The organism is Providencia sp. PROV114, from assembly GCF_032704305.1.
Taxonomy (GTDB): domain Bacteria; phylum Pseudomonadota; class Gammaproteobacteria; order Enterobacterales; family Enterobacteriaceae; genus Providencia; species Providencia rettgeri.
The window spans coordinates 1,038,084-1,095,754 of sequence record NZ_CP120528.1 but is presented as its reverse complement, the minus strand read 5'-3'; the positions used below and the strand labels follow the sequence as shown (position 1 = coordinate 1,095,754).

Annotated in this window: 47 protein-coding genes and 1 pseudogene (2 of these 48 cut by a window edge); 26 read left to right on the top strand and 22 right to left on the bottom strand. The window is 39.8% G+C overall.

The window, feature by feature from the left end; translation table 11 throughout:
* Position 1: a 1-nt sliver of a TetR/AcrR family transcriptional regulator gene (locus tag P3L37_RS04755; protein WP_109912041.1), read on the bottom strand. Its footprint begins 632 nt before the window's first position; a 1-nt sliver of its 633-nt coding sequence is all that appears in the window; the start codon is cut by the window's left edge — 1 of its three bases falls inside, at position 1; its stop codon lies beyond the left edge, outside the window.
* 376 nt (positions 2-377) lie between these two features.
* Between P3L37_RS04755 and P3L37_RS04750 the strand changes: the two genes are divergently transcribed.
* Both P3L37_RS04750 and P3L37_RS04745 read left to right on the top strand, forming a co-directional pair.
* The gene (locus tag P3L37_RS04750) at positions 378-1,595 is read left to right on the top strand and encodes a Tm-1-like ATP-binding domain-containing protein (RefSeq protein ID WP_109912040.1); all 1,218 of its coding nucleotides are present in this window, start codon (positions 378-380) and stop codon (positions 1,593-1,595) included.
* Positions 1,596-1,607: 12 nt separating this feature from the next.
* Complete coding sequence (locus tag P3L37_RS04745; RefSeq protein ID WP_004913739.1) at positions 1,608-2,435, top strand: phosphoenolpyruvate hydrolase family protein; 828 nt, start codon at positions 1,608-1,610, stop codon at positions 2,433-2,435.
* A 73-nt stretch (positions 2,436-2,508) separates the two neighbouring features.
* Here P3L37_RS04745 and P3L37_RS04740 read toward each other — a convergent pair whose 3' ends face one another.
* Both P3L37_RS04740 and P3L37_RS04735 read right to left on the bottom strand, forming a co-directional pair.
* Entirely contained in the window at positions 2,509-3,231 is a 723-nt protein-coding gene (locus P3L37_RS04740) for a hypothetical protein (RefSeq protein ID WP_004913743.1), read from the bottom strand.
* Between the two features lie 171 nt (positions 3,232-3,402).
* On the bottom strand, positions 3,403-4,299 hold the full coding sequence (locus P3L37_RS04735; RefSeq protein WP_109912038.1) for a diaminopimelate dehydrogenase: 897 nt from the start codon (positions 4,297-4,299) through the stop codon (positions 3,403-3,405).
* Between the two features lie 339 nt (positions 4,300-4,638).
* Here P3L37_RS04735 and P3L37_RS04730 point away from each other — a divergent pair, with 339 nt between their 5' ends.
* Both P3L37_RS04730 and P3L37_RS04725 read left to right on the top strand, forming a co-directional pair.
* Positions 4,639-5,985, top strand: a complete 1,347-nt coding sequence (locus tag P3L37_RS04730) for an MATE family efflux transporter (RefSeq protein WP_004913749.1) — start codon at positions 4,639-4,641, stop codon at positions 5,983-5,985.
* 208 nt (positions 5,986-6,193) lie between these two features.
* Complete coding sequence (locus tag P3L37_RS04725) at positions 6,194-7,516, top strand: serine dehydratase subunit alpha family protein (protein WP_109912037.1); 1,323 nt, start codon at positions 6,194-6,196, stop codon at positions 7,514-7,516.
* Between the two features lie 233 nt (positions 7,517-7,749).
* On the opposite strand, the gene yjiA is transcribed toward P3L37_RS04725, so the two are convergent.
* The 7 genes from yjiA to P3L37_RS04690 all read right to left on the bottom strand — a co-directional run bounded on the left by yjiA (position 7,750) and on the right by P3L37_RS04690 (position 15,896).
* Complete coding sequence (gene yjiA / locus P3L37_RS04720) at positions 7,750-8,718, bottom strand: GTPase (protein ID WP_109912036.1); 969 nt, start codon at positions 8,716-8,718, stop codon at positions 7,750-7,752.
* A 22-nt stretch (positions 8,719-8,740) separates the two neighbouring features.
* Positions 8,741-8,944, bottom strand: coding sequence for a YbdD/YjiX family protein (locus tag P3L37_RS04715; protein WP_004260586.1), 204 nt, complete (start codon positions 8,942-8,944; stop codon positions 8,741-8,743).
* Positions 8,945-9,045: 101 nt separating this feature from the next.
* On the bottom strand, positions 9,046-11,199 hold the full coding sequence (locus P3L37_RS04710) for a carbon starvation CstA family protein (RefSeq protein WP_004913760.1): 2,154 nt from the start codon (positions 11,197-11,199) through the stop codon (positions 9,046-9,048).
* 432 nt (positions 11,200-11,631) lie between these two features.
* A complete protein-coding gene (locus P3L37_RS04705) occupies positions 11,632-12,084 on the bottom strand; it encodes a hypothetical protein (RefSeq protein WP_042851648.1) in 453 nt (150 codons plus the stop codon).
* Positions 12,085-12,548: 464 nt separating this feature from the next.
* Positions 12,549-13,727, bottom strand: a complete 1,179-nt coding sequence (gene purT / locus P3L37_RS04700) for a formate-dependent phosphoribosylglycinamide formyltransferase (protein WP_004913766.1) — start codon at positions 13,725-13,727, stop codon at positions 12,549-12,551.
* Between the two features lie 125 nt (positions 13,728-13,852).
* Complete coding sequence (gene rarD / locus P3L37_RS04695; RefSeq protein WP_110732214.1) at positions 13,853-14,779, bottom strand: EamA family transporter RarD; 927 nt, start codon at positions 14,777-14,779, stop codon at positions 13,853-13,855.
* 169 nt (positions 14,780-14,948) lie between these two features.
* Entirely contained in the window at positions 14,949-15,896 is a 948-nt protein-coding gene (locus tag P3L37_RS04690; protein ID WP_004913771.1) for an aminoimidazole riboside kinase, read from the bottom strand.
* Positions 15,897-16,099: 203 nt separating this feature from the next.
* Between P3L37_RS04690 and P3L37_RS04685 the strand changes: the two genes are divergently transcribed.
* Positions 16,100-17,554 (top strand): glycoside hydrolase family 32 protein, encoded by a 1,455-nt coding sequence (locus P3L37_RS04685; RefSeq protein WP_110732215.1) that lies wholly within the window; start codon positions 16,100-16,102, stop codon positions 17,552-17,554.
* A 30-nt stretch (positions 17,555-17,584) separates the two neighbouring features.
* Here P3L37_RS04685 and P3L37_RS04680 read toward each other — a convergent pair whose 3' ends face one another.
* The gene (locus P3L37_RS04680; protein ID WP_110732216.1) at positions 17,585-18,580 is read right to left on the bottom strand and encodes a LacI family DNA-binding transcriptional regulator; all 996 of its coding nucleotides are present in this window, start codon (positions 18,578-18,580) and stop codon (positions 17,585-17,587) included.
* A gap of 472 nt (positions 18,581-19,052) precedes the next feature.
* Between P3L37_RS04680 and P3L37_RS04675 the strand changes: the two genes are divergently transcribed.
* The gene (locus tag P3L37_RS04675) at positions 19,053-19,682 is read left to right on the top strand and encodes a response regulator transcription factor (RefSeq protein ID WP_109912033.1); all 630 of its coding nucleotides are present in this window, start codon (positions 19,053-19,055) and stop codon (positions 19,680-19,682) included.
* Between the two features lie 614 nt (positions 19,683-20,296).
* Here P3L37_RS04675 and P3L37_RS04670 read toward each other — a convergent pair.
* From P3L37_RS04670 to P3L37_RS04660, 3 genes are all read right to left on the bottom strand, one after another.
* On the bottom strand, positions 20,297-20,938 hold the full coding sequence (locus P3L37_RS04670) for a helix-turn-helix domain-containing protein (protein ID WP_004913781.1): 642 nt from the start codon (positions 20,936-20,938) through the stop codon (positions 20,297-20,299).
* 215 nt (positions 20,939-21,153) lie between these two features.
* Complete coding sequence (rimO, locus tag P3L37_RS04665; RefSeq protein WP_004913782.1) at positions 21,154-22,488, bottom strand: 30S ribosomal protein S12 methylthiotransferase RimO; 1,335 nt, start codon at positions 22,486-22,488, stop codon at positions 21,154-21,156.
* Between the two features lie 176 nt (positions 22,489-22,664).
* Positions 22,665-23,594 (bottom strand): PEP phosphonomutase, encoded by a 930-nt coding sequence (locus P3L37_RS04660; protein ID WP_109912089.1) that lies wholly within the window; start codon positions 23,592-23,594, stop codon positions 22,665-22,667.
* Between the two features lie 282 nt (positions 23,595-23,876).
* On the opposite strand from P3L37_RS04660, the gene P3L37_RS04655 reads away from it, so the two are divergent.
* The 5 genes from P3L37_RS04655 to efeB all read left to right on the top strand — a co-directional run bounded on the left by P3L37_RS04655 (position 23,877) and on the right by efeB (position 27,891).
* Positions 23,877-24,434 carry an iron transporter gene (locus P3L37_RS04655; protein WP_004913787.1) on the top strand — a complete coding sequence of 186 codons (558 nt, stop codon included), beginning with the start codon at positions 23,877-23,879 and terminating at the stop codon, positions 24,432-24,434.
* Positions 24,435-24,529: 95 nt separating this feature from the next.
* The gene (locus tag P3L37_RS04650; RefSeq protein ID WP_110732217.1) at positions 24,530-24,865 is read left to right on the top strand and encodes a cupredoxin domain-containing protein; all 336 of its coding nucleotides are present in this window, start codon (positions 24,530-24,532) and stop codon (positions 24,863-24,865) included.
* 11 nt (positions 24,866-24,876) lie between these two features.
* Positions 24,877-25,710, top strand: a complete 834-nt coding sequence (locus P3L37_RS04645; protein WP_004913791.1) for an FTR1 family protein — start codon at positions 24,877-24,879, stop codon at positions 25,708-25,710.
* The gene (locus tag P3L37_RS04640) at positions 25,703-26,605 is read left to right on the top strand and encodes an EfeM/EfeO family lipoprotein (RefSeq protein ID WP_109912030.1); all 903 of its coding nucleotides are present in this window, start codon (positions 25,703-25,705) and stop codon (positions 26,603-26,605) included. Before P3L37_RS04645 ends, P3L37_RS04640 begins: the two co-directional genes overlap by 8 nt.
* Before the next feature lie 11 nt (positions 26,606-26,616).
* A complete protein-coding gene (gene efeB, locus P3L37_RS04635; protein WP_110732218.1) occupies positions 26,617-27,891 on the top strand; it encodes an iron uptake transporter deferrochelatase/peroxidase subunit in 1,275 nt (424 codons plus the stop codon).
* 114 nt (positions 27,892-28,005) lie between these two features.
* On the opposite strand, the gene P3L37_RS04630 is transcribed toward efeB, so the two are convergent.
* From P3L37_RS04630 to P3L37_RS04620, 3 genes are all read right to left on the bottom strand, one after another.
* Positions 28,006-28,743 (bottom strand): vWA domain-containing protein, encoded by a 738-nt coding sequence (locus P3L37_RS04630; protein ID WP_109912028.1) that lies wholly within the window; start codon positions 28,741-28,743, stop codon positions 28,006-28,008.
* 174 nt (positions 28,744-28,917) lie between these two features.
* Positions 28,918-29,814 (bottom strand): hypothetical protein, encoded by an 897-nt coding sequence (locus P3L37_RS04625; RefSeq protein ID WP_222960372.1) that lies wholly within the window; start codon positions 29,812-29,814, stop codon positions 28,918-28,920.
* Between the two features lie 164 nt (positions 29,815-29,978).
* Positions 29,979-30,905 (bottom strand): LysR family transcriptional regulator, encoded by a 927-nt coding sequence (locus tag P3L37_RS04620; RefSeq protein ID WP_109912026.1) that lies wholly within the window; start codon positions 30,903-30,905, stop codon positions 29,979-29,981.
* A 144-nt stretch (positions 30,906-31,049) separates the two neighbouring features.
* On the opposite strand from P3L37_RS04620, the gene P3L37_RS04615 reads away from it, so the two are divergent.
* A complete protein-coding gene (locus tag P3L37_RS04615) occupies positions 31,050-32,825 on the top strand; it encodes an adenine deaminase (protein WP_117162681.1) in 1,776 nt (591 codons plus the stop codon).
* Positions 32,826-32,857: 32 nt separating this feature from the next.
* A complete protein-coding gene (locus P3L37_RS04610) occupies positions 32,858-34,201 on the top strand; it encodes an NCS2 family permease (RefSeq protein ID WP_109912024.1) in 1,344 nt (447 codons plus the stop codon).
* Positions 34,202-34,258: 57 nt separating this feature from the next.
* Here the strand turns inward: P3L37_RS04610 and P3L37_RS04605 are convergent, their stop codons facing one another.
* From P3L37_RS04605 to mdlC, 3 genes and pseudogenes are all read right to left on the bottom strand, one after another.
* Positions 34,259-34,729: a RidA family protein gene (locus P3L37_RS04605; protein ID WP_226537885.1), complete on the bottom strand. Its 471-nt coding sequence runs from the start codon at positions 34,727-34,729 to the stop codon at positions 34,259-34,261.
* Positions 34,730-34,790: 61 nt separating this feature from the next.
* Positions 34,791-34,964, bottom strand: a pseudogene (locus P3L37_RS04600) (aminoglycoside adenylyltransferase domain-containing protein); the annotation flags it as partial.
* Between the two features lie 48 nt (positions 34,965-35,012).
* Positions 35,013-36,641 (bottom strand): benzoylformate decarboxylase, encoded by a 1,629-nt coding sequence (mdlC, locus tag P3L37_RS04595; protein WP_110732221.1) that lies wholly within the window; start codon positions 36,639-36,641, stop codon positions 35,013-35,015.
* A gap of 856 nt (positions 36,642-37,497) precedes the next feature.
* On the opposite strand from mdlC, the gene gltS reads away from it, so the two are divergent.
* The 5 genes from gltS (at position 37,498) to P3L37_RS04570 (ending at position 43,375) form a co-directional block, all read left to right on the top strand.
* A complete protein-coding gene (gene gltS / locus P3L37_RS04590; protein ID WP_004913824.1) occupies positions 37,498-38,703 on the top strand; it encodes a sodium/glutamate symporter in 1,206 nt (401 codons plus the stop codon).
* A gap of 211 nt (positions 38,704-38,914) precedes the next feature.
* A complete protein-coding gene (locus tag P3L37_RS04585) occupies positions 38,915-39,823 on the top strand; it encodes a LysR family transcriptional regulator (protein ID WP_004913826.1) in 909 nt (302 codons plus the stop codon).
* 56 nt (positions 39,824-39,879) lie between these two features.
* Positions 39,880-41,121: a D-amino acid dehydrogenase gene (locus P3L37_RS04580; RefSeq protein WP_109912023.1), complete on the top strand. Its 1,242-nt coding sequence runs from the start codon at positions 39,880-39,882 to the stop codon at positions 41,119-41,121.
* A gap of 2 nt (positions 41,122-41,123) precedes the next feature.
* A complete protein-coding gene (locus tag P3L37_RS04575; protein WP_109912022.1) occupies positions 41,124-41,477 on the top strand; it encodes a RidA family protein in 354 nt (117 codons plus the stop codon).
* Positions 41,478-41,713: 236 nt separating this feature from the next.
* Positions 41,714-43,375 carry an alpha-keto acid decarboxylase family protein gene (locus P3L37_RS04570; protein ID WP_222960371.1) on the top strand — a complete coding sequence of 554 codons (1,662 nt, stop codon included), beginning with the start codon at positions 41,714-41,716 and terminating at the stop codon, positions 43,373-43,375.
* A 69-nt stretch (positions 43,376-43,444) separates the two neighbouring features.
* Here P3L37_RS04570 and P3L37_RS04565 read toward each other — a convergent pair whose 3' ends face one another.
* Together P3L37_RS04565 and P3L37_RS04560 are read right to left on the bottom strand one after the other, a co-directional pair.
* On the bottom strand, positions 43,445-44,455 hold the full coding sequence (locus P3L37_RS04565) for an XdhC family protein (RefSeq protein WP_109912020.1): 1,011 nt from the start codon (positions 44,453-44,455) through the stop codon (positions 43,445-43,447).
* A 9-nt stretch (positions 44,456-44,464) separates the two neighbouring features.
* Positions 44,465-45,028: an NTP transferase domain-containing protein gene (locus P3L37_RS04560; protein ID WP_004913840.1), complete on the bottom strand. Its 564-nt coding sequence runs from the start codon at positions 45,026-45,028 to the stop codon at positions 44,465-44,467.
* Positions 45,029-45,223: 195 nt separating this feature from the next.
* Between P3L37_RS04560 and P3L37_RS04555 the strand changes: the two genes are divergently transcribed.
* From P3L37_RS04555 to P3L37_RS04520, 8 genes are all read left to right on the top strand, one after another.
* Positions 45,224-48,019, top strand: a complete 2,796-nt coding sequence (locus P3L37_RS04555; protein WP_109912019.1) for a xanthine dehydrogenase family protein molybdopterin-binding subunit — start codon at positions 45,224-45,226, stop codon at positions 48,017-48,019.
* Complete coding sequence (locus P3L37_RS04550; RefSeq protein ID WP_109912018.1) at positions 48,016-48,567, top strand: (2Fe-2S)-binding protein; 552 nt, start codon at positions 48,016-48,018, stop codon at positions 48,565-48,567. The genes P3L37_RS04555 and P3L37_RS04550 overlap by 4 nt, the downstream gene beginning before the upstream one ends.
* Positions 48,564-49,799, top strand: coding sequence for a c-type cytochrome (locus P3L37_RS04545; RefSeq protein WP_110732223.1), 1,236 nt, complete (start codon positions 48,564-48,566; stop codon positions 49,797-49,799). Before P3L37_RS04550 ends, P3L37_RS04545 begins: the two co-directional genes overlap by 4 nt.
* A gap of 427 nt (positions 49,800-50,226) precedes the next feature.
* Positions 50,227-53,145, top strand: coding sequence for a xanthine dehydrogenase family protein molybdopterin-binding subunit (locus tag P3L37_RS04540; RefSeq protein ID WP_110732224.1), 2,919 nt, complete (start codon positions 50,227-50,229; stop codon positions 53,143-53,145).
* Positions 53,142-53,708, top strand: a complete 567-nt coding sequence (locus P3L37_RS04535; protein ID WP_004260707.1) for a (2Fe-2S)-binding protein — start codon at positions 53,142-53,144, stop codon at positions 53,706-53,708. The genes P3L37_RS04540 and P3L37_RS04535 overlap by 4 nt, the downstream gene beginning before the upstream one ends.
* An 11-nt stretch (positions 53,709-53,719) precedes the next feature.
* The gene (locus P3L37_RS04530) at positions 53,720-55,039 is read left to right on the top strand and encodes a cytochrome c (protein ID WP_231136630.1); all 1,320 of its coding nucleotides are present in this window, start codon (positions 53,720-53,722) and stop codon (positions 55,037-55,039) included.
* 381 nt (positions 55,040-55,420) lie between these two features.
* Positions 55,421-55,894, top strand: coding sequence for a (2Fe-2S)-binding protein (locus P3L37_RS04525; RefSeq protein ID WP_109912014.1), 474 nt, complete (start codon positions 55,421-55,423; stop codon positions 55,892-55,894).
* On the top strand, positions 55,891-57,671 hold the 5' portion of the coding sequence (locus tag P3L37_RS04520; protein ID WP_109912013.1) for a xanthine dehydrogenase family protein molybdopterin-binding subunit. It continues 496 nt past the right edge of the window; 1,781 of the gene's 2,277 nt are visible here — the first part of the coding sequence; the start codon lies at positions 55,891-55,893; its stop codon lies off the right edge, out of view. The genes P3L37_RS04525 and P3L37_RS04520 overlap by 4 nt, the downstream gene beginning before the upstream one ends.

The window sequence follows — 57,671 nt, the reverse complement described above, 5'->3', positions numbered from 1 at the left end:
TTAATTTATCCTTAAAATACTGTCACTTACTATAAATCGAGTTAATACTCATGAAAACATATAAGTGTGAATAGGTAAACATACTTGATTGATAATTTGTAAAAATTTATCCATAAAGATGATTTTAAAAGTAATAACAAAAGACAGAATAATTACATTTAAATATTATAAGTTTCCACATCCATTCAAAATAATTCAAGACTCTTATTGATAATTTATTTCGATTAATCAATAGGATATATTACCCAAACACCAATACCCTTCACCATAAAATGCAAAATGAGACTACAATCTCATTTTACAACCAAACAAAATGATACTATAGTCTCATTATGATGAAAAATTCAACGTTAGTTTTACTCTGAAAGGGTTTTTCTATGAAAAAATATCCGGGTTTTATTTATATTGTAACAACGCTTGACACGAAAAGTGCTGAACTATTTTATGTCAGTGAATTAATCAAAAACGCCGGATTGGCGGTACGTACCGTTGACCTGACAACACAACCAACGCAATTAGATAAAAACGCAGATATCAGCGCACATGCCGTTGCAAGTTTTCATCCACTTGGCGCTGAAGCCGTTTTCTGTGGTGATCGCGGTAAAGCCATTGAAGCCATGGCACACGCTTTTAGCCTTTACCTTGCCGCACAAACAGATGTTGCCGCTATTCTTGGTTTAGGAGGGTCAGGCGGAACCGCACTCATTACACCCGCCATGCAAGTGTTGCCTGTAGGTATTCCAAAATTAATGGTTTCTACGATGGCATCAGGGGATATTTCCGGTTATATCGGCGCCAGTGATATTTCGATGATGTACTCCGTCACTGATGTGTCTGGTTTGAATATCATTTCCCGTAAAGTATTAAAAAATGCAGCCAACCAAATTGCAGGAGCGGTTTGGTTTGATAGCGAAGAACAACCGCACGACTTAAAGCCCGCGATTGCCCTAACCATGTTCGGGGTAACGACCCCATGCGTCCAGCAACTTACAACACAGTTAGAAGCCCAATATGACTGTCTAGTCTTCCATGCAACAGGCAGTGGTGGTAAAGCCATGGAAAAACTGATTGATAGCCAGTTATTGCATTCTGTTTTAGACATTACAACCACTGAAGTGTGTGATTACTTATTTGGTGGCGTACTAGCATGTGATGAAGACCGCTTTGGTGCTATTGAGCGTACTCAAACCCCTTGCGTGATGTCTTGTGGAGCCTTGGATATGGTGAATTTTGGTCGCCCTTCCACTGTGCCTAAACACTATCAAGATCGCTTATTTTATCATCACAATGCTCAAGTAACTTTAATGAGAACGACCAAAGAAGAAAATCAGCAAATGGGTCGTTGGATTGCCGAAAAGTTAAATCGTTGTCATGGTGAAGTGCGCTTTATTATTCCAACAGCAGGTTTCTCAGCTTTAGATGTTGAAGGTGCTCCATTTTGGGATCCTATCGCAGACCAAGCCTTCATTGATACTTTAACCGCAAATTTAATAATAACAGAGAAAAGACAGCTTATTTTGAGTCCTTATCATATTAACTCCTCAGAGTTTTGTGATCAGGTTATTCAGCTTCATCAGGAAATTTTGAACAAATAATAGAGGTTAATTATGAAACATAACCGCACAGATTTATTAAAAAAATTTAGAGACATGATTGCTCGGGGAGAACCAATCATCGGTGGTGGCGCAGGAACAGGACTATCGGCGAAATGCGAAGAAGCGGGCGGTATTGATTTAATTGTTATCTATAACTCAGGCCGTTACCGCATGGCGGGTAGAGGTTCCCTTGCAGGTTTATTAGCTTATGGTAATGCGAATGAAATCGTTATGGATATGGCAAAAGAAGTTTTACCTGTAGTAAAACAGACGCCAGTTCTTGCGGGTGTGAATGGAACAGATCCATTCTGCCAATTCGATAAGTTCCTTGATGATATCAAAGCAACAGGTTTTGCAGGGGTGCAAAATTTCCCTACTGTCGGTCTAATTGATGGTAATTTCCGCGCCAACTTAGAAGAAACAGGTATGGGTTATGGGTTAGAAGTTGAAATGATCCGTTTAGCCCACGAAAAAGATTTACTTACAACGCCTTACGTTTTTAGTGCTGAAGATGCCATTGCGATGACTCAAGCTGGTGCTGACATTATTGTACCACACATGGGGCTAACGACTGGCGGGAATATTGGCGCAGAAACGGCACTGACGCTCAAAGATTGTGTGCCATTAATCAATGAATGGGCAAAAGCGGCAAAAGCAGTACGCGAAGATGTGATTGTTCTGTGCCACGGTGGCCCAATAGCTACCCCAGAAGATGCTGAATACATTTTAGCCAACTGCCCTGATTGCCATGGCTTCTATGGTGCCAGCTCAATGGAACGTTTGCCAACAGAAGTGGCATTAACCGCCACCACACAAAAATTTAAATCAATTACACGTTAGTTTTTTACTTTATATTTTGCCAACACCAGGCGCCTACTTTGGTAGGCGTTTTTTTATCTTTCTAGCTACAAAGTTATTTCCCTTTTTCCTGGTAAATAGAATGCCCTTTGCATAAAAAATGTGTTAGGCAAGCCATAAATATAGGCATACCAAAATAGAGCACGCCAAAGGCAAAAGCCACATGGGGTTTATCTGGAAACTCCCCCCCCGTAGAAATACTCGAATAATAGTCAATCGACCTTAAATATTCAGGCGTTAATCCGCCATAAGGTACGAGAAAAGATAAAATTAACACCGAGAAAATACAGAACATAAAATTGAGTGCCATTAACGCTGAATAGCCCATATTTTCAGAGCGTTCTTGCTCTGTTCGACTGGTTAAACCAAAAAGCATTCGATTTGCGACAGTGGCACTATACAAATATAAAATTAATGGGGAATCCCCTAAGACTGACATATTAATAGCCAGAGCAAAAAGGCCATAGAAAAGGGCAAATAACGTTAATATTCGCCAATCACGAAATACCGCCATAAAGACGCCTGAGTGAACTAAAATAAATTCAAAAATCAGGATCAGTGTCAGGTTATAAATAATTTCTACTGTATAGTATTCAGGAAAAAACCATACCGATAAAATAAAACCGACATAAAATAATGAAAAGCCATAATTTATTATTTTAGAAAAAGCACGAATAATGCTGAAAGAATGCGGAGTTTCCTTCACACTTTTTACTGAAGATTGTTTTGGGAAAAAACCTTGGTTGTTATCTTTCCCATTCCTTGGTGGCTTTACCATTACCTCACTCCATGTCATCAATATCACTTTACTAATAAGCTACTTGATAACACAAAAAATAAACAGTGGCTAAAGTCCGAATGGCGGATTCAGGATAAGATAAAGTGTAAGGAATATCGACAAGATGGCATGAACGTACACTCGCCATGCCATAGATAGATTAAATTGAAATTAAACCAGTTTGGCGATCAGCGTATCTAAATCACCTTGTAAGAAATTCACGGGTGGAATTTCAATCACGGTATATGCACCTGCAGCTTGTTTCATGGTCGCACGTGCGGCAGAAACCATAAACTGAGAAGTGAGTGCGGGATTATTAATACGCATTGAATATTCGAATAACTGGTTATGTGTTGCCCCTGAAACCCCTTTATGGGTCATGTGCACACCATGCCCAACATCTTTTAATGCATCAATGCTATCGACTTGACGAATATGTGTTTCATCAGAAGAAAAATAGCTATCTGCTTTAATTGCTTGAGTCACTGCATCAAAATTCACGCCACTTTCTAATTCAACATAAACCATACGGCGATGAACCCCAGTCCCTAATGGGATTGTGACAGAAAGTGCATCTTTGACGCCATCAATTGCTTTGGCAGCCACACTGTGCCCCATACTCATCCCTGGTCCAAAATTAGTAAAAGTTACCCCTTTTGGTGCCATCGCTAACATTAGAGTTCGCATAATCGAATCCGAACCAGGATCCCATCCAGCAGAAACAACTGCCACGCTATTATGTTGCTTCGCAATATCATCTAAGCTGTGTTTTAAAGCGACAATATCTGAATGAACGTCAAAGCTATCAACCGTATTAATTCCCAAACTTAAAATTTTTGCTGCTAATGGACCGATTGCACGCGTAGGTGAACAGAGTAGCGCAACATCAACTTCTCCTAGTTTTTCAATATCATCAACCACTTTGTAGGCTGAAAGTTCAGCGGGAATATCTTGTGTATTGCGACGAACTACCCCGACTAACTCAAAATCTTCAGCGGCCAGAACAGCTTCTAGTGCATAGCGGCCAATATTACCGTAGCCCACTATTGCTGCTTTAATTTTTGTCATTTTTACTCCTATACCGTGCTGATGTTGCTTATTAAATTATTTATACCCGTAATCCTTCAAGTTGCAGCGCTTTTCGTTGAGGTATAAGTGACTACGCTCAGCTCGCCGAGTCACATAGTTTATCTATGTTCCCCGCCTATCTTCCCTTGTCGCCTACCTGCAACTCGAATTATTTAGGGTATATAGCGAAATTAAATTTAACAGAATAATTAAAAGTAAACAAAACATTAGCCTAATTAAATCAGATGCATTTTAACCCTATTTTCATTGTTGAAATCCATGTAGAATTAGCCACTCAACAAGCTTTCCCTAACATTCATGAATATATAAAGGTTCTCAATGCATCAATCTGATGTGACTGAGCGGTCACTCTTTTCGCTCAGCTGGCCAATTTTTATCGATATTTTTCTTCATTTGGCCACATTATTAATTAATACCTATATGGTTAGCCACGTTTCTACTGCCTACCTTGCTGCTATGGGGGTGGGAAACCAAGTGTTTGACCTATTTATTACTATTTTTAACTTTATAAGTGTGGGATGTAGCGTTGTTATTGCCCAATACTTAGGAGCAGGCCGCAGAGAAAAAGCCAGCCAAGCAATTCATATTTCAATCGCGTTTAACTTTATTCTTGGTTTTTCTAGCGCGCTAGTCGCATTATTTTTTGGCTATAGCATTCTAACTATCATGAATATGCCATCACATTTAATGGCTGATGGTTATACTTATTTACGTATTTTAGGGATATGTTTAATTCCTGAAGCGATTTCAATTATTTTAGCCGCATGCTTGCGAGTTTATGGTAAAGCACAGCCTGCAATGTGGGTCACATTAATCGCTAATGTGATTACCGTGTTTGGTAACATCATTGTTCTTTATGGTTTCTTTGGGTTACCACAATATGGCCTTGAGGGCGTTGCTTGGTCAACTGTCGTTGGGCGTATTGTTGCCGTTATTTTACTCTTCTGCCTACTGTTTTATGGGTTGAGGATTAAATTTGTCCCAATGATGCTAATACACTGGTCGCGAAAAATGTTGGGTAAAATTTTACATATTGGCTTACCCTCCGCCGGTGAAAACCTCGTTTGGATCCTCCATTTTATGACCGCATCTGCGTTTATCGGTCTCATGGGAGAAACATCTCTTGCGGCACAAACACTCTATTTCCAGTTGTCATTATTTATCATGCTGTTCGGTATCTCTATCAGTATTGGTAATGAAATTATGGTTGGCCATCTTGTTGGAGCAAAACGCTTTGAAGATGCCTTTAGGCGCGGGGTAAAAAGCCTCAAAATGGGTTTTTACGTAACAATTGGTGTGGTTATTGCCTTTTGGTTATTCCGTGATCCTATCCTAAATAACATTACGGACGACCACGGTATTATTGAATTATTGCTGCCATTGTTTTTACTTTCGGTGTTTTTAGAGCCCGGCAGAACAATTAATATCGTGATGGTGAATGCCTTACGTGCCTCAGGTGATGCCCGCTTTCCTCTGTGTACCGCCATTATTTTTATGTGGGGCGTTGCTATCCCATTAGGCTACTTCTTAGGTATAAAAATGGAGATGGGCCTCTTAGGTATTTGGTTAGGTTTCTTTGCTGATGAATGGTTGCGCGGCTTAACCAATGCATGGCGCTGGCGTTCACGTAAGTGGCAAAGTAAGCGTCTTGATGTAGAAAGCTAATCTGTTCCGTTATCACTCAGTCCTGCCGAATTTTATAGGCAGGACTTTTGTGACCAGGCTCAAAATTAGAATTTTTTCATTTTTATAATTCAAATTAGAGATAATATTTCTCTTCACTCTCTTTAAATCCCCTAACTTAGTGAAGTTTTTCTCCAGACTGTTGTTTAAAATAATAAAATCGAAAAAGATTTTATTAAGGGGACTTGCCATGCATGCTCAATCACAACCACTACTTTGGCAATATTTTATCAAAGCAGTAAAACAAGAAGTAAAACCTGCCTTAGGTTGTACTGAGCCAATTTCATTGGCATATGCTGCTGCTAAAGCCGCTTCATTTCTTGATGGGCAAGTGATCCGTGTCTGTGCTTTTGTCTCTCCTAACCTCATGAAAAATGGCATGGGTGTAACCGTCCCCGGGACAGGTATGGTAGGTCTACCTATCGCAGCTGCGCTTGGTGCTGTTGGGGGCGATGCCGATGCAGGTTTAGAAGTTTTAAAATCAGCGTCCGCGGATGCCATTGCTTTGAGTAAAACCATGTTAGCGCAAGGAGCTATTACTGTAGATATCAAACACCCTTGTGATGATGTTATCTACTCTGAAGCCACGGTATACACACAAACTGAATCCGCAACCGTCATCATTGCAGGGTCGCATACCAATATTGTTAAAATCGTTCATAACAATCATACCGTATTTGATGCCACAACAGCTCAACCTCACCATGAATCGCCCGTTGACTGTGCGGCTGATGTCCCTCTGCCCCCCGTCACCGCCAAGTCTGTTTATCAATTTGCTACCGAAGCACCTTTAGAGGATATTCGTTTTATACTTGAAGCCGCACATTTAAACGAAGCTTTATCTCAAGAAGGCTTACGCAACGTTTATGGCTTACATATCGGTAAAACATTACAAACCCAGCGAGACCGTGGCCTGCTTTCAAAAGACTTAATGTCAGAAATTATGATCCGCACCTCTGCCGCCTCAGATGCGCGCATGGGCGGTGCCGTATTACCCGCAATGAGCAACTCCGGCTCAGGCAACCAAGGTATTGCAGCCACCATGCCTGTTGTTGTGACTGCTGATTACCTACAATCTTCAGAAGAACAACTGGCTCGTGCATTGATGCTCTCCCATCTGATGGCAATCTACATTCATAACCAGCTTCCTGCATTATCGGCATTGTGCGCTGCGACAACAGCGGCGATGGGAGCTGCCGCGGGCATTGCTTGGTTACTAGAATCCCGCTATGAAGTCGTTGCAATGGCAATTTCCAGTATGATTGGTGATGTTAGTGGTATGATTTGTGATGGCGCATCAAACAGTTGTGCAATGAAGGTGTCAACCAGTGCGAGTGCCGCTTATAAAGCCGTGCTAATGGCATTAGATAATAGCTGTGTTAGAGGGTCGGATGGTATTGTGTCTGATGATGTCGACCAATCTATTGCCAATTTATGTTCTTTAGCCGCGGGTTCAATGAAACATACTGACGTGCAGATTATTGAAATTATGGCCGCTAAAGCACGCCCTTAACGCCGTCGCGTTGTTGGCTACATTCGCCAACCCTAGTCACATACTTGTGTATGCTCCTAGGGATTATTTCTTTTGCCGTCTTGCTACGTCGCTAATTCTTCGCCCTTAACGCCGTAGCATTGTTGGCTACATTCGCCAACCCTAGTCACATACTTGTGTATGCTCCTAGGGATTGGCTCTTTTGCCGCCTTGCTACGCCGCTAATGACTTTGAATTTCTTTTTTTGAATTGTTCTATTTTGAATTAACTTCTAGGGCTGCGAATTTTTCACGAATTATATCTTCTGGTAGGTCAATACCAATAAACACTAATACACTGCGGCGTTGTTCATCAACTTCCCAGTCTCTATCCCAATCCGCACTATAGAGGCGTTGAACACCTTGGAATAATAAGCGTTTTGGTTCACCCATAATGGAAAGAATTCCTTTATAACGCAGTAAGTTATCTGCAAAACCGAGTAATAGGTCTTCCATTACTTGAGAAACGGCCATCAGTTCAACAGGATAATTAAATTCAAGGACAATCGAGCCGACTTCATTTTGTTGTTTAGGCGCGAAACGGAATGTCGGTTGTTTGACATTCAACTGTGAATCCAATAAAAACCCTTCGATATCCAATAATAAACTCAGGTCGATATCACCTTGAATAACTGGGTAAATCGGTGCTCTCGCATTAATACGTTGTAAACGTTCAATTAAAGCTTCGTTATTCGGCTCAATATCTGTTTTGGTCAATAAAATGCGATCTGCATAGCCAATTTGCGCTTGAGCAATGGCAAAATCATTCAATTGTTTATCAGCGTGAACAGCATCCACTAGTGTAATAATGCCATCTAACACATAACGTTCGCATAGGACTTCATGGGAAAAAAAAGTTTGAGTGATCGGGCCTGGGTCTGCCATGCCAGTGCACTCAATGACGAGACGCTCAAAGTCTAATTTTCCATTATCAAGGCCATCTAATAGGTCTAATAAGGCATTTTCTAATTCATTCGAACGACTACAACAAATACAGCCATTACTTAATGTGGTAATTTGTGTCGCACGATCACCAATTATTGCGTTATCAATGGGGACTTCACCAAACTCATTTTCAATCACTGCAATTTTATGACCGTGCTCAGCATGAAGAATATGGCTAAGGAGAGTCGTCTTACCAGCCCCGAGAAAACCGGTTAAAATTGTTACGCTAATAGGTTTCATTATTGCCCTCACACTTCATTGATTAACAGCAGCGAAATCCGCCTTTACCGCTACCACCATACCGTGCATCTTGTCTTTCGCGAAAAAATTCTTTGTAGGTCATCACAGGTTTATCTGGGTGATTATCACTCATATGCTGCACATAGGTATCATAATCAGGAATACCAATTAGCATGCGTGCTGCTTGCCCGAGGTATTTTCCTGTTTTGCCGAGATTTCCAAACATCAGCCTCTCCAATACAAATGCCCTACATCATGAACACACAATGTAGGGCGACCTTTCATTTACCGAACATCTTCCGATGTTCAATTTCGTTGAAGGGTGACTTAATGTGAAGATGAAACTTTCACGCCCTCTTTAGGTACAGGAACATAAGGTGTTTCTTTGTCTGTACGCTCTGGGTTTTTGTGCGCTTTCATCCCAACGCGAATACCATAGAAAATGATACCGTAGACAACCACCAAGAATAGAATACTCAGCCCTGCGTTGGTGTAGTTATTAATAATAATGTGATTCATATTAGTAATTTCTTGTGCAGTTAACTCTGCACCACCTGCCGCAATCTTATCTTTATAAGATTTCGCTAAGTATAGGAATCCTTCCAGTTGTGGGTTATCACTGAATAATTTCAGTCCCAATGCCCAAGTTGTACAGATTAATAGCCATACTGCAGGTAATACAGTCACCATAATGTATTTACTGCGTTTCATCTTAATCAGCACTACTGTACTCAAGACTAAAGCAACTGCTGCTAACATTTGGTTCGAGATACCGAACAGAGGCCATAAGCTCTTAACACCGCCCAGTGGGTCAACAACACCTTGATACAATAAATAACCCCACAGCCCAACACAACCAGCTGTACCTATGATACCAGCAACCAGTGAATCTGTTTTCTTCAAGAATGGAACAAAGTTACCCAATAAATCTTGCAGCATAAAGCGGCCTGAACGAGTCCCTGCATCCAATGCGGTTAAGATAAACAGAGCTTCAAACAGAATACCAAAGTGATACCAGAAGCCCATATTTGCCGCAGGCATGATTTCGTGGAAAACAAACGCAATACCCACCGCTAATGTTGGCGCACCACCAGCACGGTTTAACACCGACGGCTCACCAATATCTTTCGCTGTTTGCATGATTTGCTCAGGTGAAATCACAAAGCCCCATGAACTCACTGTAGCGGCTGCATGAACAGACACATCTTTGAGCTGAGCCATGATAGCTGCGCCATCTGGACCACCCAGTTCATGTAAGTTAGGCATAGTAATACCTAACGCTGCTGGTGGTGTATTCATTGCAAAATACAAGCCTGGTTCGATAATAGAAGCCGCTACCAGTGCCATAATCGCAACAAATGACTCCATTAACATTGCACCATAACCGATGTAACGCGCATCTTTTTCATTTGCTAATAACTTCGGAGTTGTCCCTGAAGAAATGAGCGCATGGAAACCGGATACCGCACCACAAGCGATGGTAATAAACAAGAATGGGAATAGAGTACCTTTCCAAACAGGACCTGAACCATCAACAAATTGCGTCACTGCTGGCATTTTTAATTCAGGGTTTAGAATAACGATACCAATCGCTAAACCAACGATAACCCCAATTTTCAAGAATGTCGCTAAATAGTCACGAGGCGCTAAAATTAGCCATACAGGTAATAATGCAGAGACAAATGCATAACCCACTAACGCGTAAGTAATCGTCGTGTCTTTGAATGTCAGTGCTGGGCCCCAGTATGGGTCGTGAGCAATCACGCCACCAAACCAGATAGAGGCAACTAACAAGACGATACCAATGACTGAAACCTCACCAACACGCCCTGGTCGGATATATCGCATATATATCCCCATAAATAAGGCGATTGGTACCGTTGACACAACAGTAAAGACACCCCATGGGCTTTCTGCCAAGGCTTTCACCACAATCAATGCTAATACAGCAAGGATAATGATCATGATTAGGAAGCACCCAAAGAGTGCCAGCGTTCCCGGAATTGGGCCTAGCTCTTCTTTAACGATTTCCCCTAATGATGCACCATTACGACGTGATGAAATAAATAACACCATGAAATCTTGCACTGCACCGGCTAACACAACCCCTGCAAGCAACCATAAGGTGCCGGGTAAATAGCCGACTTGAGCAGCAAGAACAGGTCCGACTAATGGCCCCGCCCCTGCAATCGCGGCAAAGTGGTGACCAAATAGAACGTTTTTATTTGTCGGAACATAGTTTAACCCGTCATTATTAATGACGGCTGGAGTCGCACGTGTTTCGTCCAGCTTCATCACTTTTTTAGCGATATATAAGCTGTAATAACGATATGCTATGAGATACACCGCCACAGAAGCGACGACAATCCAAAGAGCACTGATGTGCTCACCACGCCTGAGTGCAACTACCCCCAGACAGACCGCACCGATTATCCCAAGGATCATCCACGGAATGTGCTTTAAAATACCATTTTTGTTCATAGAACACCCTTCTGAGGTAAAACGAACATGCCATTGATTTTGTATTAGCCATCATAAAAAACGATATCACTGTGTTTTCGTTGCTTATCATTTATCGTTGATGGGTTTTTAATTGGCAGTGGTTGAACTGTATTGAATCAAAAAATTGAGCTCTGCCATGGTGTATATGGTATGAAATTACACTCAGCAAATGACTAAAGTTATGCTAAGTGGTGCCATATGGAATTAAGCGGTTTGTTTTTTACTTTGAATGGTTTTTAGGGAGGTCAAATGAGCTTAAAAACGTGATCTGCATTACAATTTCAATTTGTTTTCAATAAGTTAAAAAATGAAGTATGCATGGTTAAAATGACGTTTATTGTGAATAAATTTCACTAATAACGTAAAAAGCTAAAGCTGAGTTACCTGAAACCTTATGATATCTATATACGTTTAGCGTGTAATCGTAGTCCAATTACCACCAACCCACCAACTGTGCTCACCATCAGTTTGTGTTTCACATCCGATACCGACTTTCGCTTTCCCTGCTTCAAAGGGATATGCGCAATCATAAATTGCATCAATCACGACTTCCCCTGATATCGCATCTGCAAAACCAATTTTATTTTCTTTACGAATTCGGTATACCCCGTCCTGTGCTTCATCTGGCCAGTTGTCAAAATAATAAAGCTGGTAAACTTCTTGCCCTTTCTGGTCAAAAACAGCCAAACCGCTATTTGGTCGTTCACCTAAGCAATACTTAAATGATGATTGCGGTTCAAAACACTCGATTTTATCTTTTTCATTTTCCACCCATAAGCTAAATTGTTGTTCAAGATTTTGTGCTGTTGATAAAAAAGACATTAATCCTAATGACATTAAGCCAGCGACATAACGAACCATCATCACTTTCCTTATTCTACTTTTACGCCGGATTATAGTAAGAAATGGAGCGCATCAATCTTACTCCAATAAATACTCGCTTATTAAAGATAGCGGATATCTCTTTCAATGAAACTAGGAATAAGGGTAAATAAAATCTTGTACAAGAATAACCTTAAGATTCAAATTAGTAAGAATTCAGCCCCAAGAAGATGCATTTAAAAATATTTACGTAACTCAAAATGCTAATGGGGTTAAGTTAGTCAATAAGCTACCTTACTCTATCAATCTGGCTGGATTAGCGATTAATAATAATTTCTTTAATGACGAGCACTTTAACGGGGCTATTGGCATTCAATTATTAGGTGGAATCCCCGTTATTAGTGCCAATCAAACCCCATTAGCCAAGCCAGATGCAACCTCAATTATTTGGGATAATATAAAAAGCAGTAGCGAAACAAAAATGTTCAGCACTAACTTCATTAAAATCAACCAGAAACACACACTGTATTAGCGGTTTTTTGCGCCAGCTCTAATGCACTTTCAATCGAATCTGCAATTGCTAAAGCAACACCTAACCGGCGAGTTCCTGCAATTTCAGGTTTACCAAATAACCGTAATTGAGTATCCGATCCCAATGCTGCACCAATATTTGAAAAAATCACATTTTGGCTTTGTAAACTAGGTAAAATAACCGCGGATGCACTTGGTCCATATTGGCGGATCACACCGATTGGGAAGCCAAGAAATGCACGAACATGTAAAGCAAACTCAGATAAATTTTGTGAAATCAGCGTCACCATGCCTGTATCATGGGGACGAGGCGAAACTTCATTAAAAATAATATCGTCACCGCACACAAATAATTCAACACCAAATATTCCGTAGCCCCCCAGAGAGGTAACAATTTTCTCAGCAACATCCTGCGCTTTTTTCAACGCCACCTCACTCATGTACTGTGGCTGCCAAGACTCACGATAATCCCCTTTTTCTTGTCGATGCCCTACTGGCGCACAAAAGTGAATCCCATCCACGGCACTGACCGTTAATAATGTAATTTCAAAATCAAAATTAACCATTTTTTCAACAATTACACGGCCTTGACCTGCTCGACCACCTTCCTGTGAGTAATCCCAAGCTTGATTTAATTCGTCTCGAGAATGGATCACACTTTGCCCCTTCCCTGACGAACTCATCACTGGCTTAACAATACAAGGAAAGCCGATTTTTTCTGCTGCTGCGATAAAATCGAGTTTACTGTCTACAAATTGATACTCTGATGTTGGTAATTTCAACTCTTCTGCGGCTAAGCGGCGGATACCTTCTCTATCCATAGTAAGAACAATCGCTTTCGCAGACGGAACCACTTTCTGTCCTTGTTGTTCCAGTTCCATTAATACCTGTGTCGCAATCGCTTCAATTTCAGGCACAATAATATCGGGTTTTTCAATTGAAACTATTTGCTTCAGCGCTTCGCCATCAAGCATGTTTATTGTATAGCTACGGTGTGCAATATGCATCGCTGGCGCATTATCATAGCGATCAACCGCAATGACTTCGATGCCCAACCGTTGACATTCAATCGCAACTTCCTTGCCTAACTCTCCAGCACCTAACAACATGACTTTTGTTGCAGATTTACACAGCGCAGTACCTAATTGATTCATGATTGATAACCTTACCGACAAAAAAGTTACTGCCAATTATATACGCAACCGTTTGCTTTTGCTATCGAGGAAAAAATGCCATAAGACAATAATCTTATAACCTATTGATAATGATGGTTAACTATTTAATCTAATGGTGTTTTGTCACGCCCAGTAATAAAAGGTTCTTTATGAGAAAATTTAATATACTGTTTGCGTAAGATTGCTAACACACAAAATATTAAACCAATCCAAATAAGTGAGAAACTAATGCCTTTGACCCAATCAAATAGCTCATTAAATAAAAAAACGGCTAATAAGAATTGAATTGTTGGTTCTATATATTGTGCTAAACCTATTACCGTTAATGACGTTCGTTTAATTGCAGCAGTAAAAAAGAGCAAAGGAATGATCGTGACTGGAGCCGCTAACATATAAAGAACTTTAATTTGCCAATCCCCTTGCGCCACAGCGCTTAAACCATTAGAAGCTAACCACCAAGAGATCGCTATTGCAATGGGCAGCAACCAAAGCGCTTCTAGAAATAAAGACGTAATCACATCAAATCGAATAAATTTACGGATTAATCCATATACCGCAAAAGCACTCCCCATAACTAACGCTAAAATAGGTAATTCACCATACTGCCAAATTTGGTAACCAACCCCCGCACAAATAAAAATAACAGCCATTTTTTCTGTAAAAACAAGCCGTTCGCGAAGAAACAAAACACCAAGTAGAATAGAGAATAATGGGTTAATAAAATATCCAAGACTCGCGGCTAACACCTGTCCGTGAGTTAATGCGTAGGTAAATGTTGTCCAAGATATCGCCATAACCGACGAACTAAATAAACACAAAATTATCGACCGTTTATCAGACCATACCTCGCGCCATAAAGATTTATTTTTAATAATTAAGCGAACAAAAAAAAGTATAGGCACAGACCAAATAAGACGTTCTGCAAGTAGCTCTAAAGGTTCCGCTCCGGGAAGTAAACGATAAAATAATGGTGTGATTCCCCATAAGATATAGGAAAAAATAGCAAGAGCTACTCCCGAGCGAAGCAACATAATTTATCCACAATAAATCTGATTAAATAATATTAGCTACTTATCATACGCCAAAATGCAAAAAATAAAACTTATCAACATCATAATATAGGTTGAATTATATCAAGTATTCTTAAAATAAAAGGTAACTATATCGCTACCTTTTATTTACTCGCTGCATATATATTCATCAAAAAACATCACGCTGATGTAATGGTGGTTGCTGCTGCATAAATGCACATAATTCCTCTTGTGTCGGCGCTGCGGCAATAGCACCTTTTTTGGTTGTCGCCAATGCACCACAAGCAGTAGCTTGCGAAATGACCTTCATCAGCCCCTCTTTTTCATTGACTAGCCCATATTGTGAAATGGCCGCCAACAACCCCGCCATAAATGCATCGCCAGCCCCTGTGGTATCAATACTTTCTACTAAATAAGCACTTACTGCCATTTGAACCAAAGAAGTGAACACCTGACAACCTTTAGCCCCTTGAGTAACAATTTTTAATTGGGCAGGATAGCCTTGCAATTTGGCGATTGCATTTTCAAAACGACTTTCTTGCGTTAACCACAGCAGCTCATCATCAGAAAGTTTTAAAATATCCGCTCGTTTTGCAAAATTATCAACAACTTGGTGCATTTCATCGGGATCAGACCACATTTGTGGACGAATATTAATATCAAAACTCAGTAACCCACCAGCGAGTTTTAGTTGTTCGATAGCTGTTGATAGAGACGCTCTACATTGGTGATGCACTAGAGCTAATGAGCAAAAATGCAAAATATCATGACCAAATTGCGGTAAGTTATTTGTCGTTAAAAATTGGTCAGCCGAAGGAGAAACTAAAAAAGAAAATTCACGTTCTCCGTTTTCATGCAACGAGACGAGAACAGTACTTGTTTTATACTTTTCATCAAATTCCATCGCACTCGTATCAACCCCTATATCAAATAAGGTTTTTTGCATGAAATGCCCGAAAGCTTCTTCACCGACTCGTCCAATAAAACCACTATTTTGCCCTAAGCGTGCAACCCCAGCGGCGACATTTACAGGCGCACCACCAGCACAAGCTTCATATTGCATGTTTTGAAGAGGAATTAAATCAATAACTGCATCCCCTAATGCCCAAACTTTCATTATATCTCCTTTGCGAGTTTTATATTTTTAACCTTTATTCTTATTCATAAATAACACATTACCAACTCATGAAAATAAAACTAGTAAACGCAAACTGTTAACGTTAACATTAAGTATAAAGAAGCCAGCAAATAAACGCACCTATTATTGAATTTCATGTGCCCATTTTGTTATCGCGATCGAAAAATGTTCAGGAAGCCATAATGAAAAAACAACTTGAATTAGCCAACGAAACCATCAAAACAGCAAGAGAAAACATGAACTTGCAGTTCTACCCACAATACCACCTTGCCCCTTATGTAGGCTGGATGAATGACCCTAATGGTTTGATCTATCACCAAGGACAATACCACGCTTTTTATCAACATCATCCATTTAGTGCGATTTGGGGTCCCATGCATTGGGGTCATGCAACAAGCACTGATATGGTCCATTGGCAACACCAACCCATTGCGTTAGCACCAAGTGAAGATTATGACCGAGATGGTTGTTTCTCAGGCTCCGCAATTAGTTACGATAACAAATTGTATTTGTTTTACACAGGCCATATCTGGTTAGCAAATCCAGGTGATGACAGCCAAATCATCCAATCACAGTGTGTTGCAATCAGTGAAGATGGTATTCATTTCGAAAAGAAAGGTGTTGTACTCCCTTCCCCTGATGGCTATATGCACTTTAGAGATCCTAAAGTTTGGCAACAAGATGGTAAATGGTGGATGGTGGTTGGTGCAAGAGACTCTCAAGATCAAGGGCAAATCCTCTTATTTAACTCTACTGACTTATTAAATTGGGATCAAAACTATCAAATCCTAGCAAAAACTGACGACAATAATGTTTATATGTGGGAGTGTCCTGATTTCTTTCCATTAGGCGAAAAATTTATTGCCCTTTTTTCTCCTCAAGGAAAAAAAGCAAAAAATTATCAATATCGAAATTTATTTCAAAATGGCTATTTGGTTGGTAATTGGTCACCTAATTTACCTTATCAAATTTCACATTCATTTACTGAGCTTGATTTTGGCCAAGACTTTTACGCACCTCAAACCTTTTTAGCTAAAGATGGCCGTCGTATTGCTATCGCTTGGATGGATATGTGGGAAAATCATATGCCTACACAAAAACATGGGTGGTCAGGGTGCTTTACTTTACCTAGAGAGCTAACACTGAATGAGCAAGGTAAAATTATCTCTAAACCTATAGAGGAATTGAAATCATTACGCCAGTCTGCAAGCCATTTTCCCGCAACAATGTTAGCCAAAAACAGCACCATAATATTAAATGAAAATGCGACAAGTTGTGAAATAGAACTTATTTGGGATTTACAGCAAAGCCCAGCTGAAAAATTTGGCTTTTGGATTGGATACGGCGTGCAGTTCTATGTTGATAACCAAAGTCAGCAATTAACCTTAATGCGTCATTACCCTGAATATACCATTAGTGATAATCGTTGTGCTCCGATACCGCAAGGTCATCAACTTAAAATAAATGCTTTTATCGACCACTCTAGCTTGGAAGTATTTATTAATGATGGTGAACTCAATTTTAGTTGCCGTATCTACCCACACCAAAGTGAACGAGATTTAAGATTATTTGCAATAAATCACCAGGCTAAGCTAGAAAAAGCGATTTATTGGGAACTCAAGAAAGCGATTGAATAACTGTCTATTCGATTTGCCTTCTCGGCGAAACTAAAAAGAATTACGTTCTAACAAGTCGCAAGCAACATATTCAACACTACTTTGCTGCCGTTCTTCTATGATGTGCAAAGCGGCTTGTTGACCTAACTGATAGTGCGGTAACACAACCGTACTTAATGGTGGATAAAATAGTTCTCCAACACCTATCATATTATCGTAGCCAAGTACTGCGATATCTTGTGGGATACGTAAACCACGGCTAAGTAGTACTTGGTAAGCTAAAAATGCAATACGGTCATTTCCACAAATAATGACATCAAAATCCGGTTTTTTATTCTTAAAGTGACTATTAATTAAAGCTATAACATCTAAATAGTGTTCATCACCTAACTCTAAATGGTATTGCTGAAGCGATTCTAGAGGTAAATTAGCCGTTGCCCACGCAGATTCCACCGCTTCACGGCGCGTTTTTCCAGCAAGTGTTTCTTGCGGGATATAAAGACAAAGAGGATTCCGATACCCTTTCTCTATTAAGCGATTAACTGCATTCAATTGACCATTAAAATCATCTGGTACATAGGCTGGAAACTGCCCTTTTTTATCTATGCAATTGGCAAGAACCAAACGATTATTATGTAATCCTTCAGGAATAGTCACTTCTCGAAGGCCCATCGTAGTATAAATAATACCATCTGGTCGCTGGGATAATAATTGCCGGACAGCTCTTTCACTATCTTCACTGGAGGTAATATTAACAACAAAGCTACTCCAGCCGAATTGCCTCGCGGTTTGCTCTATTGAAAGAATGATTTCCACAGAAAACGGAGTTGTCGCTGTATCAAGGGCCAAAACGCCAACTGTCGAAACCCTAGAACCTTTTCCTCTAATCTTACGAGCAGAAAAATCAGGAACATAATTGAGTGACTCAATAGCTTGTTGGACCTGTTTTAAGGTTTCAGGCTTGAGTAATTCAGGGTTATTAATTGCCCGTGATACTGTCATCAATGAAACATTTGCAAGTCGAGCTACGTCTTTTAAAGAAGCCATTAAGTATATTCACTCATCAAAACTAGATTAGAGTAAATTTTAACATGTCAGATATAAAAAGCACTTAATCTTCGTCAATTCACAGATTAAGTACTATCACCTAAGAAAACAGCATAAAGTGTACATCTAAGACTTTTTATGACTAATGATTTAAGATATTATTGATTAGCTTTAACAATATTTCTGTCTATTACTTTATGTTAAAAAACACATTTAATAAGTAAATTCACATAATATGTTACACGTCATTAATCGAATATTACCCAATGACACAAACTTTAACTATTGTTTCTATTTTTATATTAAATTTAACTAGATGATGTTTTTAATATAAATTAAGGTCAGTAATACACTAATAAAAAGAACAACGATCAGTAGAAAATATTATTGTGAAATTTTAATTTCACTTTATTTATCTACGTATTTAATCAGATTGGTATGAATATCAAATCAGTTCAACAGGAGTATGGTGATGAATAACACCATTCACGTAATCGTAGAAAGTGATAATGTCTTTAAGAATAAACTGAAACTAATGATGGAATCTTTTGGTTTTATCTTTAGATTTTATAATAACGAAGAAGTGTTTATGAGTAATTATACTTACCCTAATGAGGGTAATGTAAAAGAATGTATTTTATTATTCTTAAACAATGATGAAAATCGTATTAGTAGATTAAACAATATAAATAATTCATTTGGTATTGTTCCATTCATTGTGCTTGCTGAAGAGCCTTCTATCAGTTTGTGCCGTGAGAGTTTTAAAGCCGGAGCTTTTGATTTTTTCCCTTTTCCTTTCAAGGACATTGAAATTTTAAACTCCATCAGTAACGCAACAGAATTATTTTTAAATATGCATGAAAAGTATAAAAAATATACCTACCTCTCTGATAAATTTAACCGTCTTTCGGTTAGAGAACGAGAAATCATGGATATGATATTAGAAGGTAATACCAGTAAAGAAACCGCTGAAAAACTGTCACTATCACCAAGAACTGTAGAAGTTCATCGCTCTAACATTTATACGAAACTAGGTATTAAATCACTACCACAACTTATTCAAGAATACGAATACATTAATACCTATCCTAAATATATTTAATTTATATGATATGTTCATCTTGTTATAGCGTAATTAGTTTCTGGTGGTTTGACTCTAAGCCATCAGAAACTAATTACCTAAAAAATGCCAAGAGCACTATAATTTAGATAAATATAGATAAAAATCCTGTCAATTTTAAAATAATAACTTGTTTTTATAAGTGATAAACAATAGTTCTACTCTATCACAGATTAAAGAAACCTAAGTGAATTGATAATTCCACTAGTAATAATAACTACTAATACTTGTAAAATAAAATAATACTTTTTTGTGTTACTGAAATATCATTTAAAATAATAGTGCACCTATCACACCATTTTTTAGTAAGACAATGCGCTTTCTCATCAATATTTATCCATCACAAATCTAAAAAAATAGGGCTGTAAACGACATACCAACTTACCTAACTCAAGCATAATAAGCATCGTTTTCATTTTCTTTTCTCGATACATCAAGTAACGACACAAGCAGATAGATTATGCTTTGTTTATCTATCGACTGTCGTTCAAAATGTTGGTAAATTCTTCGCGCTTCGCTGTTTTTATGCTTTTTTGTTGTTGTCCACAAAACATGCGAAAGCGTTTTTTTTTACGGTCCAAAGCATATGTAAGAAGCTATTTGTAGTCTTTAATGTTAATTTCATACTGCTTTAGTTTGCGCCATAACGTTGTCCGCCCCATATCAAGGACTTTATGCATTTTTTGAATTTTACCTTCACAAGCCTGCGCCACTTCAATAATCAAAGCTTTCTCAACTGAATGAATATCCAAGCTAGCGAATCGTTGCTCTACCTTATTTTCCTTAAAAATTTCTTGTTCATAATAGTGAAATTTCAATTTCCCACTCGCTTCCCTTGCTAAAGCCTGCGTGAGTGCAAACAAAATATTGCAGCTATTCTGAGTTGAAGACAAAGCGACAACTAGAACTGGCTCTCCAGCATGTGAATACACTGGAGCTAGATAATAAAAAATCCCATGTAATTCGATTGGCGCAGTATACAACTTAGCCCGCGCACCATAAGTCAAATTATCAGATAATAAAGCTGCTATCTCAAAATTGCCCCCAAACTCATGACTAAGCCAAAGCGTTTTTCCATCAGAGCTAATCAGAGAACTTCGAATATTATTATCATGTAATGAGGCTAATCCACCTTCAATAGTTGTATAAGCAAGCTCTACAATATATTTATAATCATCTGAATTATAAATACTTTCTTTTACAGGTGTTGTAGTTGGAAATATTAAATGAACCGACATAGTTATCCTTATTCTTCGATAAGAGTTATCTGATTATGTCAATTTCCCATTTAATTATTATATTCTAGATCAAGTTATTAATTGATAGATTTAAACCTCTTGATCCACATCAATTTTTCACAATTAAAAGCAGTAAATCAATGTGGTAAAAAACAAAATGGCTAACTTAATTTACCTAAGTTAGCCATTTACACTTTTAAAACGCTCTGATTCACTTAGGAAGTGACAATATTTCCCCACAGGTCATATTCATCTGCATGCTCAACGAATACTTTCACTATATCCCCCGCGTTAACACCAAATTCACCATTAAGATAAACCATACCATCAATTTCTGGCGCGTCTGCCATACTACGCCCAATAGCACCTTCATCATCAACTTCATCAATAATGACTAAAATTTCTTTACCAATTTTATCTTGTAAACGCTGTGTAGAAATTTGTTGTTGTAATTGCATAAAACGATGATAACGATCTTCTTTAATTTCCTCAGGGACTTGATCCGCCAGCTCATTCGCTTTCGCTCCCTCGACAGGGCTATACTTAAAGCAGCCTACTCGGTCTAACTTCGCTTCCGATAAGAAATCGAGTAGCATTTGAAAATCGTCTTCTGTCTCACCAGGAAACCCCACAATAAATGTTGAACGTAAGGTGAGTTCAGGGCAAATTTCACGCCAACGCTTAATTCGCTCAAGTGTTCTTTCTACAGCGCCAGGGCGTTTCATTAACTTTAAAATTTTAGGACTTGCATGCTGCAGCGGAATATCTAGGTAAGGTAAAACTTTACCTTCTGCCATCAAAGGGATGACATCATCAACATGTGGATAAGGATACACATAATGTAAACGTACCCATACACCCAGTGAAGCAAGTTGTTCACATAACCCCACCATGCTAGTTTTTACCGGCTGCCCATCCCAAAAACCCGTTTTATTTTTAACATCAACACCATACGCAGAGGTATCTTGTGAAATAACCAGTAACTCTTTTACCCCTGAAGCGACTAAACGCTTAGCTTCATTTAACACATCTCCAATTGGACGGCTATCTAAATCCCCTCGCATAGAAGGAATAATGCAAAAAGTACAACGATGATTGCACCCTTCGGAAATTTTTAAATAGGCATAATGCTTTGGAGTCAGTTTTACCCCTTGTTCTGGAACTAAACTCAAGAAAGGGTCATGTTCAGGTTTTGGAACGTAGTGGTGCACGTGGTTAAGTACTTGCTCATAGCTATGTGGACCAGTGATTTCTAAAACTTTTGGATGTACTTCACGAATTTGGTTCTCTTTCGCACCAAGGCATCCTGTGACAATCACTTTGCCATTTTCATTCAGAGCTTCCCCAATCGCTTCTAGTGATTCCTGCACCGCGCTATCGATAAACCCACACGTATTCACAATGACTAAGTCAGCATTATCATAGCTTGGAACGACTTGGTAACCATCAGTGCGCAACTCAGTTAAAATGCGTTCTGAATCAACTAGATTTTTCGGGCAGCCGAGTGAAACGAAGCCAATTTTTGGCACCGGATTAGTATTTTGCGACATAACTCACTTCTTTTATTGTTTTAAAAAATGGGCGAAATTTTACCTGAAGAATTACGGGAATTGTATAAATTTTTATCGAAAATAATCTGTAATTAACGCGAGGATAATAGAAAAAACTTATGTTAAATAGGTGATTTCTACAAACCATTTTTGTAAAAATCACCTAAAAATGTCAACTAGCGATTAACCGAACGAGCAATACGTGAATAGGTGTGACGAACACCACGGATCACAATACTATAATTTAAAATATTCTCAGGTAATGCGATTCCGTTATAACCCGAATCACCAATATGGTGTAAATCTGTCCCGGCCATTTTGCACATTAATGCAATTTGCCGAATAGTTTGTAAATCTGCACCTTCTTGAGAAGTGCCAATCGCCGTCATTGTCATCACGCCTTGGGAATGGCAATAACCTACCATTTTTTGCACAAATTCTAATGAAATCCCAGGTACCGTTCCCGGAGCTGGGAGCAAAATAATATCCGCACCATTGTTAATAAAGGTACGAATATCATCATCTGTGATGAGTTGCTCTGCGGAAGCATTTAAAACACCAGCAGCGTGCATTTTTCCCGTAATAAGCACAATATCTTCACCCACAACAGCTTTAAGCTCTTTAAGGCTCTGGTTAATTTCCTGATTAGTTACTCCATTGCCAGGGTTCCCCGTTAGAACAATAATATCCGCACCCATTTCTTTTAATTTAAGAGCATTTTTTACTGTTGCTAATCGCCCTTCTGACATTTTCCATTGCGCATCTTGTGTCGGATTATTAAAGCCCTCAGGTACAGGCTCTAAATTAACACCGATTGCTCGTCCCGTTAAATGCTTAAGTGTGCGAATGATTTCCTCAGGTTCAACCCCTTCGGGTAGGCCTTGCATAATCGGTTGATTAACATCAAAAACATTCAATAGTAAAATGTCTGCACCTTGGCTTGCGGCTAATTCAGCATTCGTCACTGTCATTAATACGGGTTGAATTGTGCCTATGGTTTCAGAAACCAAAATTCGCCCTTCACTTGCTTTAATTGATTCTAATAGATTCTTTTTATTGAGTTTTACAATTTCTGAAGCAGAGCAGTCAAGATAACGTCGTTGCATGGCTATACCTTTATTTTCAACAAAATGAATGAAGTGTTCTTTCGCAGTAAAATTCACACCTTCAAAATATATCATGTAGACAATAATAAACTGCCTAATAGAACACACTATTAGCAAGTTATTTTTCAAAGAATAATAACTTTTTCTAACACTTAGATTTTTATATAAAAACAAACATTTTTAGCGACGAGTAATTTACTTATCGTAAATTACCACTTGTTTTTTAGTAATAGTAATGATTATCATTACAACTCTATATCACTTATGGTAAGGACGAAAATAATGAAACTCGCCTATAAAGCTGCTGTTTCAGGTCTCGCGTTGTTTTCAATCTCAGCATTAGCTCAAGAGTACCCTCTCGGTCACCCTGTGATCAAAAACGGAATGGAAATCCAAGGCGTTTACCTACAACCAATTACAATGGATACCGAAGAAGGCCATCATGCAATGTCTCACTTAGCTGCAGATAAAGCAGATGTCCACTTAGAAGCAGATATCCACGCTGTTGAAGATAACCCAAATGGCTTTGCAGAAGGCGATTGGATCCCTTACCTAACCATTGAATATTCAGTCACTAAACTTGGTGATAAACCACAAACTCAAACAGGCACATTTATGCCTATGGTGGCAAGTGATGGCCCTCATTATGGGGAAAACATCAAATTAGATGGCAATGGTAAATACCGTGTCACCTATAAAATCTATCCGCCATCACACAATAAAGATGTTGCCTTTGGCCGTCATATTGATAAAGAAACGGGTGTGGCCCCTTGGTTCCAGCCTTTCGAAGTCTCTTGGGATTTTGACTACGCAGGTGTTGGCCGTAAAGGTAGTTACTAATTTTTTAACCTAAATTAGTTAAGGGCTTAACCAAGGGAATTTTCTTGCGTAAGCCCTTTTTTGTTTGTCGTTATAAAAGGATAAACCAAGCCAAAATGAAAACATTACTGAGCTTTTTACTGGTTATCACTTGTACAATAATTCCCCTATCTTCATTTGCTGCAGAAAAATATACTGTCGAATTAGAAATGAAAAATGGTGATCTTATCCCGCGAGTTCTTGAAGTCCCTGCAAAAACAATTATCCGCATTAAAATTACCAATACAGGCACTGAGCCCGCAGAATTTGAAAGTATTCAATTAAGAAAAGAAAAAGTTTTAGCCCCCGGAGCAAGCTCTGTTGTTGTTATCGCACCATTGAAACCTGGCACATATACTTTTTTTGATGACTTCCACCTTTCTCACCCCAAAGGCGAGATCATTGCGAAATAAAAGGATTTAGCATGGGACAAGTTCTGTTTGTTGTGTGGCGTGAAAGTTTTGAAGCGTTGCTTGTCATTGGTATTATTTATGCGTGGATTAAACGTCACCCTGACGCACATAATGGTATGAAATACCTTTGGGCCGGAGTCGCTATTGGGGTTATTACCTCCATCTTACTCGCACTTCTCATCTATGGCGTATTTAATGTCCTTGATGATACAGGGCAATCACTGTTTATGATTTTTATGGAGCTACTCGCTTGTATCCTGATTGTCCAAATGGTGTATTGGATGAACAAGCATGGCAGCTCAATGAAATCAGAAATTGAATCAGGAATAAGCCGTAATGCGGCTCACCATAACTGGTGGGGCGCCGCATTGATTATTGCCATTGCCATTGCCCGTGAAGGAAGCGAAATCGTCGTCTTTTTATCTAGCTTTATTATGTCGTTAACCGCGTCTAATGCATCGGCTTTCTTTATTGAAGTCGGTGGTGGAATTGCAATTGCAGGCCTTACACTCTATGCATTCTTATTAACAAATCGTTTAGTTTCATGGTCTATCTTCTTTAAGGTTACCGGCGTTATTCTATTATTCCTCGCGTTATCTCTCCTACTTAAAGGGGTAGAAGAAAGCGCTAACTTACTGATTGAATATGATTTTTCCATCCCTGATTTTTTAATTTATCCCGCTTGGGATACAACTGCATTTCTTGACGATTCGGGTATTGCTGGTAATTTTATCTCATCTTTCTTTGCCTATCGTTCACAGCCTATTTGGCTCAGTGTCATTACCTTTATCCTTTATTGGGCTATTGTGATCCCATTGTTTACTCGGAGCAAAAAAAATGTCTAGCTCACTGAGGCATAACATCAAATGGGTCTCGATTAGCTTAATACTCAGTATGGCACTACCTAACTTAGTTCAAGGTAAAGCACTGAGATCCCCTGTACAAACAGGGGATAACATCATTATCGCTAAAGGGGATATTCCTACTCCTGAAAAATATCAACATGCTATCCAAACCTATTTAGCCTTTGCCACTGCTGAATTGGCAGAAATGGTGACGCAATTGGAATTGTTACAACAGAGTTTACAACAAGGAAAGCTAGAACAAGCCCAAGCCGCGTATATTCAGGCTCACCAACATTATGAAACAGTACGCCCGATTATTATTTTATTTGGTAATACGGATAGAACAATTAATCCAAGAGCCGATTACTTCCTTGATAAAGAAACTGATTACCGCTTTACGGGGTTTCATCTTGTTGAATACCAATTATTTATGCAAAAAAATACTGAACTTGCCTCAACGGCAAACCAAGAATTATTACTTAAAGGGCGTGATTTGTATAAACGGGTAGCAACTGAAACCATTGAAATTCCTAAGCTCGTGCAAGCCTCAGCTGATTTTATTGAAATGATCTTAGAAACAAAATTGGGCGGTAAAGAAAATATCTACAGTTTGTCTGATTTAACTGATATTGCTGCTAATTTAAAAGGGTCACAAAAGATAATTGAAATTATTAAGCCTTTTATCAAGCCAGAGACCCTTGAAAAAATACAAAAAAATGACCAACTGATTAACCAAATAATGCAGTCATATCAACTATCAAATACGACATATCAACCTTATAGCCAATTACAACTCAAAGACAAAATGGCGCTTTATTCATTACTCACTCAGCAAGCCGAAACTTTAGCAAAATTACGTGCTGAGCTCGATGTCGATGTTTACTATAAATATTAAGGCATACATTTATGCAAGCTAAACTGAGAAATATATTGCAAACCAACGGAATGTCCCGGCGTAATGCCCTAAAAATGCTCGCAATTAGTAGTGCAGTTTTAGCCGCCCCAGCATTAAAAGCACAAGATAAAATCGCCGATTGCCAACTCACTTATGACAAAGCAATCAATTATCTTGGGCCACACCAAGCCGGTGTTTTGACGCCTGAACCCAAAAATGCCTCCTTTATCGCATTTAATATGACGGCAAATTCCATCGAAGAATTACAGACTGTTTTTACTCTACTGACCCAGCGCATTGCTGATTTAACCCAACCCCAAAAAGCACCTTCAATCAATAATGATAAAATGCCTCCCGCTGAATCCGGTATTCTGGGAACGCAACAGCAACCCGACTCACTAACCATCACCGTTGCTTTAGGTAACTCTCTGTTTGATAACCGGTTCGGATTAAATAAAATCAAGCCTAAATATCTTAGTGAAATGATCAGTTTCCCCAACGATAGGTTAGAGCAGAAATGGTGTGGTGGCGATCTTCTTCTACAAATATGCGCGAATAGCCAAGAAAGCGTTATCTATGCATTACGTGATATTTTGCGTCATATTTCTCCATACAGCTTTCCTCTCTGGAAAATCGACGGCTTCTTACCTGCACGAGATATTGATAACCATTCCACTCCTATCAATCTTTTTGGTTTTAAGGATGGAACGGGAAATGCACCCGCTGATGACAATTTATTGATGAACGAATTAATTTGGATAACAAAAGGCAGTCAAGAACCATCTTGGTGTGACGGAGGGACATACCAAGCAGTACGTCTCATTCGCTTTAATTTAGAATTTTGGGATAGAACGCCATTAGAAGATCAAGAAAATGATTTTGGTCGGCATAAAGATTCAGGAGCCCCTATCGGCATGAAAAAGGAGCACGATGATCCTGAGTTTGGCCAAGACCCTCATGGTGACCGTATTTTATTTGATTCCCATATGCGCCGTGCAGAACCCCGTAATCCTGAACGTTATACCGCAAAACTAAGGCGAAGAAGCTACAGCTATTCACTCGGGTTAACCGAAACAGGGGCTCTCGATATGGGTTTAATTTTCGTCTCTTTTCAGAAAAATTTAAAAACAGGCTTTATCGACACTCAAAAGCGCCTTAATGGTGAACCGCTTGAACGCTATATCAAGCCCTTTGGTGGTGGGTACTACTTTGTATTACCAGGAATCGAGTCGGCACAAAACATACTTGCTGAAAAAATGTTTACAGCCTTAAAACAAACTAAATAATGATAATAATAAAATAAAAGCCCCTATTACCCTTGCTATAGGGGCTTTACTGGCAACTCTATCATCAACTATTAGGCATTTTAAATAATAAAATACTGCGTAGATTTGAACATATTATTTTTTTTTTCGTTCCTTCACATCCGCTTCAACTTCTTGTTTCCAATCCTCTGATATTGGCGCAGACTTTTGTTTAGCTTCCACCGCTTTATTTACCGCACGGTAAGCCTTGTCGTATCCAGTCCCATCTTGGACATAACCAGTGGCATTTGAACTTTTAATTCCAATATTTTCTGCTTCAGAAATGGCATCAATATTCGCTCCCAAGAAAATAAAATCCCATTTATCTTCTGTTTCTGCGGACTTAATCATGGCTTTAATTTTTGCTTGAGAATATTTACGGCTACTATTTTCTTGTCCATCTGTAATTATCACAAAAAGAACATTATTATTTTTTGTAACCTTTCTATTTTCTTGCATTTTTTCAATGCCGTCTCCTATCGCATCTAATAATGCGGTATAGCCACCAACGGGATAATCATCAAGTGTTAGATTAGAAACCTTTTCAATGGGTTCTCTATTATGAAGTAAACTTGTTTTGTCATTAAATAAAATAGTTGTAATGTAGGTTTTTGCTTTTTTTCCCTTATTTTCAGTTAATACACTATTATATCCACCGATTGTATCGGTTTCGAATCCTGACATTGAACCACTTTTATCGAGAATAAACACTAAATCTAAAATATCGGGATCTTTTTTAGTATTAATAATAGTAGTACTACTAGCAATAGAGGAAAATAAAAACAAAAATGCAGCTGATATGACGGTGAAAACGGATTGTATGGATAAATTCATCGCCGAGTTCCTTGGTGTGGTTAATATAACCATACCAATCTGGCTTTTTCATCAGTTATTTAAAATAAGATTACTCTGTATACTTAATAAGCATTTTCTTAATTAATTCCAAAAATTATTACTTGAAAATAATCTTCCTAAGTAAGTATATAAATAGTATATCCCCTTAAACCATTACTGTTTTAACCAAATACCATGTTCTCTTACTACATTAATTTCTTGAATAAAATTATTATACTTTATATTTTCTGTAACAGAGTTTGATGAAGCGCTTCGAGCCTGCTCATGTACTAACTCAGTAATAGCATGGTGAAATTCTTGGTTTAATTCTTTATGGATATCAACATCATCAGTATTTTTTAATCGTGTAGCTAACTGAATTAATTTTTCGGCTTTTATCTGTACATCCGTATTATCAAAAGTAACAGTTGGAACTTCATATATAAATGCCATATTGATAGAATCTGCAGCTTCATGATTAGCAGGATCCGGTAATAATTTTTGCCCATATTCATTATCTAAATAGGCAATTAATTCATGTTTATCAAAGCATTTAGATTTAATATTTCCATCTAACTTATCATCATAGAGTGTGATTGAATCAGGAAAGCTTTCTCCTACTGGGTAGCTACACCTAAATATATTTGCATCAATAAGCGTTGCGTTAGAACTGCGGGCCGGTAGCTCAAGTTCGTGCCCATTAATTGTAATGGGATAGCTAGCAGGTTTAAACCTATCTTCTTTACCATCAACAGCATAAACTTCAGACAAGGTGTAGTAAACAAAATGATTTGGGTTAATAATCCCGCCAGAGTTATTTTCAAAAACAAAGAAATCCGTCACGTCACCTTCACCACTAACTAATTTGTGTGGTCCACTAGAAAGTAAAACAACGCCTTTATCATCCGGTAAAACATCATAACCTTTGCCATCTAGCTTAAACGTAATCGTGTTTGTACTTGGATTACTATAATAAAACTTACCCTTACCACTTAAAAGTTCCATATCGTCACAAGCGGAAAGTAATATAGTTACAGTTATAAAACAGCTATATTTTAGTATAGTATTCATAATGTTATTCCAAAAATCATTAACCCTGACTTATTAACTAAAAATTAGAGCTATTGTATGACGCTCTTTAAAATATTATTTTCGATATTAGAAACCATTATTCAGTTATTCGAATAAAATAACTTTACGATAAATGCGGTAGTTACCAATTTAATGGATATAACTTATGCGTTATTATCACGCAATACTTTTAACAATACCTGAAAAACCTCATCCATTAACGGCGTCGTTTGTTGGCTATTGCGAATTAAGGCTACTGTACGAGTTAACTCGGGTTGTTGTAATTGTAAAACTTTCAATTCTGGATCACGTAAATGTACAGTATAAAGCTGTGGTAAAATCGCAATCGCGAGTTTTGAGCGAACTAAGCCATATAGCGTTTCAATGTAATCCACTTGATAGCGAATCTTTAATTTTAAACGGTGACTTTCCACTGTCGCAGCGACCAAGCGTTGAATATTACCCTTCGAAAATACAGCCACATCACGGTTATTGAGTAGCTTCCATGGCATATGAAATCTATTATCCGCTACTGCGTCATCATTATGGATAACAGCCACAAAAGGGTCATCTTGTAGTGGAAAAATAGCTAAATTCTGAGGTACTGAACTATCTAACACCCCAATACCGAAATCAATTTCATGATTGATAAGTTTATTAATCAAAGCGTCATTCGTTTGGTCATAAAACTCAATATTAAGCCTCGGAAAATATTGATTTAATAGTTCAGGCACAGCAGGAAATAACAGAGAACTTACGGAAGGAACTAAGCCAATACGTAATGTTCCATCCCCTCCTTCCGCGATTATTTTTTGAATTTCACTAAATGCGCGATGAGAAACACTCAGTATTTGCTGTGCATGTGGCAAAATTGCAGCACCTAGCTCCGTTAATGTTACGGATGAAGCTGTGCGATTAATTAGCTTTCCTCCGATAACCGTCTCTATTTGCCGCAAAGCACTACTCAAAGCAGGTTGACTTACCGCTAGACGATTAGCGGTCTCGGTAAAATGACGAAGTTTCGCTAACGTCACAAAATACTGTAGCTGTTTGAGCGTGAGTGCAGGCAGCCTCTGCCAAGGTTCTATCATAATAATGTTCTTTTACTTTTATTGGATTAGCCAATATCTCGATTCATTATAACCATTTCTTATCACATGATAAATTTTATCATCTTGGCAAACGTTTGCGTTGCTCATAAAGTAACAATCATAAATTGTAGGAATGGTATCTTTATGTGCATAACAGAACAAAATAGGCGTCACGTCATTCAATCTGCTAAAGGCGAAAAGCCTTTTGACCTTTTACTCGCTAATGCCAATATTGTTGATATGGTAACCGGTGAAGTTCGCTTTGCAGATATCGGGATCACCGGCAACCTAATTGCTAGCGTTCATCCTACTGGAACCCGTACGGACGCAAATGAAACCCATGATTTATCAGGCTATTTCATTTCACCTGGCTTAATAGACACTCATGTCCATTTAGAAAGCTCACACTTACCCCCTGTACGCTATGCCGAAATAGTTCTAGCTCAAGGAACAACGGCTGTATTTTGGGATCCCCATGAGCTTGCCAATGTATTAGGCCTAGAAGGTGTACGTTATGCTATTGATTCTAGCCGAAATTTACCGCTAGATGTCATGGTTGCAGCCCCTTCGTCAGTGCCATCAACACCTGGCTTAGAAATGTCTGGAGCAGACTTTGCTGGGAATGAAATGTCAACCATGCTGAGTTGGCCGGAAGTTCGTGGCGTGGCCGAGGTCATGGATATGTTTGGTGTGCTCCATGGCAGTGACAGAATGGAAGAAATTCTAAATGCAGGAATTACATCAGGCAAGCTTATAGAAGGCCATGCAAGAGGTTTAAAAGGAGCTGATCTCCAAGCATATCTGGCTGCCGGCGTCACCTCTGATCACGAGTTAACCTCGGCTGAAGATGCCCTTGAAAAGCTACGTGCGGGCCTTACATTACAAATTCGTGGCTCACATCCTTACCTCCTTCCTGATATTGTTGCCACATTAAAATCCTTACCGCATTTGTCATCACAAATCACAGTATGCACGGATGACGTGCCTCCCGACATATTAATTGAAAAAGGTGGCATTATTGCGTTATTAAACCTGTTAATTGAGCATGGAATGCCAGCAACGGACGTACTACGCTTTGCTACATTTAATGCTGCAATACGCTTGCAACGCCATGACCTTGGCCTAATTGCTGCAGGGAGAAAAGCAAATTTAGTCATCTTCGATTCATTGGAAACGTTGAAAGCACAAGCCGTGTATGTATCAGGCCAAAAAATTGCAGAAAATAACCAACTTATCAATGCATTAAGTGCACATAATGATATTTTACCACCGCGAGACACCATGCAACTCTCGCCAATCACCCCAAATGATTGCACGTTAAAAATTGATGGAATCAATAATGGTAGTGCGCGTTTACGTCATATTCGTGGGGCACGTTTTACCCAATGGGGCGAAATTGACGTACAAATCAAAAATAGCGTGGTACAAGTGCCGAATAATTTCAGCCTTATTCGAGTTCAACACCGTCACGGCCGCCACGATGCTTTACCTCAGATAGCCTTACTTGAGGGTTGGGGGGAATTACGCGGAGCCATTGCGACTAGCTATTCACACGATTCACATAACCTCGTTGTCCTTGGTCGTGACCCTGATGATATGGCCATCGCCGCTAATTTATTAATCGAGAGTGGCGGAGGTATGGCGTTAGTACAAAATGGTCAGGTTTTAGCTCATGTCGCTATGCCAATTGCCGGTATGCTATCTGATTTACCCGCAACTGAGCTGGCTGCTCAATTTCGCCAATTGCGTGAATTAAGCAGTGAAATCGCTGATTGGGAGCCACCTTATCGAGTCTTTAAGGCTATTGAAGGAACCTGTCTTGCTTGCAATGCAGGCCCACATTTAACCGATTTAGGATTAACGGATGGAACAACACGTCAAATCGTTGACGCTGTCATCCATACTGCTAAGCACGCATAGAAAATTAATAATAATGATAGGAGAGCCAATTAATGGCTGACAATTCAATAAATACGCCAACATCAGGGAGTTGGCTAGAAAGGCGCTTTGCTTTACGTGAGCGCGGCAGTTCAGTAAAAACAGAGTGTTTAGCTGGGGTGACCGGTTTTTTAGCCGCAGCTTACTTGCTCGTGGTGATCCCCGGTTTACTTGCCGTTGGAGGGATGGATAAAGGAGCCGCAACCACCGGAACAATTATTGTCTTCGTCATTGCCAGTTTATTAATGGCATTCTATGCAAACTTACCTTTTATTGTTGGCCCTGGTATTGGAGGCTCAGTCCTTGTCGGTATTACACTTGCAGGCAGTGAAGGTATTGACTGGCAAATAGGGCTCGGCATTGCTTGTTGGTCAGGGATCTTATTTTTCCTATTAACTAAATTTGGTTTGCGTGAAGTTGTTACGCGCTCTGTCCCACAATCAATTAAACTCGGATTAACTGCATCAATTGGTCTTTTCGTTGCCGTATTAGGCTTTCGAAATGCAGGATTAGTACTCGCTAACCCAAAAACAAATGCATTAATGCTTGGTGATTTTCTTTCCCCCGGAGCATTAGTTGCACTTGCTGGCTTTTTCGTTGCAATTGCACTACAAGCTCGCAAAATACCGGGCGGAATTTTATGGGCTATTTTATTTGCAACCCTCTTAGGTATTCCTTTTGGTGTCACAAAATTACCTGAAAGCTTTATTGGTATTCCACATTCTGTGGCTCCTGTATTAGGGCATGTAGACTTAATTGGCGCATTAAATATCGCGTTTCTTCCTTTCTTATTTGTCTTTTTTGCTGCTGAATTTTTCTCAACCATGGGGACAACATTAGCGGTTGGCGGAGAAGCTGGTTTATTAGATAAAGAAGGTAATATGCCCAATATTAACCGTCCCTTTCTCGTTGACTCAATTGCTGCAGCACTAGGCCCATGGGTCGGTATTCCAGCCGCAACCGCACTTATTGAGTCCTCAGCGGCGGCAGAGGCTGGAGGTAAAACAGGTATGACAGCTCTTGCTGCAGCCTTTATGTTTTTATTAATGCTGCTATTTACACCAATCGCATTAATGATCCCAGCACAAGCCACGGCTCCTGCTCTGATTTTAATTGGACTAAATATGTTCAGTGGTTTACGAAAAGTAGACTTAGGCAATTTTACCGATGGCTTACCCGTATTAATGATGGTGATGATTACGCTAATCGCTAATAGCTTTGGTACGGGTATCGCCGGTGGGTTGTTATTCTATATCTTAATTAAAGCCGTTGCTGGCAAGTGGAGAGAAATTCCAATTAGCTTGTGGATACTTGCGGTACCTCTTGTTTATTATTTCTCAACACTAGTGAAACACTAAACCATTAGTGCCAGAAAAGCCGATTTTTCCACTGTCGGCTTTTCTATTCTAATTAATTTAGTTTAAAACTGCATGAGCTTCTATTTCTATTAACCATTCCGGCAAGGAAAGCCCAGAAACAATAACCCAAGATGAAGCAGGAGGATTGTTTGGAAACTTTTCTTTTAATGCTTTCGCAATATCCGCTTGTTCCTCATGGCTATTAAAGCCCTCTTTGATATAAATACGTAGCATAGCCACCTGAGATAAATCACCACCTGCCTCATGCAATACATATTCAATATTGATTAATGATTGTACGGTTTGTTCGTAAATACCCCCAGCAACAGTTTCTTCCGCGGCATTTACTCCAACCTGACCCGATAAAAATAATTGTCGGGTTCCCGTTATTTCTATAGCTTGGCTAAAGCCATACTGCAAAGAATTAAAGATAGAAGCCGGGTTTATCGATTTTTTAGTCATTTTTATTTCATTATTAATAAAACAATAATGCAGTATAAGCCATTTGCTTTTTGATTCATTAAACATCAAGCAAACGTCATTTGATTGGTATTAAGAAAGCATCAAAAGACACATTGATTTAAGCTACCTAAGAATAAATACGAATACGCTCAGCTAAATAATTCGCGCATTGCGTGACACTCATCAACTGATTTTCCCAATCAACAGAATCCCCTGTTAAATAGGCGTTTTTTGCTACCACTAGGATCGAAGTCAGTTCCACTGGCATTAATTCAGCTACCCAAATAGCGGCCTCACACTTTGAAGTAAATAGCCCCTAATTAGGAGCCATTTAATCAACGATACATAGTTAAATCAGTGGAGGAATTGACGGTAAAATAGGCACTTCAATCACTGTTGGTCCATTACGCCTAAATGCCTCTTCACAGGCTTGCTTAATGTCTTCTATCGTTTTGGCTCTCACCGCAGCACAACCATATCCTTTTCCTAAAGCCACGATATCTAAATTTGGAATATCAAGCCCCGGAACCCCTGGTGTTTCCTCCAATACTGCAAATGATTTTAAAATGCCATATTCATTGTTTTTCGGAATGATAAACACAATAGGTAAGTTCTGCTGCGCAGCACTCCATAAGCCTTGAATTGAATACTGCATAGAGCCATCACCAATAATTGCCATCACTGGGCGATGGCGCCCGCTGTCCCTTTCGGCTAATGCAATTCCCACACTTGCTGGTAAATTCCAGCCTAATGAACCACTTGCAAAAGTATAGAATGAATCAGGAAATTCAATTGGCCATTCACGATGAAGTTCACCGAGGTTTGAAGGGGACTCTTCCACCAAGACGGTTTCTTTTGGTGAAACTTCCCTCAAGGTGCGAAATAATTGCGTTGCACTCAGTGTTGGGCTATTACTGCCTTGTTCAGCTGCAGCTGGGTACGGTGCCATTCCATGAGGTTGTTTTTCCACCGTTTTTGTCCCAGTACGAGGCGCAACCAAGTTAATTAACCCTTCTAGTGCGAGTACAGCATCACTTAACAAGCTATCTCCAATAGGAGCTCTAGCCACTTCGATTGGGTCATCTGTAATGTGTAGTAATTTCAGTCCTTCAGGGATATAACTGCCTGCAACATAAGGGTAATACCTAAATACAGGAGCTCCAATAACAATGGCTAAATCATGTCCTTCGAGTTTTTCAGATAACGGTTTTGTCGCAAAAGGTAACCCACCTGCATACAGAGGATGAGTTTCTGGGAATGGCGGCCGTTCAGATGCAGGCGCAGCCCACACTGGAGCATTTAATTTTTCAGCAAGTTTAATGCCGATATCCCAACCTTCCCCTCTTGCAATGGCGGAACCATAAATAAGTACAGGATTCTTCGCATTCGATAGTGCTGAAGCAAACTCTTGTAGTCGAGCTGGATCATAACCAATGCGCTGCGGTACAGAACGAACAACAGCTTCTTGTGCTAGTGCGGGCTTATCCCAATCATCCAGTGGGATAGATAAAAATACTGGCCCAGCAGGTGGTTGCAGAGCCATTGCATACGCTCGCATAAAAGCAGCGGGGACGTCTTCCGCACGCACTGGTTGATAGCTCCATTTTACCCAGGGTTTTGGCAACGTTTCAGGCTCAATGTTGGTTAGCCAAGGCTCAATCAATAACATTTCTCGTGTTTGATTTCCCGCCGTAATAATTAATGGTGTTCGGTTCATATAGGCAGTCAAAATATTACTCATGGCATTACTTAACCCTGCGGAAGTATGCACATTCACCATCGCAACTTTACGCATTCCCTGCGCGTAACCATCTGCGGCGGCAACAGCAGAGGCTTCCTGTAATGTTTGGATATAACGAAAATCACTCGGAAAATCTTTTAAAAATGTTTCTTCTGTCGAACCTGGATTGCCAAAAATGGTTGTAATACCCAATTTACGTAATAAATCATAGGTGACTTGACGGATCGTTTTTTGCATTTAAAACACTCCATAAATAATCTTCAAATTATCTAATAAATAAAAAATTTAGATTTGAAACACCCTGTTAAACTTACATGCCATCTCATTATTAAATAATCAAAATATAATCTAACCCATTGTAATTAGGTACTATAGCAAAAAATTAATTAACGATATATTCAGGTGAATTTTTCTTTTATATCTCTCAAAAATAAAGGTAATGACAATATACTTATGAAAACAAGCTATTAAATAACATCCAAATTAGACAGTCTCAATAAGATGGTAAAAAAAATAAATATAAACCTAAAACAAAATTATCAAATAGCGTTTAATGATTATATTTGTACTTATTATATTCAAAAGTAACCATCAACGATTTGCTATTGATAAAAGGTCGTATATTTAACGCTAACGGCAACGCCGTCCCCTGATCTCTGAAGATTGTCCTATCTATAGGCTAGACAATATTTTCACTCATTATCCAATAATGGATTATTTACCTCATTTTTCACTCTAATCTGTCCATTTTCTTTTATGTTGTACATCACACTTCTTATAATTACTTGGTAGCATAAGCCTTCAGTTACATGAGTTCCCAAAAAAAACAATTTTATCCTTACATGCCATCTTCAAAATGATCCCTTTCAACAGAAACCTGCTGTTCATGCTGTCTCTCGCTATTTTTAGCTAAGAAAATTTGCATATAAGACCTCGTTGTCACCCATTTAATACTCAGGCTAGGGTTAACTAAAAGTTATAGATACCCAAACAAAACTCATTGTTAAATAAAAGTTGCACAAAGTAACTTAATTTATCGCTAATGTTAAATAACAACAGTGAAAGTTCTGGTAAACTAACTTGAGGTAAAATAATGATCCTAGATGCCAGCTACACTTTATTAGTCGCTTGTTTGGCGCTGTTGATTGGTATGTTTGTTGTCAAATACACACCTTTTCTACAAAAAAACCATATCCCTGAAGCCGTTGTTGGCGGCTTTATTGTTGCTATCATTCTATTAATTGTTGATAAAACTGCAGGGTATTCATTTACTTTTGATGCTTCACTACAAAGCATTTTGATGATTACGTTCTTTTCATCAATTGGATTAAGCTCAGATTTTTCGCGTTTAATAAAAGGTGGTAAGCCACTTGTCTTATTAACGATAGCAGTGACTATATTAATTGCTATTCAAAATACCGTTGGTATGGGAATGGCTGTCATGCTTAATGAAAGTCCATTTATTGGTTTAATTGCGGGTTCAATCACACTTACGGGTGGCCACGGTAATGCAGGGGCTTGGGGACCAATATTAGCTGATAAATATGGTGTGACAGGTGCTGTTGAATTAGCTATGGCGTGTGCAACCTTAGGCTTAGTCCTCGGTGGGTTAATTGGTGGCCCTGTTGCTCGCCATTTATTGAAAAAAGTTGCGATCCCTAAAAGTACTGAACTCGAAAAAGAAACCATCGTTGAAGCTTTCGAACAACCGAGTGTTAAACGTAAAATTAATGCCAATAATGTTATTGAAACCATCTCAATGCTAATTATCTGTATTGTTGTTGGTGGCTATATTAGCGAATATTTTAAAGATACCGTCATGCAATTGCCAACCTTTGTTTGGTGCTTATTTGTCGGTATTATTATTCGCAATGTCTTAACACATATATTTAAACATGAAGTTTTTGAACCAACCGTTGATGTATTAGGTAGCGTAGCCTTGTCATTATTCTTAGCAATGGCGCTAATGTCCTTAAAATTCGGTCAACTCGCTAGTATGGCAGGCCCTGTTCTGATTATTATTGCAGTACAAACGGTGGTTATGGTTTTATTTGCAACATTTGTTACCTTTAAAATGATGGGCAAAGATTATGACGCCGTTGTTATTAGTGCCGGGCACTGTGGATTTGGAATGGGTGCAACACCAACCGCTATCGCTAACATGCAGACCGTCACTAAAGCATTCAGCCCTTCCCATAAAGCCTTTTTAGTGGTGCCTATGGTGGGTGCATTTATTGTCGATATTTCAAATAGTATCTTAATTAAAATCTTTATCGAAATCGGCACGTATTTTACCTAGTACACAACCATAAAGGCTGGGCTATAACCCAAGTATATAGTCTGGCCTTCACTTTTTATCTCTATTTAATTTAAACCGCCTAATTTCCTTTCACCATTTTCAGCACAAAATGAATAGTTGTTCAGATTAATTGGTATTAATTCGGTAGAATATGCGAATTAATACCAATAGTCGGTTTCTGTGAGTAAAAGCAAATAATAGGTTTCTGAAAATGAAGTTAAGGCATCTCGATATTTTTTATGCGGTCATGACCTGTGGTTCTCTAACTCGCGCAGCTGAGGTTTTACATATCTCACAACCTGCTGCCAGCAAGGCCTTAAAACATGCAGAACAACAACTTGGCTTAGTATTATTCCAACGGATAAGAGGGAAGTTAATTCCTACAGCTGAGGCAAACCTGCTATTTGAAGAAGCGAAGGAAGTTTATCATAATTTAGATAAGCTCAGAATTTTAGCGCAAAACTTATCACGTGATCCGCAAGGCAAATTAGCCATTGGTTGCTTACCTAGCTTAGGGCTAAACTTAGTACCTGAAGTGACCGCTCAATTTATTAAAAAGCACCCCAATATCAAACTTACGATCGGTACACATCATACAACCGATATTCTGCAGTTATTAACCCAACAAGATCTCGATATTGGTATTGGCTTTAACCTTGAAATTGAAGGTGGTATTACAGTTTTACCTATTGCAGATATCCCATTAGTTTATGTGGATAGCAAATTACCATTGCACTCACCTGTTTCGCTCACTGATATCGACCAAGAGCGTTGGATCCACCCTGGTTCTGATTCTTTATCTCAGCTATTACAAAAACGTCATGAGTTTGCAGAATCGAATATTAGTGTGCATACCTATCATATGGCTGCAGAATTTGTTCAGGCAGGTTTAGGTTGCAGTATTACCGATATTTTTTCAGCCGAACATACATTGCCTGAATCAATGATTTACCCTTTACAGGAAGGTTTACACCTTGCCGTATCCGTTTTTCATCGCGCAGATAAACCATTAACCAAAGCTGCACAGAATTATGTTAATACCTTGGCATCCACACTTGAGAAAAGAAATAAAGTAGTTAACCAAAAGTTATACTCTAGTGATGAAAACTCAATTGTTTAGTTAGCTTATTCACCGTTAAATAATAACATCTTGGTTATTATGGGTTACGGATTATTATGACTAAACATGTAGTGGTTATTGGAGCTGGTGTGATTGGTTTAAGCACCGCCTATGCATTAATTAAAGCAGGCCAAACCGTAACATTAGTTGAATCAGATACAGATGTCGGTATGCACACCAGTTTTGCTAACGGTGGGCAACTCAGCTATCGCTATGTTTCTCCCCTTGCTGATGCAGGTGTTCCTTTACAAGGCCTACGTTGGATGGGGAAAAATGACTCCCCCTTAAATTTAAAAATAACGCCTTCATTACAACAGTGGTCTTGGCTAGCGCAATTTACATTAGCTTGTAACCGTAATACCAATAAAATTAATGGTACCCATCTTTTACGTTTATCACTCCTGAGCCAAGAAATAATGAATAAATGGCGTAACAATGGTGATATTGCCGATTTTGCTTGGGAAAAATCAGGGAAATTAATTATCCATCGTGATAATAAGAGTTTTCATAAAGCCAGTGAAACGGTTGATAAACAATTTCAAAAAATATTAACACCCGCTAAAATAATTGAACTAGAGCCTTCTTTAAAAAATATACAGTCTCAACTAGTCGGGGCAATATATGCTCCTGATGATGAGAGTGCAGATTGCTATTTATTCTGCAAAAATCTACTGCAATATTTACTCATGCAACCGCAATTTAAGCTTTGTTTGCAACACAGTGTTGAATCTTTCATTACACAAGATAACAGCATTACAGGAATAGCCACTCACCAGGGAACTATCCAAGCTGATGATTTTATTGTTTGCGCAGGTAATGGTAGCCGCGAGTTATTAAAACCACTGAATATTAATGTCCCTATTTTAGGGTTAAAGGGATATAGTCTAAGTGTCGAATACCCGCAAGCTGAGCATATTGTTCCGAAAATTAACGTGACTGATTACGGCAATAAAATTGTCTATGCCAAACTTAATGAGCAATTACGCATTGCTGCGATGGTTGATATTGGTTATGACAAGCATGGTTTACGTGAAAATAGAATACAAGCTCTTAAGAAGATTATTAAACATACCTTTCCTGAACTACCTAAAATTGACGATGCTGAAAGCTGGTGTGGGTTACGCCCTTCAACACCAAAAGGCCCACCGATATTAGGAAAAACAACCTATAAAAATTTATGGCTTAATGTTGGACATGGCAGTTTAGGGTTTACTCTTGCCGCAGGCAGCGCGGAAATATTGACTCAATTAATTACAGAACAAAAAACGCCAATTTCTTTAACTGGATTAACGAGGTAATCATGTCCATCAAACGTAACGACCCGAAACCACGCTTAGCTGACAGTGTTGAATATGCAGGGATAGTTTATTTATCAGGGCAAGTACCTAATGACCTAACAGGTGATATTACCCAGCAAACTGAAGATGTTTTAGCTAAAATTGATACGTTATTAGCAGCCAGCAACAGTAATAAAACACAAATTTTATCTGCTCAAGTTTGGATTAAAAATATGGCGAGAGATTTCTCTGCCTTTAATGCAGTATGGGAAAATTGGATGCCTGTGGAAAATAGCCCAGCTCGTGCAGCAGTTGAAGCAAATATGGCTCGTGAGCAAGTTCTTGTTGAAATTATGGTGATTGCGGCTCAATTTTAATTATATGCATATTCTAAAAAGCAGTTAAACCTTGAAATAAGGCCAGCTGCTTTTTTTGCTCTGCTATTTCTTTATTCCTAAATCTCATGATTAAAAAAATACCAGTTTAATAAAATTAATCAATCTTATTATAATTAATAACCTTTTACTCTTTACCCACTTGAATAATATTATTTCAATGAACTTTAAAATATACATATAAATATTATTACTAAATAATTTACAAGAGGTATTAAATGAAAGAAAGAGTGGTTGATTATATTTTATCAAAGTTATATGACTTAGGCATTGAAGATATTTTTGGTGTTCCTGGTGATTATTCATTTCCTATTAATGACGCTATTTGTGTTAGTTCTCGACAGCGTTGGATTGGTAATTGTAACGAACTAAATGCAGCCTATGCCGCTGATGGCTATGCTCGAATAAAAGGTGCCGCTGCATTATCAACCACATTTGGCGTTGGCGAATTAAGCGCACTCAACGCAATAGCGGGTTCCTATGCAGAAAGGTTACCGATATTTCATCTTGTCGGAATGCCACCAAGCCAATCAAAGAAAAAACGTCTAATTAACCATCATTCTTTAGGTGATGGTGATTATGATGTTTTCTATAAAATGAGTCAGCATATTGTCTGCGCCCATGCCATTATAACCCCAGAAAATTGTATTGAAGAAACAGAGCGATTAATCACTTGTGCCTTACACGAGCGTCGCCCAGTTTATTTTGGATTACCTGCTGATTATGCTGTAAAAACTGTAGTTAAGTCACCTCATAATATGGTTCCATTAATACCAAAAACCAATCCAGAAATACTAAAAAACATTATCCATCTCATCTTAAATAAATTAATAAATAGCCAGCAACCCTGTTTATTAGCAGGGTCAATATCTCTACGTTTAGGATTACAAAAAAGCTTACAAACTATTATCGAAAAAACCAATATTCCCTATACAACCTTTTATATGGATAAGAGTGTTTTAGATGAAACTAATACACAATATATTGGAATGTATGCGGGGGAGTTCATCAATCCACAAGTGACTTCATTTGTAGAAAACTGTGATTGTGTTTTAAATATCGGCACTATAATGTCAGATTTTAATACTGCTTGTTACACCTCTAATATTGAAGAGGGAAACATAATACACATTATGGATAATTACGTTGTGATTAGTGGCCAACGCTACGATGAGATTTATATGAAGGATGTCATCTCATCGTTAAAAGATAAATTGACATCAACTTCTAATTATTATTTTTATCATAATAATTACCCTAAAGCACAATCACTTGGTACACCAATAAATTCAAAAACACAAGAAATAACGGAAACATTCTTATACCCTCGTTTAGAAAAAATGCTCAAGCCTAACGATATTATATTTGGTGATACAGGAACATTTACCATGGGCTTATCATTTGCACTTTTACCTAAGGGGGCATCATTTCATTCTCAATCTTTATGGGGATCAATTGGCTGGGCCACTCCTGCTGCATTAGGAGCAGCTTTAGCATCTCCCTCCAGCCGTCTTATTTTAATAACTGGTGAAGGTGCTCACCAATTAACAATACAAGAAATTAGTCAATTTTCACGATTTGGGCTTAAGCCTATTATTTTTGTTCTAAATAACGACGGCTACCTTATCGAACGACTATTTTGTAAAGAACCTGAATATTATTATAACGATGTTACTCAATGGAATTATGCACAACTGCCTTCGGCATTTGGGTGCGATGATTGGTATTGCCAAAAAGTAGCAACCTGCGATGAACTCAATGATGCCTTACAACATATTGAAACTCTCGATAGCGCAGCTTACATTGAAATAATGACAGACAGGTATGACGCATCAAAGTATTTAGTAAAAATGGGAGAAGCTATTACTTCTACATACTAACTATATTGTTTGTAGCTAGCTCCGCCATCTAAAATGGCGTGAGCTATTAGAAATAAAATTACATTGTATTTAATTTATACTCACTAACTTTTTCGTTTTACATGTGATCTCTGATGAGATCACGCCATTTTTATAAGCAACAATGTCGGCCATTATCGCTAAAGCAATTTCTGGCGGTGTTTTACTACCAATTGGAATACCAATCGGAGCATGAATGCGTTCTATTTCCTCTTCCGTCATCCCACCGGATGCTATAAGCCGTTCACGACGGCGAGCACTAGTTCTTACTGACCCCATTGCACCAATGTAAAAAGCATCTGTATTAACCGACTCCATCAGTGTTAAATCATCAATACGGGGATCATGGGTTAAGGAAACAATGGCAGTATTTGGAGAGCAACCCTGTTCTTCTAAATAGCGGGCGGGAAATAAAGAAATAACCTCAACTTGAGATGGAATTTGTGGTGCAAACCGCGCTATTTCTTCTTCTCGGTGATCGCAAATAATGACCTCAAAACCCAATGTTAACGCAAAATTAGCGCAATAAGCCCCCACAGTGGAAATACCTGCAATGATTAGGCGAGGAGGAGCCGCAATGTATAACTGGATTTTATCGCCATCACGTTCTATCTGTGTTGGTTGTTCTGACTTATTAGCTATATGAATTTCACCACTCTGCGGCAATAGAACTTTTTTGATAATGGCAGAATAACCTAATAACGCATTTTGGATCTCAACGAGATAATTAAGTGATTTTTCATTATTTGGTAGATATTCAATCAAAACATCTAAACTACCATCACACGGTAAATTAACTTTAGTCTCAATCCCGCCTCTTCCATAGCGAACAACTTGGCTACTACTCACATAATTATTATTTTTTATGCGCTGAATAAAATCCTCTTCAATACATCCACCAGAAAGTGAACCTATATATTGACCGTCCTGTTTTGCAACCAACAAAGAACCCGGGCTTCTCGGCGAAGAACCATAGGTATTTAATACGGTACATAACCAAATTGGTTGCTCTTTTATCCAAGCAACGGCTTGAGAGATAACAAAAACATCTTCACGCAACATATTCATCCCTTATTCGTTATCAACACTTGGATAATCAATATCTTTCACAACATTTTCATCATTTATGTCCAGTTTATAGACAAAATTATCCTGTAATATTGATTTTGCCCCTTCATCGCCGGACAATTTAATTAAATCTGAATAATATTTTGCAGATATTCCCACTGGATGCCCCGGTAAACTATTATATACTGGCCGTACTAACGTATGTTGTTTTAATTCATTTGCTATACGTATAAATAATCTACTATTGATGTATGGCATATCTGCTAAATGAATTATCCACCCATCTAAATTTGAAGTATTTTTAACACCAAATGCGATTGAATCACCTAACCCAGTACTATTTATCAATGAGTATGGAATATTAAATTGTAAACAATTATTAATGACGCCTTCATTCTCAGGCCGAGTTACTACATGAATAGGAATTCCGCTATCTATTGAATTAAAAAGTGTTTTTTCAAATACCGTGCTTTTCCCTAGCCCAAAATTTAATTTACTGCCTTTACCTCCAGCGTTTTGAAAACGCTCACTTTTTCCTGCTGCCAATATCAAAATACAAATATTCATGGTTTTTATTCTAAATCGATATACTGATTGCGTATCTCATAAATAAAGTATATTCAGTAAGATCACAAGAACTACCTATCATTAATTTGAAAATTATTAAGAGAAGTATAATATTAACGTGATACAAATAATTTTTTCGATATGACTATAAAAATAAAAATACCGATGTAATAAAAATAAGTGTAAGGGTGTATTATGAGCAAAAGCAATGTCGAACTCTCCCGCAGACACTTTCTAAAATGTGCCGTTATAGCGGGAATATCTGTTTATTTAGCCCCTTTGTATAGCCGTGCTTTTGATGTGCTATTCGAAGAAAAAATCCTTCAATCTCCTGACTGGAATCCAGTCGATAAACAAATCAAATTTCGTATTGATGGGTTTGCCAAAGTCCAAGGGGAGAAAGTCTTTGCCAGAGACATTCGCGCACGCGATATTCCTCACTGGCCAAAACAGCAAGGTCATGCATTTTTACTACGCGTAACTCAAGCCGATAAAATTTACCAAGGCTTTAATCTTGATCTGCTGAAAGATGGCCTCATGCCTGACCGCATCGTAACCGCGAGCGACTTAGAAAAAGATGGTGTCGCTTTCCCTGAATTTTATGGCGATGATTTATTGCTTCCGGAAGGGAAAACCCCCGCTTACCTTGGCCAAGCCGTTGCATTATTGATTTACCATGATTTTGCTAAATTCCGCTTTGCCAAAGAAACCCTAAAATTCCGTGACGATGTTATCCAATACGGTGCATTTACCGGCCCACTGGAACGGGACCCATGGGGAAGCTACCGTGGCGTGCGAATTGGCAGTGAAAATCCTTATGATCCTGATATTTACTCAAGCCTAAAAGATATGCCAATCTCCCCTATTGGCATGAAAAAACACTTGCCCGTTTGGCCAGAAGGCCGTGAAGGTGGGAAATTAGATCAACAAGGCATGCTATATGCTGATGAACTCGCCAAACAGTTGGAAAATCCGCCAGAAGACTGGCTCGTAATCAAACGAAAATACTTTTCTCAATCGATTGATACTGCTGCCTTAGAGCCTGATAACGCTAACGGTTGGTACGACGTCAAAACACAGTCATTCCATCTGGTTATTCCTACGCAGTCCCCTCAGGAAGTGGCGGAATCATTACCCGAGATGCTGGCAAAATCGCATTTCCCAATTAAACAAATTTTCCTACACCCTTGTTTCACAGTTGGTTATGGTTCTAAAGACCATACCCCATTCCCGTATTATGGTGCGATGGCAACGTTATATGGTGACGGAGTTCCTATTCGTCTGGCTAATGACCGCTATGAACAATTTCAATCCACCATCAAACGCCATGCTTTTGATATGGATTACACCTTAGCGGTGAATAAGAAAACACAGAAAATCGAAGCCCTTTCAGCGTCTTTTATTGGTGATGGCGGTGGCCGCTGTAATTTTACACCTTCCGTTGTCATGGTTGGCGCAACAGGCGCCCAAGCTATCTATTACATTCCGCGTAGTGATTTATCTGCGGTCGGTATTGCATCACGAGCCGTGGATGCGGGTTCAGCCCGCGGTTATGGCACCTTACAAGCCATGGCAGCAACCGATATGTTGATGGAAGAAGCTGCAAAACTACTCAAAGCCGACCCCATTGAGTTCCGTCTTAAAAATATCATCAAGTCTGGGATGAAAAATACCCAAGGGGCAATCCCTGGCGGTGCAATTCGTGCCGATGAAGTGTTAACCCGCTGCGCTGCCCATCCAATGTGGACTGACAGAACCAAGCGTAAAGCTGATTTTGAAGCAAAAAATAGCGGTAAACTATTCGGTACTGGGATTTCTTGTGTGCAAAAAGACTTCGGGACAGGTGCGGAATCCTCCTTTGCTCGTGTAGAACTTACCCCTGAGGGTAAAATTGCTATTTACCATAGTGGTGCAGAAATTGGTACGGGCATGTCCACGTCCCAATCGGTGGTTTGCGCTAAATGGTTAGGAAAACCTGCGGAACAAGCTCATTTTTCGGTTGTAGATTGGTCAATTTTACCTATGGTGTCGACAGGTAACCCGTTTGCCATGTCACAAGATGAGCAAAACCACCTCGCGCAAAACCCATTATGGACACCGAATTACTGCTCACCGGCAAGCGCCAGTAATTCAGCCTATTATTTCACTCATAGTACAGACGCAGCCGCACGCATTATATTTGAGCATGGGTTATGGCCCGCTGCAATGTCAATTTGGCAAGAAGGCATTGGTGGCGGACAAGCTGCCCCTCTAGTTGTTCGCCGTGAAGATGCACGTTGGGTTGCTGAAGGCTTAACGGCTGATGGGCTTGAGGTGCTTAGCTTACAGCGCTTAATTGAACGCACTTTTGCAATGGGCGGGGTAACTGGCGCAGTGTGCCACGTATTTAACCGCTGGCAATGGGCTGAAGCCGATTTCCCTATTCAGGGTGAAACTCGCCGTTTACCGATTGATGGGCTATCACTACGATTTGCCGATAAAGAATACCAAGTTTGCCACCGTGAAAAAGCCTATTACCCTGATACGCAAAGAAATAATGCCGGAGTCACTTACTACAGTGCAGTCGCTACCGTGAGTGAGCTATCCATTGATAAGGCAACTGGACAAGTCGAATTGCTGAATCACCATAGCGTAGTGGAGTGCGGTAACCTTATCGTGCCACAACTGGTTTCAGGGCAAATTCAAGGTGGTTTAGCAATGGGGATCGGCCATGCCCTCCATGAATATTTACCTCTCTACGAAGATGGTCCCGGTAATGGGACGTGGAACTTCAACCGTTATCATCTCCCTCTAGCCAGCGACGTTGCCGTTTGGCAGCAAACCAATGAAGTCCTACCAGGACTTTCGGATACAGACCCGCCAAAAGGCGTTGCTGAGGTTGTTATGATCCCGGTGGTTTCATCCATCGTCAATGCCATTGCAGATGCAACTGGTCATCATTTCTTGCATTTGCCTGTACGCGCAAAAGACATTTTAGAGGTAATATCATGAGCCTAAATTTCCTTCCCCTCACTTTAACCATTAATGGCCAACAGTATGGACCAATGGACGTGCCTGAAGGCCTCATGATGATCGACTTCCTTCATGAATATGTTGACCTAACGGGTTCTCGTCTAGGCTGTGGCCAAGGGATCTGCCATGCTTGCGTCGTTATCTTAGATAACCCATCCGGCACCAGCGAAGAGATCCGCACCTGTATTACTGGCGCGCATTTTTTCAATAATAAAAGTATTCGAACTATCGAAGGGGCTGCCACCAAAGAAGAAAACGGGGAAGTAAAATTATCCCCAGTTCAGCAAGCTTTTGTTGAACATTTTAGTTTTCAGTGTGGCTACTGTACCCCAGGGTTTGTGAATGCGGCTACCGTGTTTATTGAAGAACTTCAGCGAAACCCCATTGCAGAAGCGGACTTAGAAGATGCTATCAAGCAAGCCCTAAATAACCATATTTGCCGCTGCACAGGCTATGTACGCTATTATGAAGCGGTACGTGACGTTGTTCTGGCGACTCCTGGTCTTATCAAGGAGGCAATAAAATGATCAAACGAATTATTTTATGGTTGATAGCCATCGCTATCATCGTTTGGGCGGTGCTGTATTGGTATGAAAGCCGTACCTTAGATGGTCCGGTACAAAAAGTGACAGCGACGCCACAGGAAATTGAGCGAGGCCGTTATCTCACCCTTGCCGGTGACTGCGCTGCGTGCCACACCAGTGCTGATGGTGCGCCATTAGCCGGTGGTTTTCCACTTGATACCCCATTTGGTACTATCTACAGCAGTAACTTAACCCCTTCAGCCGACTTTGGTATCGGTCGCTGGACAAAAGATGATTTTTATAAAGCACTGACCCAAGGTATCTCTCCACCGAGTAAAAATCTTTACCCGGCAATGCCTTATACGTCTTACAAAGGGATCACTCGTGAAGATTCTGACGCTATTTACAGTTATTTGATGAGCCAACCAGCGGTTGATGTCGCGCCACCTGAAAATTCATTGCCATTCCCACTAAACCAACGTATGGCCATGATTGGCTGGAATTTATTGTTTTTTAATGATAAACCACTCCCAAATAGCTCACAAGGTAGCTCCCCTGAATGGTTACGTGGTCGGTATTTAGTTAACGTATTAGAGCATTGTGCTGAATGCCATACGCCAAGAGGAAAACTGGGTGAAATGGATTTAGATAACTTTATGCAAGGCGGCGCTTTAGGTCGTTTTGTGGCGCCGGATATTACCCCAAAAGCGCTTGCAGAGCGAGGATGGACAAAAGAAGATTTACAGCAGTTTTTCATGACTGGGCTCGCTCCGCAAGGTTCCGCCTACAGTGATATGCACCCTGTAATTTATCTGAGTTCACAACATTTAACCCCAGAGGATAATAGCGCTATAGCCACCTATTTAATGGGCGATAACCCACCAGCAACTTCGCCATTAAGAATGGGGGAAGGTAGCGCTCAAGGACGCCAAATTTATTTAGAAACCTGCTCAGGTTGCCACTCCTATGATGGCAGTGGTAAACCGAATGTGGCGGTGGCAATGAAAGGAAATTCGACATTGCGTGATGCGGATAGCACTAACCTAATTAATGCGATTTTAGATGGTTTGCCTGAACAACCATTCCCTAATAACCAAAACATGCAAAGTATGCCCGGGTTTGCCAATAAGCTAAATGACCAACAAATTAGCGACTTAGTGAACTTCCTTCGCGTTCAATGGGGAGGACAACCTGCGGATGTCACCCCAGAGCAGATTAAATCTTTGCGTCAATAATGACGAAAAATGAACTATCTGGCTTGTTAATATTTAACGAGCCAGATAATTCTCTAATTAATGTCCATATAATAATATGCTTTATATAATAAAATACATATTGATTTAATTATTCATTAATAAGAACTACTATCATTTAAATAAATTACATTTGAATAAAACTCAGTTATTTTATTCAATACTGTCATATTAAGATGACTCCAACAGTATTATTCACTTTCTTGTCTAAATCCCTTTACTCGTTCTTGATATATCAATACAGATACCCATACTATTTATGTAACTTACTGAGCTATCTGATATTAGTCATCGAATTGTGAGCCAATTTAATCGAAATAAAACAATCTTACAGTGCATGGCTAAAAAGTATTATTTATCTCCATTGTTCATAATAAAAAACCCTAAAAATATAATCAGGGAGCACACTATGTCGGGACATATTTCTAGACGCAATTTTATCAAATTAGGCACTATTGCGGGCATTGCAGTGATGGTCGGCAAACTCCCTTTTGCGATAGCAATGGAGCTCGATTCTGACTCTCCATCAACTGATTGGATTGGTCAAAATGGTAAAGCACGTTTTCGCTGGGATGGCGTTGAAAAGGTCACTGGCCGTAAAAATTTTGCTCGTGATTACCGCGCTAAAGACATCCCTGGCTGGCCTAAAAAACAAAGCTATGCCTTTATGTTAAAAGCAACAGAGGCAGATAAAACCTTTGAAGGTATTGATATTTCAATGTTAGGTCCAAATTTACAGCCTGATAAAGTTGTTTTACAAGAAGACCTTATCCGTGATGGCTTAAATATCCCTCAAGACACCAGTATGGGAAAAGGCTTCTATGGCACTAATATTTTAGTGCCTCTAGGGGATACCCCGCCAATTATTGGCCACCCAGTTGCTATCTTGATTTATCATGATTTCGATAAATACAGTGCAGCGCAGCGGATGTTACGCTTTGCGACAAATACCGTAAAATATGGAACGGTGACAGGGCCAAAACCGCCCGCTAATTACGGTGCCGCGCGATATGTGCGTATTGGTGGTAACACTCCACTTTCGCCTTCTATCTTTTCCCCTTATCAAGATTCAGGTATTAAAGGCGGATTCGATGGCAATACACCTATTTGGCCACCTTATGACCCAAAACACGCCATTTCTATTCCGCCAGTGATCCGTAAAGATCGTGGTGGTGGTTTTATTCAAGCCCTTCATCAGGCAGAAAAAAGTCCTGATAAACAAGAAAAAGCGATGGATTACGCACGACAAATTGAGCAAGAAATCGCAGCCGCTCGTCAGGATCCCGATAAGTTTGTGATTGAGCGCCATGGTTTTTCACAATCCATTGACCCTTGTGCAATGGAGCCTGATAACTGTAATACTTGGTATGACGCTCAAACCAAAACACTGCATATCTTAACCGCGACACAGTCTCCTGCAGGAGTCGTCAACGCCGCTGCTGAGTTATCGAAGCACAACAAACATTTTTCCGTCGAGAACATTGTGCTATTAACTGGTTCGACCGTCGGTTATGGCTCAAAAGATTATTCGGTTTTTCCTTTCTATTCCATGGTCGCCAGTTTCTACGCTGATGGCTTGCCTGTTCGCATGGCAAATGACCGTTATGAACAATTCCAGATGGGAATGAAACGCCACTCCATTGAAATGGATGTCACGATCATTGGTGATAAAAAAACGGGCAAATTTGATGTATTAAAAGGCACTTATAACTGTAATGGTGGCGGCCGTGAAAACCTCTCCGTTGCCGTATCACACGTTGCGGTACGTGGCGCCCAATCTATTTATTATTTCCCTAAATCTGATCTTACCGCTCTCGCCATGGCCACTCCGGCTGTCGAAGCGGGCTCAATGCGTGGCTTTGGTTCCTTACAATCGATGGCAGTCACTGAATTGATGGTCGATGAAATCGCTCATAACCTCAATATTGACCCGATTGAACTACGCCGCCGTAATGCCATTTTAGAAGGTTATCCAAATACACAAGGAGGTGTAATAGCCGGTGACCCACGCAATGTCGAAATGTTAAATCTTGCGGAAAAGCACCCGATTTGGGTCGATCGTGAGAAAAATAAAGTTGATTATGAAGCGAAAAACCCCGGTAAGCTATATGGTGTTGGCTTTGCGCAAGTGCAGCAAGTTTATGGCTCTAGCGGTGTTCCTACGATTCTTTCTCTTGAATTTGATACCAATGGTAAACTCACTATGCGCCATTGCATGCAAGAGATTGGTACCGGTGGTACAACCGCACAGCAAGTGATGGTATGGCAAGCACTCAGCAAAGCCCCTGATGTGGTTGAGTTTGGGGTAACTGAATTTGCAGAACTGCCACTCAAAACCAGTTGGGCAGATCAGAAAAAACAAGACGAACTGTCAAAAACGGATCCCTATTGGACACCTGCTCTGATCCCTGACATGAGTTCATCGAGTGGTGTTTATTATATTGGGTTTGGTACACGCCAAGCGGGCCATTTCTTATTGGAAAATACCCTATGGCCTGCAGCCAAAAGCATTTGGAGCGAAGGCCCTGGTGGCGGTGCTTTCAACGGCTTAAATGTTGAATTTGCAGACATTCGTGTCGGGCCAGATGGTATTGGTGGCGGCGGAATGAAACCCATTCCTTTTGACATTTTAGCCAAAAGAGCCCATGAGATGGGACTCATCACCGGGGTTGCTGTTCATGGCTATTCAAGCTGGCAGTGGGCTCGCGCAGAGTTCGATATCCCAACTGTCGGTTTGAAAAACCTCCCTCTTGATGCAATATCCGTTCGTTATGGTGACGGTGCGCCGCAGGAACTGAAAAAACAGATGACCACTGGCGGTTACCATTTTATTAAACGTAAAATTGCCTATTACCCTCCAACACAACGCGCAAAAGCGGACCCAACAACGGTCACACCCGCTTCTTGCCTAGTCGAGCTCAATGTCAACACCATGACGGGTGAGGTCGATGTCATGCGCCATCATATGATTATGGACCCCGGTACGATGATTGTCCCTGAATTGGTTTCAGGCCAAATTCAAGGGGGGACCGCGATGGGTATTGGCCACGCATTGATGGAAGAATTACCACTGTATGAAGATGGGCCAGGTAACGGAACATGGAACTTTAATCGCTATGTCCTGCCGCGAGCAAAAGATGTTGCGGTTTGGCAGCAAACCATTGATTACTTACCTCCGCTATCAGAAACTTCACCACCAAAAGGCATGGCTGAACTGGGCATGATCCCAATCTTACCTGCGACGAGTAACGCATTAACCCATGCGACAGGCAAGCGTTTCTATGAATTCCCTATTACGGTAGATAAAATTAAAAAGGCACTCTCATGAAAATCAACAATGCCGTTCCGATTATTGAGCGCAAGCCACTCACACTGACTATTAACGGCCAAAAAATTGGTCCTATTGATGTCCCTGTTGGGATGCCAATGATTGAGTTTCTACATGAATACCTTGACCTCACCGGCACTCACTTTGGTTGCGGCCAAGGGATCTGCCATGCTTGCACCATTATGGAAATTCAGCCCGATGGCACAACGGTTGAAAGCCGCACTTGTATCTTTGGTGCCCATTATTTCAATAATAAAAATATTGTTACCATCGAAGGGCAAGCCAAACTGGATGAACAAGGCAAAGTCGTTGAGTTAACGCCAATTCAACAAGCTTTCATCGAAAACTTTTCATTCCAGTGTGGCTATTGTGCTCCCGGTTTCGTCACAGGTGCGACAGTATTTCTTGATAAACTGAAGAAAAACCCAGTGAAGCGAGACCAACTCGAACATGCGATTGAAGAAGCCCTCAATGAGCATATTTGCCGTTGTACAGGTTATGTACGCTATTATGAAGCTGTGAGGAAAGTCGCTCTCGACACTCCCGGCTGCGTGATCGACTAGGGAGAAACATCATGGCTAAATCCAGCTCTCTACGTAAAAGCATTTATATTATTATCTTATTATTTATCGTATTAATGCTTGCGATCCTATTTGGTGCTTTTCGTACTTCCAGTATCGGCCCTAATTTAGATAAACCACTGACTTCAGAAGAAGTCGCCAAATTACTGCCAAGAGGGCAAGAATTGGCCACCGCTGGAGATTGCTTTGGTTGCCACTCATTACCTGAAGGGCCATTGGCTGCGGGCGGGCGCGCTATCGGAACCCCTTTCGGCACCATTTACTCCACAAATATAACGCCTGATAAGCAATTTGGTATCGGTAACTATACCCGTGCTGATTTCCATCGTGCTTTGAAAGACGGAATTGGCAAAGAAAGAGGTAATCTCTACCCTGCCATGCCGTTTGTATTTACCCATATGACGACATCGGATGATATTGATGCCCTGTATGCTTATGTGATGTCACTTCCGCCAATCAATGTGCCAAACAAAGAAAATACAGGTGTATTTGTCCTACCCGTTCGCCCATTTATGAACTTCTGGACTTTGCTCAATTTCCCTAAACAAAATGCGCCTCATGACCCACAACGTTCTGCCGAGTGGAACCGAGGTGCTTATATTGTTGAAGGTCTAGCGCACTGCGGCGCTTGTCACTCACCACGTAACTTAATGATGGGTGTCGAGTTTTCACGGTCACTTCAAGGGGGGGAAGAAGCCGGCTTAGCGATCCCTGATATCACGGCCGAAGCGCTTTCCAAACATGGATACGATACCGCCTCCTTGAGCCAGTTTTTACTTACAGGTAATGCCCCGCAAGGCTCTGCATTTGCAGATATGAGCACAGTGACTCATTTTTCGACTAGTCAGATGAAAAAAAGCGATGTTGATGACATGGCGATTTATTTAATGACGGATAAACAAGGAAAAATACTTGGCGCCAAAGCTTCGCCTGCTCCATTGCCAGAGGCAAACTCATCAGAAGTGGGTGATGTCAGTCAAATCATGGAAACTGGCCGCTTAATGTATATGTCTACCTGCGCAGGCTGCCACGGGATCACCGGAGAAGGTGTACCTAATGGCATTCCAGCGTTAAAAGGTAACGCCATCTTAGCAATGGACAGCCCTGAAACCTTTATCAGTGTAGTGTTAACGGGTATTCCAACCACCACTTTCCCAAATGGGCAACGTATGTATGCGATGCCAAGTTTTGCTGATGATTTAACGCCACAAGAAATGGCAGATTTAATATCATGGGCGCGCGCCGAATGGGGGGGACAAGGTAAACCCGTCACCGCCGAACAAGTTGAGAAACTGAAAAAAGCGGCGCAGTAATCATTCGTCGCTTCTCTTCAAATAACTTATTTATTGAAGGGAAGCGACATTATTATTTTCATTGATACATTCAAGTGAAATATATCAACGCACCCCACATTAAATAAGAATTTCAAATTAAAGATATTCACTTATTTCTATTAAAAGAAAACCAATATATAAACTGGGTTTCCTCTCACTTCGCCTGACTCAAACATTCACGCAATCCATGAGTATTTTCCAATATTAACCTTCATTAATAAGTACTTACTAAATACCTAACAAAAATTTCCCTTAGCACATACAGTCACAATTCAAATTAATAACCTATGTTATAGTTAATATACAAATAATAACATTAGATTATCATTTATTGTGATTAGCAATGTGAAAGGAAAATATATGCAACTAAATATCAATGGAAGATGGATTGAACTAAGCAATATTTCTCCATCAACACCACTTCTTTACGTATTACGTAATGATTTAAAACTCAATAGCCCTAAATATGGCTGCGGTTTAGGCGAATGTGGCGCTTGTAGTGTACTTATCGATGGCAAAGTCGTTCGCTCGTGTTCAACACCGGTATCAACAGTAGAAAATAGAAAAATTACCACGCTTGAAGGCATTAGTGATAGCGAGACACTCCATCCTGTGCAACAAGGATTTATTGATGAGCAAGCAGCACAATGTGGTTATTGTACGAATGGCATGATAATGACATTGGTTGCTCTGTTTAAACGTACCCCTAATGCAAGTGAAGAAGAGATAAAAAAAGAACTCGCTTTTAATTTATGCCGTTGTGGAACCCATGTAGAAATATTAAAAGCAGCTAAAAAAGCTAAAATGATCATCGCACAAGGTGGTAAAGCATGAGCATTTTAGATATCACTCGACGCCGTTTGCTGCAAGCTGGTGGGCTCATCGTTGTCAGTAACATGTTGCCTTCCATTTCATTTGCAGCAGAAAAGATACCAAACAAAAATGCGGCTATTCCTCTTAATTATGTCGATAGTTTTATTGCTCTTGCCGCTGATGGTTCGGTGACTGCATTTAATGGTCACGTGGATTTAGGTACAGGAATTCGTACCTCACTTGCACAAATTGTCGCTGATGAAATTGGTGTCTCTTTTGAATCAGTAACAATGATACTTGGGGATCCACAAAGTACACCGGATCAAGGGCCGACTATCGCCAGTGCGACCATTCAGGTCACGTCTATCCCCTTACGCCATGCTGCTGCTCAAGTTCGCATGCAGCTAACATCTCTTGCTGCCAAAGCGTTAAATGTGCCAATGGAAGCCGTTCGAGCACAGCATGGATATGTTTTTGTCACCGCCCAACCTGAACGTCGTTTGAGTTATGCGCAATTGGCAAAAGGACAAGATCTCCATTTTGAATTAGATGAAAACGTAACTTTAAGACCCGCTTCTGAAGCTATTTATGTCGGAAAGCCGATTCAACGCGTAGATATTCGTGCAAAAGTAACGGGTGAGTTGACTTGGGTACATGATATGCGAGTACCTGATATGTTACATGGAAGAGTTATTCGTCCTCCTTATTCAGGTGCAGACAGTAGCGCACCGCTTGGAAATAGTTTGCTTTCGATTGATGAAAGTTCTATTGCTCACCTAAAAGGCATTGTAAAAATTGTACGCATTAATGACTTTGTTGGTGTCGTTGCCGAACGTGAAGAACAAGCGATAGACGCTATGCGTCAGTTAAAAATTCAATGGAAAGAATGGCAAGGATTACCCGATTTAACCCTCGATAAGCTTCATGACACCCTTGATGCATTACCCAGCCAAGATAGAGTATTACGAGATGATGACGGTGTTGACAGCGCCTTAGCCAATTTACATAAAACTGTGAATGCAGACTATGTTTGGCCATACCATTTACACGCATCAATTGGGCCATCTTGCGCTATCGCAGATGTCCGCGACGATAAAGTCGATGTCTGGTCAGGCACACAAAACCCTCATGACCTGCGAAAAGATTTAGCACTACAACTCGATAGAGACCTATATCAAATACACATTCATCGCATGGAAGCATCAGGGTGCTATGGTCGTAACTGTGCTGATGACGTGGCAGCCGATGCCGTTTTACTGTCTCAAGCGACAGGACGACCTGTGCGAGTGCAATTAATGCGAGAACAAGAAGCGGGTTGGGAGCCAAAAGGCACCGGCCAATTGATTAAAATTCGAGGGGGAATTGATCAAAATAATGATGTCAGCGCTTACGAACTCAGTACTCGTTATCCATCAAATAACGCCGCTACTTTATCGTTGATTTTAACTGGGAAAAAAGAAAATAAACCGGATATTCAACAGATGGGAGACCGCACGGCTATCCCTCAATATCGATACCCACATATGCGCGTTATCGCTAAAGATACCGCGCCTGTTGTTAGGGCATCATGGATGCGCGGAGTTTCAGCACTTCCAAATGTATTTGCTCATGAATCTTGGATTGATGAAGTTGCTTATTTAGCACAGCAAGATCCTATAGCATACCGCTTAAAATATTTAGATGATCCTCGAGCTATCGCTTTAATTAGTGCCGTGAAAAAACAGGCGAATTGGGTTGATGGGCCGATGCATCAAAAACCATCCCCTGTCACCGAAGAAATTGTGAGTGGTCGAGGGTT

What these genes read in the sequence shown, in the direction of transcription:
- P3L37_RS04660 (WP_109912089.1), bottom strand. Translation starts at nt 23,594, where the DNA reads ATGCAACGACGTTATCTTGACTGCTCTGCTTCAGAAATTGTAAAACTC.
- P3L37_RS04565 (WP_109912020.1), bottom strand. Translation starts at nt 44,455, where the DNA reads ATGTTGCGTGAAGATGTTTTTGTTATCTCTCAAGCCGTTGCTTGGATA.
- P3L37_RS04610 (WP_109912024.1), top strand. Translation starts at nt 32,858, where the DNA reads ATGGCTGACAATTCAATAAATACGCCAACATCAGGGAGTTGGCTAGAA.
- P3L37_RS04745 (WP_004913739.1), top strand. Translation starts at nt 1,608, where the DNA reads ATGAAACATAACCGCACAGATTTATTAAAAAAATTTAGAGACATGATT.
- P3L37_RS04555 (WP_109912019.1), top strand. Translation starts at nt 45,224, where the DNA reads ATGAGCAAAAGCAATGTCGAACTCTCCCGCAGACACTTTCTAAAATGT.
- P3L37_RS04710 (WP_004913760.1), bottom strand. Translation starts at nt 11,199, where the DNA reads ATGAACAAAAATGGTATTTTAAAGCACATTCCGTGGATGATCCTTGGG.
- P3L37_RS04685 (WP_110732215.1), top strand. Translation starts at nt 16,100, where the DNA reads ATGAAAAAACAACTTGAATTAGCCAACGAAACCATCAAAACAGCAAGA.
- yjiA (WP_109912036.1), bottom strand. Translation starts at nt 8,718, where the DNA reads ATGAAACCTATTAGCGTAACAATTTTAACCGGTTTTCTCGGGGCTGGT.
- P3L37_RS04545 (WP_110732223.1), top strand. Translation starts at nt 48,564, where the DNA reads ATGATCAAACGAATTATTTTATGGTTGATAGCCATCGCTATCATCGTT.
- P3L37_RS04560 (WP_004913840.1), bottom strand. Translation starts at nt 45,028, where the DNA reads ATGAATATTTGTATTTTGATATTGGCAGCAGGAAAAAGTGAGCGTTTT.
- P3L37_RS04630 (WP_109912028.1), bottom strand. Translation starts at nt 28,743, where the DNA reads ATGAATTTATCCATACAATCCGTTTTCACCGTCATATCAGCTGCATTT.
- P3L37_RS04750 (WP_109912040.1), top strand. Translation starts at nt 378, where the DNA reads ATGAAAAAATATCCGGGTTTTATTTATATTGTAACAACGCTTGACACG.
- P3L37_RS04540 (WP_110732224.1), top strand. Translation starts at nt 50,227, where the DNA reads ATGTCGGGACATATTTCTAGACGCAATTTTATCAAATTAGGCACTATT.
- mdlC (WP_110732221.1), bottom strand. Translation starts at nt 36,641, where the DNA reads ATGCAAAAAACGATCCGTCAAGTCACCTATGATTTATTACGTAAATTG.
- P3L37_RS04535 (WP_004260707.1), top strand. Translation starts at nt 53,142, where the DNA reads ATGAAAATCAACAATGCCGTTCCGATTATTGAGCGCAAGCCACTCACA.
- P3L37_RS04735 (WP_109912038.1), bottom strand. Translation starts at nt 4,299, where the DNA reads ATGACAAAAATTAAAGCAGCAATAGTGGGCTACGGTAATATTGGCCGC.
- P3L37_RS04585 (WP_004913826.1), top strand. Translation starts at nt 38,915, where the DNA reads ATGAAGTTAAGGCATCTCGATATTTTTTATGCGGTCATGACCTGTGGT.
- P3L37_RS04680 (WP_110732216.1), bottom strand. Translation starts at nt 18,580, where the DNA reads ATGGCTTCTTTAAAAGACGTAGCTCGACTTGCAAATGTTTCATTGATG.
- P3L37_RS04530 (WP_231136630.1), top strand. Translation starts at nt 53,720, where the DNA reads ATGGCTAAATCCAGCTCTCTACGTAAAAGCATTTATATTATTATCTTA.
- P3L37_RS04640 (WP_109912030.1), top strand. Translation starts at nt 25,703, where the DNA reads ATGTCTAGCTCACTGAGGCATAACATCAAATGGGTCTCGATTAGCTTA.
- P3L37_RS04655 (WP_004913787.1), top strand. Translation starts at nt 23,877, where the DNA reads ATGAAACTCGCCTATAAAGCTGCTGTTTCAGGTCTCGCGTTGTTTTCA.
- P3L37_RS04625 (WP_222960372.1), bottom strand. Translation starts at nt 29,814, where the DNA reads ATGAATACTATACTAAAATATAGCTGTTTTATAACTGTAACTATATTA.
- P3L37_RS04715 (WP_004260586.1), bottom strand. Translation starts at nt 8,944, where the DNA reads ATGTTTGGAAATCTCGGCAAAACAGGAAAATACCTCGGGCAAGCAGCA.
- purT (WP_004913766.1), bottom strand. Translation starts at nt 13,727, where the DNA reads ATGAATCAATTAGGTACTGCGCTGTGTAAATCTGCAACAAAAGTCATG.
- P3L37_RS04605 (WP_226537885.1), bottom strand. Translation starts at nt 34,729, where the DNA reads ATGTTTAATGAATCAAAAAGCAAATGGCTTATACTGCATTATTGTTTT.
- P3L37_RS04575 (WP_109912022.1), top strand. Translation starts at nt 41,124, where the DNA reads ATGTCCATCAAACGTAACGACCCGAAACCACGCTTAGCTGACAGTGTT.
- P3L37_RS04740 (WP_004913743.1), bottom strand. Translation starts at nt 3,231, where the DNA reads ATGGTAAAGCCACCAAGGAATGGGAAAGATAACAACCAAGGTTTTTTC.
- P3L37_RS04550 (WP_109912018.1), top strand. Translation starts at nt 48,016, where the DNA reads ATGAGCCTAAATTTCCTTCCCCTCACTTTAACCATTAATGGCCAACAG.
- P3L37_RS04615 (WP_117162681.1), top strand. Translation starts at nt 31,050, where the DNA reads ATGTGCATAACAGAACAAAATAGGCGTCACGTCATTCAATCTGCTAAA.
- gltS (WP_004913824.1), top strand. Translation starts at nt 37,498, where the DNA reads ATGATCCTAGATGCCAGCTACACTTTATTAGTCGCTTGTTTGGCGCTG.
- P3L37_RS04645 (WP_004913791.1), top strand. Translation starts at nt 24,877, where the DNA reads ATGGGACAAGTTCTGTTTGTTGTGTGGCGTGAAAGTTTTGAAGCGTTG.
- P3L37_RS04570 (WP_222960371.1), top strand. Translation starts at nt 41,714, where the DNA reads ATGAAAGAAAGAGTGGTTGATTATATTTTATCAAAGTTATATGACTTA.
- P3L37_RS04650 (WP_110732217.1), top strand. Translation starts at nt 24,530, where the DNA reads ATGAAAACATTACTGAGCTTTTTACTGGTTATCACTTGTACAATAATT.
- P3L37_RS04580 (WP_109912023.1), top strand. Translation starts at nt 39,880, where the DNA reads ATGACTAAACATGTAGTGGTTATTGGAGCTGGTGTGATTGGTTTAAGC.
- efeB (WP_110732218.1), top strand. Translation starts at nt 26,617, where the DNA reads ATGCAAGCTAAACTGAGAAATATATTGCAAACCAACGGAATGTCCCGG.
- rimO (WP_004913782.1), bottom strand. Translation starts at nt 22,488, where the DNA reads ATGTCGCAAAATACTAATCCGGTGCCAAAAATTGGCTTCGTTTCACTC.
- P3L37_RS04675 (WP_109912033.1), top strand. Translation starts at nt 19,053, where the DNA reads ATGAATAACACCATTCACGTAATCGTAGAAAGTGATAATGTCTTTAAG.
- P3L37_RS04730 (WP_004913749.1), top strand. Translation starts at nt 4,639, where the DNA reads ATGCATCAATCTGATGTGACTGAGCGGTCACTCTTTTCGCTCAGCTGG.
- P3L37_RS04670 (WP_004913781.1), bottom strand. Translation starts at nt 20,938, where the DNA reads ATGTCGGTTCATTTAATATTTCCAACTACAACACCTGTAAAAGAAAGT.
- P3L37_RS04525 (WP_109912014.1), top strand. Translation starts at nt 55,421, where the DNA reads ATGCAACTAAATATCAATGGAAGATGGATTGAACTAAGCAATATTTCT.
- P3L37_RS04620 (WP_109912026.1), bottom strand. Translation starts at nt 30,905, where the DNA reads ATGATAGAACCTTGGCAGAGGCTGCCTGCACTCACGCTCAAACAGCTA.
- P3L37_RS04690 (WP_004913771.1), bottom strand. Translation starts at nt 15,896, where the DNA reads ATGAAAGTTTGGGCATTAGGGGATGCAGTTATTGATTTAATTCCTCTT.
- P3L37_RS04705 (WP_042851648.1), bottom strand. Translation starts at nt 12,084, where the DNA reads ATGATGGTTCGTTATGTCGCTGGCTTAATGTCATTAGGATTAATGTCT.
- rarD (WP_110732214.1), bottom strand. Translation starts at nt 14,779, where the DNA reads ATGTTGCTTCGCTCGGGAGTAGCTCTTGCTATTTTTTCCTATATCTTA.
- P3L37_RS04725 (WP_109912037.1), top strand. Translation starts at nt 6,194, where the DNA reads ATGCATGCTCAATCACAACCACTACTTTGGCAATATTTTATCAAAGCA.